55 protein-coding genes and 1 tRNA gene (1 of these 56 only partly in view) are annotated in these 56,179 nt (G+C 59.5%); 29 read left to right on the plus strand and 27 right to left on the minus strand.

Translation table 11 applies throughout. The features are described 5' to 3' along the window. Both ABJO75_RS10885 and ABJO75_RS10890 read right to left on the minus strand, forming a co-directional pair. Positions 1-687, minus strand: the 5' portion of a protein-coding gene (locus ABJO75_RS10885; RefSeq protein ID WP_348130175.1) for a fatty acid desaturase. 204 nt of this gene lie to the left of the window's left edge; only the first 687 of its 891 coding nucleotides appear in the window; it begins with the start codon at positions 685-687; its stop codon lies beyond the left edge, outside the window. 42 nt (positions 688-729) lie between these two features. Further along, the gene (locus ABJO75_RS10890) at positions 730-1,149 is read right to left on the minus strand and encodes a cupin domain-containing protein (protein WP_348130178.1); all 420 of its coding nucleotides are present in this window, start codon (positions 1,147-1,149) and stop codon (positions 730-732) included. A gap of 46 nt (positions 1,150-1,195) precedes the next feature. On the opposite strand from ABJO75_RS10890, the gene ABJO75_RS10895 reads away from it, so the two are divergent. Beyond that, complete coding sequence (locus ABJO75_RS10895; protein WP_348130181.1) at positions 1,196-2,614, plus strand: protein adenylyltransferase SelO; 1,419 nt, start codon at positions 1,196-1,198, stop codon at positions 2,612-2,614. Here ABJO75_RS10895 and ABJO75_RS10900 read toward each other — a convergent pair. After that, positions 2,611-3,486 carry a DMT family transporter gene (locus ABJO75_RS10900; protein ID WP_348130184.1) on the minus strand — a complete coding sequence of 292 codons (876 nt, stop codon included), beginning with the start codon at positions 3,484-3,486 and terminating at the stop codon, positions 2,611-2,613. The two genes, ABJO75_RS10895 and ABJO75_RS10900, sit on opposite strands and share 4 nt — an antisense overlap. Positions 3,487-3,596: 110 nt before the next feature. Here ABJO75_RS10900 and ABJO75_RS10905 point away from each other — a divergent pair, with 110 nt between their 5' ends. From ABJO75_RS10905 to ABJO75_RS10915, 3 genes are all read left to right on the plus strand, one after another. Continuing rightward, positions 3,597-4,310 (plus strand): endonuclease/exonuclease/phosphatase family protein, encoded by a 714-nt coding sequence (locus ABJO75_RS10905; protein ID WP_348130187.1) that lies wholly within the window; start codon positions 3,597-3,599, stop codon positions 4,308-4,310. Positions 4,311-4,425: 115 nt separating this feature from the next. Beyond that, a complete protein-coding gene (locus tag ABJO75_RS10910) occupies positions 4,426-5,268 on the plus strand; it encodes a DUF533 domain-containing protein (RefSeq protein WP_348130190.1) in 843 nt (280 codons plus the stop codon). A 3-nt stretch (positions 5,269-5,271) separates the two neighbouring features. Further along, the gene (locus ABJO75_RS10915) at positions 5,272-6,078 is read left to right on the plus strand and encodes a DUF533 domain-containing protein (RefSeq protein WP_348130192.1); all 807 of its coding nucleotides are present in this window, start codon (positions 5,272-5,274) and stop codon (positions 6,076-6,078) included. 36 nt (positions 6,079-6,114) lie between these two features. Here the strand turns inward: ABJO75_RS10915 and ABJO75_RS10920 are convergent, their stop codons facing one another. Next, on the minus strand, positions 6,115-7,407 hold the full coding sequence (locus tag ABJO75_RS10920) for a DEAD/DEAH box helicase (protein ID WP_348130194.1): 1,293 nt from the start codon (positions 7,405-7,407) through the stop codon (positions 6,115-6,117). A 404-nt stretch (positions 7,408-7,811) separates the two neighbouring features. Between ABJO75_RS10920 and ABJO75_RS10925 the strand changes: the two genes are divergently transcribed. Then, a complete protein-coding gene (locus ABJO75_RS10925) occupies positions 7,812-8,225 on the plus strand; it encodes a Fur family transcriptional regulator (protein WP_348130197.1) in 414 nt (137 codons plus the stop codon). On the opposite strand, the gene ABJO75_RS10930 is transcribed toward ABJO75_RS10925, so the two are convergent. Next, positions 8,222-9,265, minus strand: coding sequence for an AbrB family transcriptional regulator (locus ABJO75_RS10930; RefSeq protein ID WP_348130200.1), 1,044 nt, complete (start codon positions 9,263-9,265; stop codon positions 8,222-8,224). The genes ABJO75_RS10925 and ABJO75_RS10930 overlap by 4 nt on opposite strands. A gap of 147 nt (positions 9,266-9,412) precedes the next feature. Here ABJO75_RS10930 and ABJO75_RS10935 point away from each other — a divergent pair, with 147 nt between their 5' ends. Genes ABJO75_RS10935 through ABJO75_RS10945 form a run of 3 tightly spaced genes read left to right on the plus strand, consistent with a single transcriptional unit; the run spans position 9,413 to position 12,151 of the window. Beyond that, complete coding sequence (locus ABJO75_RS10935) at positions 9,413-10,336, plus strand: DMT family transporter (RefSeq protein ID WP_348130204.1); 924 nt, start codon at positions 9,413-9,415, stop codon at positions 10,334-10,336. 13 nt (positions 10,337-10,349) lie between these two features. Continuing rightward, on the plus strand, positions 10,350-11,627 hold the full coding sequence (gene eno, locus ABJO75_RS10940; RefSeq protein ID WP_348130207.1) for a phosphopyruvate hydratase: 1,278 nt from the start codon (positions 10,350-10,352) through the stop codon (positions 11,625-11,627). A gap of 17 nt (positions 11,628-11,644) precedes the next feature. Then, the gene (locus ABJO75_RS10945) at positions 11,645-12,151 is read left to right on the plus strand and encodes a GNAT family N-acetyltransferase (RefSeq protein WP_348130209.1); all 507 of its coding nucleotides are present in this window, start codon (positions 11,645-11,647) and stop codon (positions 12,149-12,151) included. 36 nt (positions 12,152-12,187) lie between these two features. On the opposite strand, the gene ABJO75_RS10950 is transcribed toward ABJO75_RS10945, so the two are convergent. Together ABJO75_RS10950 and ABJO75_RS10955 are read right to left on the minus strand one after the other, a co-directional pair. Beyond that, complete coding sequence (locus ABJO75_RS10950; protein ID WP_348130212.1) at positions 12,188-12,637, minus strand: GNAT family N-acetyltransferase; 450 nt, start codon at positions 12,635-12,637, stop codon at positions 12,188-12,190. Between the two features lie 165 nt (positions 12,638-12,802). After that, positions 12,803-13,744, minus strand: coding sequence for a nucleoside hydrolase (locus tag ABJO75_RS10955; protein ID WP_348130480.1), 942 nt, complete (start codon positions 13,742-13,744; stop codon positions 12,803-12,805). Between the two features lie 101 nt (positions 13,745-13,845). Here ABJO75_RS10955 and ABJO75_RS10960 point away from each other — a divergent pair, with 101 nt between their 5' ends. Further along, complete coding sequence (locus ABJO75_RS10960) at positions 13,846-14,742, plus strand: hypothetical protein (RefSeq protein ID WP_348130215.1); 897 nt, start codon at positions 13,846-13,848, stop codon at positions 14,740-14,742. Here ABJO75_RS10960 and mazG read toward each other — a convergent pair. Beyond that, positions 14,711-15,535 carry a nucleoside triphosphate pyrophosphohydrolase gene (mazG, locus tag ABJO75_RS10965; RefSeq protein ID WP_348130217.1) on the minus strand — a complete coding sequence of 275 codons (825 nt, stop codon included), beginning with the start codon at positions 15,533-15,535 and terminating at the stop codon, positions 14,711-14,713. The genes ABJO75_RS10960 and mazG overlap by 32 nt on opposite strands. A gap of 62 nt (positions 15,536-15,597) precedes the next feature. On the opposite strand from mazG, the gene ABJO75_RS10970 reads away from it, so the two are divergent. The 4 genes from ABJO75_RS10970 to ABJO75_RS10985 are packed head-to-tail and all read left to right on the plus strand — an operon-like array spanning position 15,598 to position 19,123. Then, positions 15,598-16,776: a M20 aminoacylase family protein gene (locus ABJO75_RS10970; RefSeq protein ID WP_348130220.1), complete on the plus strand. Its 1,179-nt coding sequence runs from the start codon at positions 15,598-15,600 to the stop codon at positions 16,774-16,776. Continuing rightward, positions 16,777-17,739, plus strand: coding sequence for an agmatinase (gene speB, locus ABJO75_RS10975; protein WP_348130223.1), 963 nt, complete (start codon positions 16,777-16,779; stop codon positions 17,737-17,739). Then, positions 17,736-18,683, plus strand: coding sequence for an agmatinase (gene speB, locus ABJO75_RS10980; protein WP_348130226.1), 948 nt, complete (start codon positions 17,736-17,738; stop codon positions 18,681-18,683). The genes speB (ABJO75_RS10975) and speB (ABJO75_RS10980) overlap by 4 nt, the downstream gene beginning before the upstream one ends. A 35-nt stretch (positions 18,684-18,718) precedes the next feature. Beyond that, positions 18,719-19,123 carry a DUF1499 domain-containing protein gene (locus ABJO75_RS10985; RefSeq protein WP_348130229.1) on the plus strand — a complete coding sequence of 135 codons (405 nt, stop codon included), beginning with the start codon at positions 18,719-18,721 and terminating at the stop codon, positions 19,121-19,123. Here the strand turns inward: ABJO75_RS10985 and ABJO75_RS10990 are convergent. Further along, entirely contained in the window at positions 19,061-19,351 is a 291-nt protein-coding gene (locus ABJO75_RS10990; protein WP_348130231.1) for a hypothetical protein, read from the minus strand. The two genes, ABJO75_RS10985 and ABJO75_RS10990, sit on opposite strands and share 63 nt — an antisense overlap. 61 nt (positions 19,352-19,412) lie before the next feature. On the opposite strand from ABJO75_RS10990, the gene prfA reads away from it, so the two are divergent. The 3 genes from prfA to ABJO75_RS11005 all read left to right on the plus strand — a co-directional run bounded on the left by prfA (position 19,413) and on the right by ABJO75_RS11005 (position 22,224). After that, a complete protein-coding gene (gene prfA, locus ABJO75_RS10995; protein ID WP_348130233.1) occupies positions 19,413-20,468 on the plus strand; it encodes a peptide chain release factor 1 in 1,056 nt (351 codons plus the stop codon). Positions 20,469-20,485: 17 nt separating this feature from the next. After that, the gene (prmC, locus tag ABJO75_RS11000; protein WP_348130483.1) at positions 20,486-21,298 is read left to right on the plus strand and encodes a peptide chain release factor N(5)-glutamine methyltransferase; all 813 of its coding nucleotides are present in this window, start codon (positions 20,486-20,488) and stop codon (positions 21,296-21,298) included. Between the two features lie 236 nt (positions 21,299-21,534). Continuing rightward, complete coding sequence (locus tag ABJO75_RS11005; RefSeq protein WP_348130236.1) at positions 21,535-22,224, plus strand: DUF4167 domain-containing protein; 690 nt, start codon at positions 21,535-21,537, stop codon at positions 22,222-22,224. 12 nt (positions 22,225-22,236) lie between these two features. On the opposite strand, the gene rsmA is transcribed toward ABJO75_RS11005, so the two are convergent. From rsmA to lptF, 6 genes are read right to left on the minus strand one after another with little or no spacing between them, the layout of a single operon-like run. After that, positions 22,237-23,076, minus strand: a complete 840-nt coding sequence (gene rsmA, locus ABJO75_RS11010) for a 16S rRNA (adenine(1518)-N(6)/adenine(1519)-N(6))-dimethyltransferase RsmA (RefSeq protein ID WP_348130239.1) — start codon at positions 23,074-23,076, stop codon at positions 22,237-22,239. Further along, positions 23,073-24,089, minus strand: a complete 1,017-nt coding sequence (gene pdxA / locus ABJO75_RS11015; RefSeq protein WP_348130242.1) for a 4-hydroxythreonine-4-phosphate dehydrogenase PdxA — start codon at positions 24,087-24,089, stop codon at positions 23,073-23,075. Before pdxA ends, rsmA begins: the two co-directional genes overlap by 4 nt. Beyond that, positions 24,086-25,333 carry a peptidylprolyl isomerase gene (locus tag ABJO75_RS11020; protein WP_348130244.1) on the minus strand — a complete coding sequence of 416 codons (1,248 nt, stop codon included), beginning with the start codon at positions 25,331-25,333 and terminating at the stop codon, positions 24,086-24,088. The genes pdxA and ABJO75_RS11020 overlap by 4 nt, the downstream gene beginning before the upstream one ends. Continuing rightward, the gene (gene lptD, locus ABJO75_RS11025) at positions 25,324-27,477 is read right to left on the minus strand and encodes an LPS assembly protein LptD (protein ID WP_348130247.1); all 2,154 of its coding nucleotides are present in this window, start codon (positions 27,475-27,477) and stop codon (positions 25,324-25,326) included. The genes ABJO75_RS11020 and lptD overlap by 10 nt, the downstream gene beginning before the upstream one ends. Beyond that, on the minus strand, positions 27,474-28,577 hold the full coding sequence (gene lptG, locus ABJO75_RS11030; protein WP_348130250.1) for an LPS export ABC transporter permease LptG: 1,104 nt from the start codon (positions 28,575-28,577) through the stop codon (positions 27,474-27,476). Before lptG ends, lptD begins: the two co-directional genes overlap by 4 nt. After that, a complete protein-coding gene (lptF, locus tag ABJO75_RS11035; protein ID WP_348130253.1) occupies positions 28,574-29,716 on the minus strand; it encodes an LPS export ABC transporter permease LptF in 1,143 nt (380 codons plus the stop codon). The genes lptG and lptF overlap by 4 nt, the downstream gene beginning before the upstream one ends. Before the next feature lie 135 nt (positions 29,717-29,851). Between lptF and ABJO75_RS11040 the strand changes: the two genes are divergently transcribed. From ABJO75_RS11040 to ABJO75_RS11050, 3 genes are read left to right on the plus strand one after another with little or no spacing between them, the layout of a single operon-like run. Then, positions 29,852-31,336, plus strand: a complete 1,485-nt coding sequence (locus tag ABJO75_RS11040) for a leucyl aminopeptidase (protein ID WP_348130255.1) — start codon at positions 29,852-29,854, stop codon at positions 31,334-31,336. 19 nt (positions 31,337-31,355) lie between these two features. Then, positions 31,356-31,754, plus strand: coding sequence for a VOC family protein (locus ABJO75_RS11045; protein ID WP_348130257.1), 399 nt, complete (start codon positions 31,356-31,358; stop codon positions 31,752-31,754). Beyond that, on the plus strand, positions 31,754-32,209 hold the full coding sequence (locus ABJO75_RS11050) for a DNA polymerase III subunit chi (protein WP_348130260.1): 456 nt from the start codon (positions 31,754-31,756) through the stop codon (positions 32,207-32,209). Before ABJO75_RS11045 ends, ABJO75_RS11050 begins: the two co-directional genes overlap by 1 nt. A gap of 14 nt (positions 32,210-32,223) precedes the next feature. On the opposite strand, the gene ABJO75_RS11055 is transcribed toward ABJO75_RS11050, so the two are convergent. The 4 genes from ABJO75_RS11055 to ABJO75_RS11070 form a co-directional block, all read right to left on the minus strand. Next, entirely contained in the window at positions 32,224-33,426 is a 1,203-nt protein-coding gene (locus ABJO75_RS11055; RefSeq protein WP_348130263.1) for a cation:proton antiporter, read from the minus strand. 108 nt (positions 33,427-33,534) lie between these two features. After that, positions 33,535-34,116, minus strand: coding sequence for a TIGR02281 family clan AA aspartic protease (locus ABJO75_RS11060; protein WP_348130265.1), 582 nt, complete (start codon positions 34,114-34,116; stop codon positions 33,535-33,537). 51 nt (positions 34,117-34,167) lie between these two features. After that, positions 34,168-34,785: a MarC family protein gene (locus ABJO75_RS11065; RefSeq protein WP_348130268.1), complete on the minus strand. Its 618-nt coding sequence runs from the start codon at positions 34,783-34,785 to the stop codon at positions 34,168-34,170. 2 nt (positions 34,786-34,787) lie between these two features. Further along, positions 34,788-36,638, minus strand: a complete 1,851-nt coding sequence (locus ABJO75_RS11070; protein WP_348130271.1) for an ABC-F family ATP-binding cassette domain-containing protein — start codon at positions 36,636-36,638, stop codon at positions 34,788-34,790. 96 nt (positions 36,639-36,734) lie between these two features. Between ABJO75_RS11070 and ABJO75_RS11075 the strand changes: the two genes are divergently transcribed. Next, positions 36,735-37,937, plus strand: a complete 1,203-nt coding sequence (locus tag ABJO75_RS11075) for a multidrug effflux MFS transporter (protein ID WP_348130274.1) — start codon at positions 36,735-36,737, stop codon at positions 37,935-37,937. A 134-nt stretch (positions 37,938-38,071) separates the two neighbouring features. After that, positions 38,072-38,494 (plus strand): nucleoside-diphosphate kinase, encoded by a 423-nt coding sequence (gene ndk / locus ABJO75_RS11080; RefSeq protein WP_348130277.1) that lies wholly within the window; start codon positions 38,072-38,074, stop codon positions 38,492-38,494. A gap of 239 nt (positions 38,495-38,733) precedes the next feature. Here ndk and trpE read toward each other — a convergent pair whose 3' ends face one another. The 6 genes from trpE to fabI form a co-directional block, all read right to left on the minus strand. Continuing rightward, on the minus strand, positions 38,734-40,245 hold the full coding sequence (gene trpE / locus ABJO75_RS11085) for an anthranilate synthase component I (protein WP_348130280.1): 1,512 nt from the start codon (positions 40,243-40,245) through the stop codon (positions 38,734-38,736). A gap of 9 nt (positions 40,246-40,254) precedes the next feature. Continuing rightward, a complete protein-coding gene (locus ABJO75_RS11090) occupies positions 40,255-42,099 on the minus strand; it encodes a peptidyl-prolyl cis-trans isomerase (RefSeq protein WP_348130283.1) in 1,845 nt (614 codons plus the stop codon). An 81-nt stretch (positions 42,100-42,180) separates the two neighbouring features. Continuing rightward, on the minus strand, positions 42,181-43,350 hold the full coding sequence (locus tag ABJO75_RS11095) for an aminotransferase (protein WP_348130286.1): 1,170 nt from the start codon (positions 43,348-43,350) through the stop codon (positions 42,181-42,183). Positions 43,351-43,381: 31 nt separating this feature from the next. Further along, positions 43,382-43,888, minus strand: a complete 507-nt coding sequence (gene gpt / locus ABJO75_RS11100) for a xanthine phosphoribosyltransferase (protein WP_348130289.1) — start codon at positions 43,886-43,888, stop codon at positions 43,382-43,384. Between the two features lie 67 nt (positions 43,889-43,955). Beyond that, on the minus strand, positions 43,956-44,561 hold the full coding sequence (locus ABJO75_RS11105; RefSeq protein ID WP_348130291.1) for a LysE family translocator: 606 nt from the start codon (positions 44,559-44,561) through the stop codon (positions 43,956-43,958). Between the two features lie 6 nt (positions 44,562-44,567). Next, positions 44,568-45,374 carry an enoyl-ACP reductase FabI gene (fabI, locus tag ABJO75_RS11110; protein ID WP_348130294.1) on the minus strand — a complete coding sequence of 269 codons (807 nt, stop codon included), beginning with the start codon at positions 45,372-45,374 and terminating at the stop codon, positions 44,568-44,570. A gap of 117 nt (positions 45,375-45,491) precedes the next feature. Between fabI and pdxH the strand changes: the two genes are divergently transcribed. The 4 genes from pdxH (at position 45,492) to ABJO75_RS11130 (ending at position 47,340) form a co-directional block, all read left to right on the plus strand. After that, positions 45,492-46,097 (plus strand): pyridoxamine 5'-phosphate oxidase, encoded by a 606-nt coding sequence (pdxH, locus tag ABJO75_RS11115; RefSeq protein WP_348130297.1) that lies wholly within the window; start codon positions 45,492-45,494, stop codon positions 46,095-46,097. A gap of 123 nt (positions 46,098-46,220) precedes the next feature. Next, complete coding sequence (locus tag ABJO75_RS11120) at positions 46,221-46,757, plus strand: cold shock domain-containing protein (RefSeq protein WP_348130300.1); 537 nt, start codon at positions 46,221-46,223, stop codon at positions 46,755-46,757. A 1-nt stretch (position 46,758) separates the two neighbouring features. Then, positions 46,759-47,223, plus strand: a complete 465-nt coding sequence (locus ABJO75_RS11125) for a DUF192 domain-containing protein (protein WP_348130303.1) — start codon at positions 46,759-46,761, stop codon at positions 47,221-47,223. Positions 47,224-47,266: 43 nt separating this feature from the next. Next, positions 47,267-47,340 (plus strand) — tRNA-Pro (locus tag ABJO75_RS11130). A 140-nt stretch (positions 47,341-47,480) separates the two neighbouring features. Here the strand turns inward: ABJO75_RS11130 and ABJO75_RS11135 are convergent. Continuing rightward, positions 47,481-47,858, minus strand: a complete 378-nt coding sequence (locus ABJO75_RS11135) for a hypothetical protein (RefSeq protein ID WP_348130306.1) — start codon at positions 47,856-47,858, stop codon at positions 47,481-47,483. Positions 47,859-48,485: 627 nt separating this feature from the next. Here ABJO75_RS11135 and ABJO75_RS11140 point away from each other — a divergent pair. The 4 genes from ABJO75_RS11140 to ABJO75_RS11155 all read left to right on the plus strand — a co-directional run bounded on the left by ABJO75_RS11140 (position 48,486) and on the right by ABJO75_RS11155 (position 54,448). After that, positions 48,486-52,157, plus strand: a complete 3,672-nt coding sequence (locus ABJO75_RS11140) for a vitamin B12-dependent ribonucleotide reductase (RefSeq protein ID WP_348130309.1) — start codon at positions 48,486-48,488, stop codon at positions 52,155-52,157. Beyond that, positions 52,148-52,462, plus strand: coding sequence for a hypothetical protein (locus ABJO75_RS11145; protein WP_348130311.1), 315 nt, complete (start codon positions 52,148-52,150; stop codon positions 52,460-52,462). The genes ABJO75_RS11140 and ABJO75_RS11145 overlap by 10 nt, the downstream gene beginning before the upstream one ends. A gap of 468 nt (positions 52,463-52,930) precedes the next feature. Further along, a complete protein-coding gene (locus ABJO75_RS11150) occupies positions 52,931-53,875 on the plus strand; it encodes a calcium-binding protein (protein ID WP_348130314.1) in 945 nt (314 codons plus the stop codon). 336 nt (positions 53,876-54,211) lie between these two features. Further along, a complete protein-coding gene (locus tag ABJO75_RS11155; RefSeq protein WP_348130316.1) occupies positions 54,212-54,448 on the plus strand; it encodes a hypothetical protein in 237 nt (78 codons plus the stop codon). 66 nt (positions 54,449-54,514) lie between these two features. Here the strand turns inward: ABJO75_RS11155 and ABJO75_RS11160 are convergent, their stop codons facing one another. Beyond that, the gene (locus ABJO75_RS11160; protein WP_348130319.1) at positions 54,515-56,065 is read right to left on the minus strand and encodes a trimethylamine methyltransferase family protein; all 1,551 of its coding nucleotides are present in this window, start codon (positions 56,063-56,065) and stop codon (positions 54,515-54,517) included. Between the last annotated feature and the right edge of the window lie 114 nt (positions 56,066-56,179).

Consider the following 56,179-nt stretch of genomic DNA (forward strand, 5'->3'; position numbering starts at 1 on the left):
CAGCATATCGGCGACCGGTGGGCACAGGCCGTGTTCCGCGAGCAGATACAGCCGCAGGACTGGCTGACCGAGCAACACCGGTAGCAGCCAGAGCCAGAGTATCAGCGATGATTGGATTAGGCTGAGCGTGGCAAGCAGGTAAAGCGTAAGGATGATCCGGGCTTCGCGCAGCATGGCACGATGCCGGCGCGGCGGCAGATAGTCGGCGGTGATCTGGCCAAAGGCGTTGGTCCAGAGGGTGCGGACCATGGCGTACCAATAGCCCCAGCCACTGAGATAGATCAGCCACATTCGGCGGGTCCTAGGGCGCGGACCCTGGGCCAGTTCAGGGTCACGTAGCGGGTCATTGGTGAATTTGTGATGCGCGAGGTGGAAATAGCGGAACCAGACAAAGGGCAGGGCGATCAGGGGGGCGATGGCATGGCCGACAATCTCGTTCAGCCACTTTGACCGAAACGGTGTTTGGTGCGTGCATTCGTGGCTGAGCGTGAAGAGAAACACCAAAAGAATCCCCTGCGGCACCATCAGCACCGGCCAGAACGGAACGCGAAAAACGATCCCCGCCGAACACAGCGCCAACAGTGCGACATAGATCGCGAGGTGCCGAATTCCCGCGGCGTTTGTCCGCCGGGTCAGGTCTGCCTTGTCATCAGAGGACAGGCTGCGGAGCAATGCGATATGATCCATGCTCTGACTCTGTCGCGCGATGGGCTCGCTGGCAAGGGCGGTTCAGGATCGGGGAATGTCAAATCCGGGGGGTGCGAGGGTGAAGCCGTCGAACTGAAAGCCGGGGCTGACCGTACAGCTGACCAATGTGTACTCGCCCGTCGTCCGCGCCGATTGCCAATGGTACTCTGGCACGATGATCTGCGGCGGCCCGCGTGTCAGATCGGGTGTCAAAAGGTGGTCCGTTGCAGGACCATCCATGTCCGCACTGATCGACAAAGTCAGCGGCGCGCCCGCGTGATAGAGCCAGATTTCGGTGGCATCGACCTTGTGCCAGTGGCTGATCTCGTCACTTTGCAGCAAGAAATAGATGCAGGTGCCGCTGGGTCGGCCAGCATTCTCTGCAACCCATGTCTGTCGATACCAGCCGCCTTCCGGATGCGGCGCAAGGCCCAGATGGGTAATGGTCTCGTCAGCTGTCATGCGCGCAGTCTCTGGCAATCGTGTCACGGGTCGTTATGTATAAGACATGACTCTGAGCATCCCCTTTGACAACAGTTATGCGCGCCTTCCCGGCGCATTCTTTTCCGCGCAACCGCCAAGCCCGGTTCGCGCCCCAAGGCTGATCGCGTTCAACACCGATCTGGCAAAACTGATGGGAATCGCGCCCGGCGAGGTCGAAAGCATGGCGGAGGTGTTCTCCGGGAACAGGTTGCCTGATGGTGCGATGCCGATCTCGCAGCTTTATTCCGGCCACCAGTTTGGCCAGTACAATCCGCAGCTTGGTGACGGGCGCGCGGTGTTGCTCGGCGAAACGGTGGGCACCGACGGGGTGCGCCGGGATATCCAGCTCAAGGGCTCGGGGCGCACGCCCTATTCGCGGGGCGGTGACGGGCGCGCTTGGCTGGGTCCGGTGCTGCGTGAATACGTGGTGAGCGAGGCGATGCATGCCCTTGGCATCCCGACGACCCGCGCGTTGGCAGCGGTGGAAACCGGCGAGCTGGTCTATCGCGAAGGGCCGATGCCCGGTGCCGTTCTGACCCGCGTTGCGGCGAGCCATCTGCGTGTCGGCAGCTTTCAGATCTTTGCAGCGCGTGGCGATGCCAACAGTTTGAAACGGCTGACGGACTATGCGATCGCCCGTCACTACCCCGAGGCGGAGGGGCCAATGGGGCTCTTGACCGCAGTGCGCGATGCGCAGGCGCGGCTGATCGCGGCTTGGATGGGGGTGGGGTTCATTCACGGCGTGATGAATACCGACAACTGCGCGATTTCCGGGGAAACAATCGACTATGGGCCCTGTGCCTTCATGGACGTCTATGATGCGTCCAAGGTTTTCAGCTCGATCGACCGGATGGGGCGCTATGCCTACAGCAATCAGCCGGATATCGCGGTCTGGAACCTTGCCCAGCTTGCAACCGCGCTGATCCAGCAGTTTGAGGACCGCGAGGCAGTGGTCGAAGAAGCGACCGAGATTGTGCATGCGATGCCCGAATTGATACGGCAGCACTGGCTGGCCGAATTCGGAGCCAAGATCGGGCTGGCCGATGCGCGACCCCAAGATGCCGGGTTGATCGCCGACCTGCTGTCGCGGATGGCAGAGAATCAGGCGGACTTTACCAACACCTTCCGCGCCTTGACGACGGACACGGCGCGCGATCAGTTTACGGAGCCCGCTGCGTTTGATGGCTGGCAGGCAGACTGGCAGGCCCGCCTGAAAGACGAACAGGACCCGGTCGCCGTGATGCGGCAGGCCAATCCCGCCTTTATCCCCCGTAACCACCGAATCGAGCAGATGATCGAGGCGGCGGTCGACGGTGACTATTCTCTGTTTGAGCGTTTCGACACGGTCTTGGCCCGGCCTTACGAGGAACAGCCAGAGCATGCAGACTTGGCGCGTCCACCCATGCCGGACGAGGTCGTACCTGCAACCTTTTGTGGCACCTAGCGGCGGTTAATCAGGGTAATGCCGACCGCCACCAGGCACAGTGCGCCCCAGATTTGTGGCCCAACGGTTTCGCCCAATATTAACCAGCCAAACAGAACGGCAAGCACGGGCGACAGGAACGAAAAAGAGGTAACGCTGTTGGCTTGATAGATGGTCAGCAACCAGAACCACATGAGATATCCCAGCCCGACAACGACAAAGGCCTGAAACGCCAGACCAGCAAAGTGAATCGCCTGCGGATCGCGGATCAGCGGGCCAAAGAGCGGCGCAAGCGCCAAAAGAACAACCGCCGACACCGCCACCTGACAGAGCAGTTGTGTTTCGGGGCGCATCCGCTGCATCGGTGTCACCCGAACCATGAGCGCAATCGCGGCCCATCCCAACGCCGCCCCGAGCGCCAGCAAATCGCCCCAGATGTTGGCGGCACCGCTGCTGCGATCCGCCACGGCGAGAGCGACCCCGCAGAGGGAGAGAAAGAGGCCGGCCATGCGGATCGGGGTAAGCCGTTCGCCGGGCAACAGCAGATGCCCGCCAATCGCCACCCAGACCGGCATCGAATAGAACAGGATCGATGCGCGCGACACGGTTGTCAGATCAAGAGCGGTATATATGCATATGAATTCGAACGAAAAAACGAACCCTAAAATGATACCCCAGAAGGCTGTACCCGACGGAGGCGTGAGAACATGGCCACGCGCCCGCATCCAGATCAGCAGGAAAACTGTGGCACCGACAGAGCGTAACACGGCCTGAAAGACCGGGCCAAAGCCTCCGCCAGTGACCTTGATTACGACCTGATTGAACGCGAGTATTGCGGCGAATCCGATGAGGGCCGTCGCCCCGAATACGTCGATGCTGCGCTTTTCATTCATTTGCCCAAAGAACGGGCGCTTGGTTCACAAGTCAAGCATCCTTGACGGGCTGCGCTTGCGGTTCCTGCGCCAAGATCGCATTAGTGGCCCAACAGCAGCCTTGGCCAACAATGAAACCACAACCACCTGACACTGACAGCCTGCGATTGGCGAGTTACAATATCCAGAAATGTGTCGGCCTTGATTTGCGTCGGCAGCCTCGTCGAATCCTGCAGGTGTTGGAGGGGCTGGGTGCAGAGATTGTGGTGCTGCAAGAGGCGGACAAACGCTTGCCGCCCCGACCAGCTGCTTTGCCCCATTTCGTGCTGCACGAGGCCGGTTGGCAGATCGCCGATCTAGGCGGGGCAGGGTCGCTAGGTTGGCACGGCAACGCGATCATCTGGCGCGGATCGCGTATTTCGCTGACAGAAATCGGGCAGATGACCTTGCCGGGGCTGGAGCCGCGTGGAGCAGTGCGGGCCGAGTTTAAAACACCTTTGGGACCGCTCAGGGTGATGGGCCTGCATCTGGGGCTGATCGGGCAGTATCGTCGCAGGCAGGTTCAGCATCTGGCCGAATTGTCGGCAGGGCTGGCCGAGATGCCGACCATATGGGCTGGTGATTTCAACGAATGGTCGCGCCTACCGGTGCTAGATCAATGTGCGCCCAAGATGCGGTTTCTTCCTCCGCGTCCAAGCTTTCCCTCGCCACGTCCGATGGGTCCGCTGGACAGAATCGCATTAAGCGCCGGATTGATCGCGACGCAACACGGTGTCTATGATGAACGTCCCGCGCATATTGCGTCCGATCACCTGCCGATATGGGCGGATTTGGCCTCTGAATAGGGCTGCCAGACGCGTCTGCGCGAGAATTTGTGAATATTTCCCCTTCACAGGCTGCAAACTTCTGTCACGGTATAACCCGTAGATTTTGCAATTTGAATCAAATGGGGAGACCGACATGAGTCTGATGGGAACACTGGCAAAGCTGGCAATCGGATACGCAGCGGCGCGAGGCGTGGACAAGATGTCTGGTGGCGGTGGCGTTGGCGCCCTGTTTGGCGGTGCGCAGATCGCGCCGGACGACGCACAGGCTGATCAGGCACCCGGCGTGGGCAACATGCAGGACATGATGGCGCAGATGGGCGGCGGTGCCGGAATGGGCGGCGTTCAGGACATGATCTCCCAAATGACCAAGGGCGGTGGCATGGGCAACATGCAGGAGATGATCCAGAACATGGCATCCCAAGCGGGGTTCGATCTGTCGGCCCTGACCGGTGGCGGTTCCGCATCTGCGTCTGACAAGGGTGGATTGTTGTCGAGCCAGCCTGAGAGTGGACCGGGGCTGGCAGGTGTGCTGGCTGCCCTCGGCGGTGCTGCCGCGATGAGCGGTCAGGGAGCCGGGGCCATGATTGATCAGTTCAATACCTCAGAGACCGCACCCCAGGCCGAAGAGGTTGCGGGCCTCATGCTGCGCGCGATGATTCAGGCCGCCAAGTCGGATGGAGAGATTGATTCTGACGAGCAGGCCAAGATTATGGATACCGTTGGCGCCGATGCGAACGCGGATGATATCAGCTTTGTTCGTGCCCAGCTTGCCGCACCTGTGGATGTCGAATCGCTTGCCGCAGATACGCCCGAGCCGCTCAAGGGGCAGGTCTATTCCATGTCATTGATGTCGATTCGCCTGGATCGTCAATCAGAGGCCGAATATCTGGATAGCCTTGCGCGTGCTTTGGGTTTGAACCAGCAGGCCGTGAATGCGCTGCATCTGCAGATGGGCGTTCAGCCGCTCTATTCCTGACCCATGGCGCTGGTTGTCACGTTGGCCAAGGTCGCGGTCGGGTTCGCCCGATCGCGGGGAATGTTAGACGGATCGGATGGGGACGGACCCGAGATCGACAAGGAAAAGGCCAAGGCGCTGCTGGATCGGGCGACCGAGGGCGGCGACAAGGCGCGCCAGTTGGTCAGCGACCTGCAGGATGGCAAAGGCCGCGATCGATTGCGTGGCATGGTCGTCAAGGCCGCGCAAACACGCGGTTTGACCATAGGACAAGGCGATGCCGAAGGATCCGAGCCCCCAGAGTCCGCCTCTGATGAAGGGGCCGTAACCGCCGCCTCCGCAACCGAGGCCGAAGCAGAGTTGGGGGTCGACGTGATGATGACCGCGTTGAGCGGCGCGGCCACTGAGACGGATCAAAGCGTTGATGATCTGCTTGACGCTTTTAACGCGGAAAAGCCGGTCGCCGAGGTGGATCAGGCGGCTGTGCTGATGCTGCGGGCAATGCTCATGGCGGCAAAGGCCGATGGCGAGATTGACTGTGAAGAACGCGCCGCAATTCTTACAGCTTTGGGCCCGGATACCGACGACGATGATCGGGCGCTGGTGCAGGCTGAATTGGCGGCGCCAATCGACATTGCTGCGATGGCTCAGGCCACACGGCCCGGTCAGGCGGTGCAGATCTATTCATCGGCCCTGATGGCAATTCGGGTTGATACACCACCCGAGGCGATCTTTCTGGACCGGTTGGCTCGGGGACTTGGCCTGTCAGAGCATGTCGTCAACGCACTGCATGTTCAGATGGGTCGCGCGCGGCTTTATCGCCAAAGCTGAACGACCGGGGCATAACCCCGGTCGTTTCTAGTCTTATCACGCTGCGGATTTCTGACCGCCACCTTTGCCACGGCTCGGCCTGCGGCGGCGGCGTTGACCGCCGCCGGGTTTTGCTGCGGCGCCACCGCCACCTTGACGACGAGGGCCGCCGCGACCGCCGCCACCGCCGCGTTTGGGTTTGCCTTCTTCTTCGCTTGGCTCCCACGGACGGCCGGATGCAACAGGGATGCTGATGCCCATAGTCTTTTGGATCGCCTTGAATTCGCCCATCTCGTCCGGTGCGCAGAATGCGATCGCGGCACCGTCCTTGCCTGCACGTGCAGTGCGGCCGATGCGGTGCACATAGTTGTCAGGCACGTTGGGCAGGTCAAAGTTATAGACGTGTTTCACATCCGGAATATCCAGCCCGCGCGCTGCGACATCCGTCGCCACCAAAACCTTGATCTCGCCCGCCTTGAATGCGGTGATCGCCCGGTCGCGTTGTCCCTGGCTCTTGTTGCCGTGGATCGAAGCGGTCGCGAAACCGCGCTTTTCGAGCAGCTTCATCAGCTTTTCGGACCCATGTTTGGTGCGGCCAAAGACCAGCGCGCGTTCGTCCTTGTGCTTGTTCAAGAGCTCGATCAGCAGGTTGGTCTTTTCGGCCTTGGCGATAAAATGCACCTCTTGCGTCACTTTGTCGGCCGCCTTGCCCGGAGGCGTGACTTCAACGCGGATCGGGCGATCGAGATAGCTTTGCGCGATCTCGTTCATCTGCTTGGACATGGTGGCCGAAAACAGCATGGTCTGCCGCTCTTTGGGCAGCATGGCGGCAATCTTGCGCAGGGCATGGATAAAGCCGAGATCCAGCATCTGGTCGGCCTCGTCGAGCACGAGGAAACTGCAGGTTTCAAGGCTCAAGGCGCGGCGATCCATCAGGTCGATCAACCGTCCGGGTGTCGCCACCAACAGGTCTGTGCCGCGCTCAAGGCGCTTGATCTGGGCATTGATCGACTGGCCGCCGACAACCATGCCAACCTTGAGCGGTGTGTTCTCACACATGGCGCGCAGGTTCTGCGAGATTTGTCCTGCCAATTCGCGGGTTGGCGCAAGCACGAGGCCACGCACGGCATAGCGTTCCGGTTTCTTGCCAAATTCCAGCATCCGGGTGACCAGAGGCAGGCCAAAAGCCGCCGTCTTGCCGGTGCCAGTTTGTGCAAGGCCCATCACGTCGCGCCCGTTCAGCGCATGGGGGATTGCCTGTTTCTGGATCGGGGTCGGATCGGTAATGCCCATATCCGCAAGGCGTGCCACCAGCTTGGCGGGCAGGCCCATCATATCAAAATCGCTCAATTCATATCCTTTCGGGCCTGCAGGGTGCAGGCCTGTCGTCTGGCCACATCCGCGGCCACAATGGGGAGCGCCGACCCTCTTGGTCCGACGGCAGCATGCCGCAAACGGACTGGTCCGACGCGTTTGGCCCCACGCGTGATTTTGGGAACACGGTATCGCTATCTTGCATTCGGGCCACATTGCGGCCGGGCGGATAAACCCGCTCTCGATCTTTCCTGCTCACGCGGCAGAAGATAACGCTTGAGGGGCACATGGGCGCTTATGCGGCACAAGTCAACCCGCAAGGTGATTATCGACGGTGGCGAGACCGCGCATTTTGCGGCAATATTGGGTACGCCTTTCGCTTTTCCTGCCCGCCGGGATGTTTTAAACCCGCGACGACGCCCGCGCCGAGAAGGACCGACATGACAGACACGATCATCGCCCGTTGTGAGGCCAAGGGCCTGCGGATGACCGGACAGCGGCGTATCATCGCTCAGGTGCTGCAGGACAGCACGGACCATCCGGATGTGGAAGAGCTTTATGCCCGCGCCAGCGCGCTGGATTCGGGCATTTCGATCGCCACGGTTTACCGGACGGTCAAACTGTTCGAAGAGGCCGGAATTCTTGACAGGCTCGAATTCGGCGATGGCCGCGCCCGGTACGAAGATGCGGAGCGGGATCACCACGATCACTTGATCGATATGAATTCCGGCGAGGTGATCGAATTCGTCGATCCCGAGATCGAGGCGCTGCAGGAGAAGATTGCGGCAAAGCTGGGCTATGAACTGCGCGGCCACAAGCTGGAACTGTATGGGGTCCCGATCCGCAAGCGTTAGGCGCGCACGCGACGCCCCAGCATCAGCGGGATCAGCACGATCAGGATCATCAGCCGCGCAACGTGGCAGGCGGCGACGAAACCGGGGCTGGCTGCCATCGTTGCGCCAAGCGCGATCATCGTTTCCAGCCCACCGGGCGCAAACGCCGCGAGGACATGCGCCGCCGGCATCCCGAGCGCCGCAGCGACCGGGATTGCAGCGATCGTCGTTATGATGACAGCGACAAGTGTTGTACTCAGGCCTGCCAGCAGAGAACTGGCAAATTGATGCCGGGTCATTCCGACAAACCGGGTGCCGATCATCGTGCCCAAAATCAAGAAGGCCGGGGTCAACAGCATCTCCGGTACCGCACCAGATGTGACCTCTGTGACGTGCCCTAGGGCCGAGACCATCATCGCTCCCAATAACAGTGGCGCGGGAAAGCGCAGTCGGCTGAAAAGTAAGCCGACACAGATTGAGGCGACCACAAGACCCGCAAGCGAAATCATCGGAAGGGGAGCGTCGCCCGACAGGACCAAATCACTGAAGTCGTACCCCATCGCAACGGCGATGAACGGCACCGAAATGGTCAGAAACAACAACCGGATCGACTGCACTACCGTGATCCGCGCAACGTCGATGTTCAGGTCGGTGGCAAGGCCAAGGACAAAGCTGAGATGTCCGGGGGCTGCAGCGAGGGTGGCACTGCGGGAATCAAAACCGAACCCGCGCACCAACACCGTGCGGCACAGGATCATTGTCACGACCAGTGCGCCGACCAGCACCACGAACGCCAATGGCCAGCGCAACAGCACCCCTCCGGCCTGCGGATCGAACCCGGCGCCGATCCCCAGCCCCAAGACAATGAAACCGATGTCGCGCACCGGGGGCGCTATTGCGAGGGGCAAGCCTGACAGGCTGGCGATGCTGGTTGCAAGGGCAGGGCCCAACAGCACCCAGGCCGGGAACGATAACAAATAGGCAACGACCGCGCCGCACAGCCCGACAAGGATCGTCAGCAGCGTCGCCATGGTCACGTTCAGGGATGCAGAGGCAGGCATGGCCGCGTGCCTAGCATTCCGCCGGGTGCATCACAATTGCGGGCGACGGCCGCAGAGGTGCCATGCAGTAAGCGCAACTCTGACTTGCGGAGGTGTCGGTTTTAGGACAGAGCAACTCGGTAGTCCTGACTCCCGAAAGTGAATGATATGGAAAATCTGCGCGGTGCAGCGTTGATGACGCTGGCGATGCTTGGCTTTGCCATTGAGGATATGTTCATCAAGTTTCTGGCCGGTGCGTTTCCCACGTGGCAGATCATCGGCGTGCTGGGCGTGGGTGGGGCCAGTGTCTTTGCCGTCCTGACCCTGTTGCGACGCGAGGCGTTGTTTCCGCGTGCCGCTCTCAGCGCAACGGTTTTGGTGCGCAACCTCGGGGAACTGATCGGCACGGTCGGCTTTGTGTCTGCTATCGTGTTGACGCCGATCTCGTCAGCCTCGGCGATCCTGCAGGCAACACCGTTGGCGGTGACGCTCGGCGCGGCGCTTTTCTTTCACGAACCCGTCGGTTGGCGGCGGTGGAGTGCGATCCTGGCGGGGTTTGCCGGAGTCCTGCTGATTATCCGCCCGGGGATGGATGCGTTTGATCCGTTGTCGCTCTTTGCGGTCATGGGGGTGATCGGCCTGGCATTGCGCGATCTGGCCACGCGCAACGTGCCGCGTGTAACCTCGTCATTCCAGCTCAGCTTTCTGGCGTTTCTCACCCTGATCCCGGCGGCGGCTCTGCTGTCGCTGTACAGCCCGCGTGACGTTGTCGTACCTACCGCACCGCACTGGTTCCTCATTCTGGGTGCGGTCGTCATGGGGGTTGCTTCCTACTACGCCATCGTCGCCGCGATGCGGGTGGGCGAAGTGTCTTTTGTCACGCCGTTTCGCTACAGCCGCCTGATCTTTGCGCTGATTGTCGGGGTGTTCATATTTCACGAAACGCCGGATACGCCGATGCTGATTGGGGCGGCGATCATCGTGGGTTCGGGCATCTATACGCTCTGGCGGGAACGCAAACTGCGCCTTGCGCGGCAAGAGTCTCTTTCCCTTGAGGCGGCCCACGGGTATGAAACGTCCAAATCCATTTGAGGGACAGACCCACATGAGCACGATTATCGATATCCATGCCCGCGAAATTCTGGACAGTCGGGGCAATCCGACAGTTGAAGTGGACGTCATTCTGGAAGACGGCACCATGGGCCGCGCGGCGGTTCCCTCTGGTGCCTCCACTGGCGCATATGAAGCGGTCGAGCGGCGTGACGGGGACAAATTCCGCTACATGGGCAAGGGCGTGCTGGAAGCGGTCGCTGCGGTGAATGGCGAGATTGCCGAGGAACTGGTCGGGTTTGACGCCACTGAGCAGGTCGCAATTGACGGGGCCATGATCGAACTCGACGGCACCGAGAATAAGGGCCGTTTGGGTGCAAACGCCATACTTGGCGTCAGCCTTGCCGTGGCCAAGGCCGCCGCAGATTTCACCACGCAGCCGTTGTTCCGCTATGTCGGTGGTACGTCTGCGCGGCTGCTGCCGGTGCCGATGATGAATATCATCAATGGCGGTGAACACGCCGACAACCCGATCGACATTCAGGAATTCATGATCATGCCGGTCAGCGCGACCAATATCCGCGACGCGGTGCGCATGGGCTCCGAAGTGTTCCACACGCTGAAGAAAGAACTGTCAGCGGCAGGCATGTCCACGGGGCTTGGTGACGAAGGGGGCTTTGCACCGGAACTCGGCAGCACCCGTGACGCGCTGGATTTCGTGCTGAAATCCATCGAAAAGGCGGGCTATACGCCGGGTGATGACATCTATCTCGCGATGGATTGCGCCGCGACCGAATACTACAAGGACGGCAAATATGTCATGGCGGGCGAGGGCAAGTCGCTGAGCTCGGATGAAAACGTCGACTATCTTGCCGCTCTGGTTGCCGACTATCCGATCATCTCGATAGAAGACGGGATGTCCGAGGACGACTGGGATGGCTGGAAGGCCCTGACCGAGGCGCTTGGCGACAAGGTGCAACTGGTTGGCGACGATCTGTTTGTGACCAACCCCGCGCGCTTGGCCGAAGGCATCAGCCGGGGCAGCGCGAATTCCATGCTGGTCAAGGTCAACCAGATCGGCAGCCTGACAGAAACGCTGCAAGCGGTCGACATGGCGCACCGCGCCGGATTCACCAATGTGATGAGCCACCGTTCGGGCGAAACCGAAGATGCCACCATTGCCGACCTCGCTGTCGCCACCAACTGCGGGCAGATCAAGACAGGCTCGCTGGCGCGTTCGGATCGGTTGGCGAAGTACAATCAGCTGATCCGTATCGAAGAAGCCTTGGGCGAAGTCGCGGAATTCGCGGGCCGGTCGGTGCTGCGCGGCTGAGGTTCGGTATCGCGCCGATGATCAAGGTAGTAGATGCGACCACAGCAGCGCAGTTGAACGCGGTCCGGCAGCTTTGCTGGGCGTATCGCGACTTTCTACTGACCTTTGATGCTGAGAACGCCCGGATCATCCGGACGTTCTATCCGCACGATGTCTATGCCGATCTGATGGAAAACCTGACCCGCGACAGTGCACCGCCGCACGGGTCGGTCAAACTGGCCTTGAAAGACGGCGAACCGGTTGGCTGCGGGATGAGCCGTACGCTGGAACCGGGTGTCGCCGAAATCAAACGCGTCTATGTCACCGATGCGGCACGTGGCACAGGGGCAGGGCGCGCCATCATGACCGCGCTGATCGACAAGTGCCGTGCGGATGGTTTCAAGATAATTCGGATGGATACGGGCAAGCCGCTCAAGGCTGCAACACAGTTGTATCTATCGCTCGGTTTCGAGCTTCGCGGCCCCTATTACGACGTGCCAGCGATCGCTGACGGGTTGCTGCTGTTCTTTGAGCTTCGTCTTTGAACCGGTAACGCCAGCCTCAGCTGCTTTGCCTGATGGCTATAGCTTTCGGCTCATCAGCATATAGCGTTCACGTGCGCGAAAGCCGGCGCGGGCGTAGAGCCTTTGGGCGGCTTCGTCTTCGCGATCAACTTCCAGATGCAAGCCCTTTACCCCGGCATCCCCGAGCGCCTTGGGCAGGCTGATCAGCACTTCGGTGGCAATGCCGCGTCGACGCACCGCGCGGCGCAGGTAAAGCTCGTCGATGAACGCATCCATGCCGCCAAACTCGACCGACCAGCCAAAGGTCACGATGACATAACCGATAGGCGCGCGGGCCGGGCCGATCAGATAGGCCGCACCATGAGGGATGCCGTCCAGCAATGGCGCGAGGCCCGCTTGGCGTGCCGCATCGGACTGTTCGATCCCCTGTTCTGCATGAAAGGCCGCGACCAAAGAGGTCAGCCGATTCAGGTCATCGGGTTTGGCAAGATGGAGTGCTGCGCTCATGAGCCTGCTTTCGTTGCTGTACTGCTGGTTTCAAATGACCGGATGCGGCTTGGTCGATTGCGGGTCTTGTTGCTGCCCGCCGGATGTACACTTCTACACAGGAAACCGTCGCGGATGCACCCCCGACTGCAGGCAAAAACCAGGTTCAGCCAGCATATGCGCGGATCACAGCCGCCCGAGGCGTTCGGTCAGCAGGTCAAAGAACCCGTCAGCATCGAGGTCGCCCATGAACATGGCATTCGGTGCGCGGTCGGTGACCCGCCACCAATCGGCGACCGTCATTCCCAACGTCAGTTCCGACTGCGTCTCGATCTCGACATTCACGTGCCGCCCACTGAACAGGTCGGGTCGGATGAGATAGGCGGTGACACATGGGTCATGCAGCGGCGCACCTTCGCTGCCGTACTTCTCCCTGTCGAACCGCTCAAAAAAGTCGGTCATGTCGGCCACCGCGTTGCCGACCCGGGTGCCAAGCGCGCGAAAGGCATCGTTGCGTGGGCGCGTCACCAATGCCTTGTGTGTGACATCAAGCGGCATCACCGTGATAGGTGCGCCGGATTTAAACACGATATCAGCCGCTTGTGGGTCGACGTAGATGTTGAACTCGGCGGCTGGCGTGATGTTACCCACCTCAAAATATGCGCCGCCCATCAGCACGATTTCGGCCGCTCGGCCTACGATGTCAGGGGCTTTCTCAAATGCCATTGCGATGTTGGTGAGCGGTCCCAGAGGGCAAAGCGTTACCGCACCATTGTCATGGTTGCGCAGGGTGTCGATGATGAAATCGACCGCATGTTTCGGCTGCATCGGCATGGTCGGATCGGGCAGAACCGGGCCATTCAACCCGGTCTTGCCATGCACGTGTTCGGCGGTCACCAGTTCGCGCCCCAGTGGCCGGTCGCAGCCTGCGTAAACAGGCACATCCGACCGACCGGCCAGTTCACAGACGATGCGGGCATTCTTGGCGGTCAGCGCCAGTGGTACGTTTCCGGCAACGGCAGTAATGCCCAGAACCTCGATTTCATCCGGGCTGGCCAGTGCCAGCAATATTGCCACCGCATCATCCTGTCCGGGGTCGGTGTCGATGATGATCTTGCGTGCGCCCATGTCTGCCTCTTGCATCTGCCAGACACCGAGAGTGTCAAGGTGGCTCGATTTTGTCCAGAAGCCGATTGCACGCTGGCGCGGCTTCGCCCATCTTCGCGCCTATGACAAAACCCGTTCTGATCCACGCAGGGGCGCACCGCACTGGCACCAGCTCGTTTCAACTGTGCCTGCATGAAAATCGCGCGGTGCTTGACCGGCATGGGTATGACGTTGCTTATCCAGGTCGCGATGGAGTCCCCAAGGGCAATTTGCGCCTGCCGCTGCCGCGTCGTCGTCACGGAGAAAAGCGCATTCCTCAATACGCGAAACAGGTGCGGGATGTCATCGCGGGGCTTAGCCCGGACGCGGGCCGGGGCCTGATTCTGTCGGAAGAGAACATTCCCGGCCCGATGCTTCATTTCTATCATGGTCAATTCTTCCCCGCGTCGCACAAGCGGTTTTTGTCACTGGCCGGGGCGCTGGAGGCCCCCCCGGTTCATTTGCTTTATGTCGTTCGGTCCTATGCAGAGTTGTTTGTCTCGGCCTATCGTAAGCGGGCCGAGGATAACCCGGTCGCGCCGTTTTCAGAGATCGTGCCGAATTTCATGGCGATGGACCGGGGCTGGCCTGAATTGCTGAGCGAGATGCGAGATACGCTTGGTGCCAAAACGTTGACTGTTCTGCCCTATGAGGCGCGTGGCAGCAGCCGTGCGTTGCTTCTGCGATTAGTGCCGGAACTCGCTGGTGAGGACCTCGTGGAACCGTCCCGCACCGTGAACCTGAGTGCGACGGATGCCGCGCTTGAAACCTTGCAAGAACGCTATCGGGCAGGTGAAACGCTGCCCCGCAGAGTCTGGCAGAGGATCCTGCAGGATAATGCGGACAAGACCGACCGGACAGGGTTCGCCGCGTTTCCCGAGACTGACCGGCAGGTCTTGCAAGCGCGCTATGATGCGGATCTGGTGCGGTTGGCCGAGATGCCGGGGATCAGCTTTCAGCCGATCGCTCAACCTGTTTGACCGCATCCCACAGCGCATCCATTTCGGCCAGATCACTGTCCTGCGGAGATTTGCCCCTCGCGGCCAGCTTTGCCTCGACCCCCTGAAAACGGCGGATGAACTTGGCATTTGCACGGCGCAACGCTGCCTCGGGTTCGATGCCAAGATGACGGGCGAGATTGGCCATGACAAACAGCAGATCGCCAAATTCTTCTTCGACTTGATCCGCGTCCATCTGATCGCGCGCCTCGGTCAGTTCGGCGGCTTCTTCGGTGATTTTGTCCAACACATGCGACGCATCCGGCCAGTCAAACCCAACGCGAGCGGCACGTTTCTGCAGCTTGTGGGCCCGTAGCAACGCAGGTAACCCGACGGCGACCCCGTCCAGCGTGCCCTGTTGGGCCTGACCCGCCCGTTCCTCGGCCTTGATCGCTTCCCAATCGGCGGTCTGCTGTTCGGCCGACTTGTCACGGGATTCGTCGCCAAACACATGTGGATGACGGGCCACCATCTTGTCTGAAATCGCCCGCACCACCGATTGAAAGTCGAAATGCCCGGCCTCTTCGCCCATCTGGGTGTGGTAGACCGTCTGCAATAAGAGGTCCCCCAGTTCGCCTTCCATCTCGCCCCATGCACTGCGGTCGATGGCGTCGGCGACCTCATACGCTTCTTCGATCGTGTAGGGAGCAATCGAGGCGAAATCCTGTTCGATGTCCCACGGACAGCCGGTTTCAGGATCCCGAAGGCGGCGCATGATTTCCAGCAGCCGTTCAATTCCGGCGTTTTGGTCATTAATCAACGAGTCATCGGGCATTGCGGCGGCCTTTGTTCCTGTGTCAGATGCATCATCCACCCCGCGAGACAGGAGTCCAGCCCATGCCCGTTGTGAACCGCATTGCCGATTTTTCGGCAGACATGAGCGAATGGCGACAGCATCTCCATACCATTCCAGAACTGGGATTCGATTGCCCGAAAACCGCAGCGTTCATTGCTGAGCGACTGCAGGAATTTGGCGTTGATGCGGTGCATGAGGGGATTGCGCAGACTGGGATCGTGGCATTGATCAAAGGCCGCGAGCCGGGACCAACCATTGGGCTGCGCGCGGATTTTGATGCGCTGCCGATCGCGGAAGAAACTGGCGTTGAGTATGCCAGCACCCACCCCGGCAAGATGCACGCCTGTGGGCATGACGGGCACACCACGATGCTTTTGGGGGCGGCACGGTATCTGACGGAAACGCGGAATTTCGCGGGGACCGTTGCGTTGATTTTTCAACCGGCCGAAGAGGGGGGCGGTGGCGCCCAGGTCATGGTGCAGGAAGGTATCATGGACCGGTTCAACATTTCCCAGGTCTATGCTCTGCACAATGCACCGGGGTTTGAGCCGGGAGGGTTTTACACCACGCCCGGGCCGCTGATGGCGGCGGTGGATACCTTCCACGTCGACATACAGGGGGTCGGTGGTCACGGTGCCATGCCACATGAAACCTGTGATCCGGTGATGGCCGCTTGCGGCATTGCGCAGGCGATCCAGACCATCGTCAGTCGCAATCACTATGCGCTGGACGATCTGGTGGTGTCGGTGACGCAGATCCATACGGGGACTGTCGACAATGTGATTCCAGATACGGCCTATATCAACGGGACGGTCCGAACTTTCGATCCGCGCGTTCAGCAAATGGTGCAAGAGCGCATGACCACCATCGTGGCCGGGCAGGCGGCGAGCTATGGCGTCGCGGCGGAGCTGCGTTATGACATCGGGTATCCGGCGACGATCAATAATGTTGAAAAGGCAGGGTTTGCCGCGGACATCGCGCGGGAGATTTCCGGTGAAAACCGGGTTGTGGGCGAGGCAGGGCGCGAGATGGGGGCAGAGGATTTTGCCTATATGCTTCAGAAGCGCCCCGGCGCTTATCTGTTTCTGGGGCAGGGAGATACCGCAGGCCTGCATCACCCCAAGTACAACTTTAACGACGAGATCGCGCCGGTCGGAGCATCGTTCTTTGCCCGACTGGTCGAACGGGCTCAGCCGCTGACCGTCGCAGAGGAGGCATAAATGGCACTGGAAGACGCAAAGACCCAGGTCGATCAGGCCTTCACCCGCGAAGATTTGCGGGGGCTGTCTTTTGAGAATGCCTTTGGGGGCGCGACCTCGTTTCTGCGCCGGCGCTATACCAAAGACCTGACGGGTGTGGATATCGCGGTGACAGGTATTCCCTTTGATCAGGCCGTGACCAACCGCCCCGGGACCCGCCTCGGCCCGCGTGCTATTCGCGAGGCCAGCGCGCTGCAGGCGTTTGATCCACCCTATGGCTGGCCCATCGACGTGTTGAGCGATCTTTCGATTGTCGACTATGGTGACATGGCGTTTGATTACGCGGATGTTCCGGCGTTTCCCGACCGTCTGACGACACATATTCGCGGAATTCTGGAGGCCGGTGCCGCATCGGTCACGTTGGGCGGGGATCACTACATCAGCTTTCCGATTCTCAAGGCTTATGCAGAGAAATACGGGCCTATGTCGCTGCTGCAGTTTGATGCCCATACCGACACCTGGCCCGACGATGATATGTCGCGCGTCGATCATGGCACGATGTTCTACAAGGCGGTGAAAACTGGCCTCGTCGATCCCGCGCGCTCGGTTCAGGTGGGCATTCGTACGGTGAACGAGGACACGTTGGGTGTGAATATCATCGACGCCCGCGAAGTGCACGATATTGGCCCAAAGGCGGTGGCGGCCAAGATCAAATCCATACTCGGCGATAACCCCACCTATCTCAGCTTTGATATCGATGGCCTTGATCCGGCCTTTGCGCCCGGTACCGGTACCCCGGTTTGGGGTGGGCTGAGCAGCGCGCAGGCCGCAGTGATCCTGCGTGACATCGCGGGGATCAACATTAAAGGTGGTGATGTGGTCGAGGTTTCACCGCCGTTTGACACGACCGGCGCAACGGCCATTGCCGGAGCCCATGTGGCGAGCGAAATCCTGTGTCTGCTGGGGTGGGGTAAACTCGCATGAGCGACAAGAACCAACCGATCAGCGGCAATGACCTCGCCCGGTTCTCGGGCCCGAATACCTTTATGCGTTTGCCTGCCGCGACTGCGCTAGAGGGGCTGGACGTGGCGGTGCTTGGCATTCCGATGGACATCGGCACCTCGTGGCGGTCTGGCACAAGGTTCGGACCCAAGCAAATCCGCGCCGAGAGCGCGATGATCCGGCCCTACAACATGGCAACAGGGGCCGCGCCATTTGAAAGTCTTCAGATCGCGGATATCGGTGATCTTGCGATCAACACGTTTTCCCTGCGTGAAAGTATTCGCATCATCTCAGAGAGTTATGATGCAATTCTTACCCATAACTTGATCCCGGTGGCCATGGGAGGAGATCACTCGATCACCTTGCCGATCCTGCGGGCAATCGCCCGCAAACACGGCCCTGTTGCGCTGGTCCATGTTGATGCCCATGCGGATGTAAATGACGAGATGTTCGGCGAGCGTGAAACCCACGGAACCGTTTTTCGCCGCGCTTATGAAGAAGGGCTGATCCAGCCGGACAAGACCTATCAGATCGGCCTGCGTGGCAGCGGCTATGCCGCCTCTGATTTCACCGAGGCGCAGGGCTGGGGCTTTCAGCAGTTTCCGGCACGCGATCTCTGGCATCGCCCACTTGCCGATCTGGGCGCTGAAATCTGCAGGGATATCGGTGACAGGCCGACCTATGTGACCTACGATATCGACAGCCTTGATCCTTCGTTTGCGCCTGGCACCGGAACGCCCGAAATCGGTGGGCTGACGACGCCGCAGGCAATGGAACTGATCTGGTCGCTGGCGGGTGCAAATATCGTTGGCTGTGATCTGGTTGAGGTGTCGCCGCCTTATGATACGTCTGGAAACACAGCGCTGACGGGCGCGAATCTGCTTTATGAACTGCTCTGCGTGCTGCCCGGCGTCGCGCGGCGCTAAATGGCTTTGCTTGAGAGAACGGAATGAGACGACTGATGGTAATTGTATGGCTGGTTCTGACGCTCGTGGTTGTCGCGATGGGGTATGTCAGGCTTGCGCCCAGCGACCCGGTTGAATGGCACCAGATGCCGGATCAGCCGCAGGTCAAGGATTTTGCGAATGGCGTGATCCGCGTGGTCGAGACTGGTCCCAATGGGCTGGCAGAACTGGACGCGATTGCCACTGCGACCCCGCATACCGAACGGCGGTTCGGATCGGTCGAGGATGGCATGGTGACCTATGTGACCCGATCTCTCGTCTTCGGTTTCCCGGACTATACCACTGCGCGTCAGGCCGGCGATACATTGGAAATCTATGGTCGCGCCCGGTTTGGAAAGTCAGATCTTGGTGTGAACCGTGCGCGCGTCGAGGGCTGGATCGATGCTCTGCAGCCGGGATGACACGCACCCTTTGCTGACCTCACGCCACATGGGCACGTTCAGCGACATCTGGCATTGCGCCATAAACATCCGCCCATCGACGTGCAAACAGATGGTTTCACCCAGATCAACGCGTGCGCCGCTCTTGTCGGTGCAAAAACAATCCTGCACCTTGCCGCCAGGGCCGGTCACGTCGGCAAGGGCGGGGCAGGCACTTGCCAGCATTATCAGCAATAAAATCCGTTGCATGGTTAAATCCTACCATAGCCTGCCTCTTGACCAAAGACCTCCGATATAAGAAACCCCGCAGATGGTCCCAGAAGAACGCCTAGAACAGATCAACCAACGGTTTCAGTTCCTTGAGGCCGCGATGGCCGATGGGGCAAGCGGTAGCGACATCGCCGCTCTGGCCAAGGAGTATTCCGATCTGCGTCCGGTGGTGGAACAGATCGAAGCCTATCGCCGCCTGCGTGACGAACTCGCCGAGGCTGAAACGATGTTGGTCGATCCAGACATGAAGGAATTGGCCGAGGAAGAGCTGCCAGTCCTCCGTGCGCGTTTGCCCGAGGCAGAGCATGCCCTGCAACTCAGTCTGTTGCCTCGTGATGCGGCTGATGCGCGGCCAGCAATGCTCGAAATCCGCCCCGGCACTGGCGGTGACGAGGCGGCATTGTTCGCCGCTGACCTGCTGCGCATGTACCAACGCTATGCCGAAGCGCGGGGTTGGCGCCTTGAGATCATCGAGGAACAGGCAACTGAACTGGGTGGGATCAAGGAAGTTGTGGCCCATATCAAGGGCGCGAACGTCTTTGCGCGCATGAAATACGAGAGCGGTGTGCACAGGGTTCAGCGGGTACCAACGACCGAAAGCGGAGGGCGCATTCACACCTCTGCCGCGACGGTGGCTGTTCTGCCCGAAGCCGAGGACGTAGACATCCAGATCGATGCGAATGACCTGCGGATCGATACGATGCGCAGTTCCGGCGCGGGCGGGCAGCACGTGAACACCACCGATTCCGCGGTGCGTATCACCCATTTGCCGTCTGGGATCGTCGTCACCAGCTCTGAGAAAAGCCAGCACCGCAACCGCGAGATCGCCATGCAGGTGCTCAAGACCCGGCTTTATGATCTGGAACGTCAGCGGGTCGACAGTGAACGGTCAGCCGATCGGGCTGCACAGGTCGGCAGCGGCGATCGTTCCGAACGCATCCGCACATACAATTTTCCGCAAGGTCGTATGACCGACCACCGGATCAACCTGACGCTCTACAAGCTCGATCAGGTGATGCAGGGTGATCTGGACGAAGTGATCGACGCGCTGACTGCAGACGATCAGGCCCGGATGCTTGCCGAGATGGGCGCGTGACGACCGCCGCGCAGGCCATGGTGGCCGCAACGGCGCGCCTGCGCGCTGCCGGTGTAGATGAGCCCGCACGGGATGCGCGGGTGCTTTTGGCACATGCCGCCCGGATCGAAGCGACGCGCGTGACCTTGATTGCCCCCGAGGATCTGGCACCGGATATTGGCGAACGCTATGAACAACTGATTGCCCTGCGCGCCATACGGGTGCCGGTGTCACATCTGGTGGGCGAGCGGCAGTTCTATGGCCGCCGGTTCAAGATCAGCGCCGATGTGCTCGATCCACGCCCGGAAACCGAGACGCTGATCGAGGCCGCGCTGTCACATCCGTTTTCCCGTGTGCTTGATCTGGGCGTCGGGTCGGGCTGTATTCTGGTCACTTTGCTTGCCGAGAACCCTCAGGCGACTGGATTGGGTGTTGATCTGAGCGAGGCGGCTTGCTTGCAGGCGAGCGCAAATGCCGTCCTGCACAATGTCCAAAGCCGCGCCGAAATCCAGCAGTCCGACTGGTTCGATGCGGTTTCGGGGGAGTTTGACCTGATCGTGTCCAACCCGCCTTATATTGCGCAGGACGAAATGCCCGAGCTTCAGACCGAAGTGCGACAGCATGAACCGGAAATGGCGCTGACGGACGGTGGTGACGGATTGGGGGCTTATCGATCCATTGCCGCGCAGGCGGCGGATCATTTGCTCCCCGGTGGCCGACTGCTGCTGGAAATCGGACCGACACAGGCAGATGCGGTCATTGCGCTTTTGGTCAAAGCCGGGTTCACCGAACCGACCGTAATCCATGATCTTGATGGCAGGCAGCGTGTCATTCTTGCCGTTGCAGCGTGACTTATCGATCCAGTGAGGCCGAAAAGCGCCGATTTTAGCCAAAAAGAAGTGAAATATGTTCGGAAAGGCTTGTCTGTGGCAGCCGGACATGGTTACTCAAGGGTGTTGCCCCGACAGATGCTCTCCGAGCACGCGTGCAACGCCAAGCCCAAAAAGTCGGTGATCCGGTATTTACTTGAACGCACGAGGCGTGAAGCGGATCAAAAGACAGCGAGTACAAGGCTGACACTAAGCATATGAGATCGTCCAAATCACGTTCGCGTTCAAAGTCGAACCGCAACCGGTCGCAAGGTGGTGGTAATGTCATCAACCGGGTTTTTGACAGTTCCGGGCCCGAAGGCAAGGTGCGCGGTACGCCGCAGCAGATCATTGAAAAGTACAACCAATTGGCGCGTGATGCGCAGTTGTCCAATGATCGTGTCGCGACCGAGAATTTCCAGCAACATGCCGAGCATTACCTGCGTTTGCTGAGCGAAGCACAGCGGGAAATGGATAACCGCCGGGAAGAACAGGAACGTCAGAACCGCGAAAGACAGGCTGAACGTGACCGCGAGCGCGCAGAGCGACAGGAACGCGAAGCAGCGCAGCAACCGTCCGCGCCACCGCAACCCGCGGAGCCTCTGGCGGCACCGCAGCCCGCCGATCCCGCGAGCGCGCCCCAACCAGATGTCCTGGATCTGAACAGTGGCGATTCCGGGGATAGCGGATTGGTGGAAACGCCCGAAAGCAAACCCAAAAAGCCAGCGCGCAAGCCGCGCACGCGCAAACCTGCGCCAAAGCCGACAGAGGCTGCAGACGGTGCGGGCAGCACCGAGGCGCCGGTCAAGAAAACGCCTGCGCCCCGGAAGTCAAAAGCAAAGGCAAAGGCAACGGCGGAAGTTAGCGCGACAGACAAGCCTGACGGCAACCCCGAAGCCGCCGAATAAGATCACGGCGCGTCAGCTGTCAAAGCTGCGCGCCAGTGCGCAAAACCCTTCCAACGGCACTTGTTCCGCCCGATCCGTCGGGCGCAACCCCACAGACAGCAGCCGATCCTCGATATCAGGGGCCAGCCCCTTGAGTGCAGCGCGCAGCATTTTGCGGCGCTGATTGAAGGCTGCGGCAACAACCCTTTCCAATGTCTTGGGGTTCGCCGGAAAGCGCGGCTCGGGAAGGGCGGTCAGATGCACGACCGCGCTCGACACCTTGGGCGGTGGCGTAAAGGCTCCGGGGGGCAGGCTCATCGCGATGCGGGCCTCGCTGCGCCACTGTGCCAGAATAGCTAAACGTCCATAGGTCTTGCTGCCCGGTTGCGCCACGATCCGCTCTGCCACTTCGCGCTGAAACATCAGCGTCAGGCTTTGCCAGAACGGTGGCCAGGTCGGGGGGGTCAGCCAGCGCACCAGCAATTCGGTGCCGACGTTGTAGGGCAGGTTTGCAGCCACCCGAACCGGCGATTCCAGATGCGCCATGGCGTCGACCTCAAGCGCGTCGCCTTCGATGATCTCAAGCCGTCCGGGATAGGCCGCTGCGATGTCCTGCAGGGCAGGGATGCAGCGGCTGTCCTTTTCGACGGCCAGCACCTTGCGCGCGCCTTGGGCAAGCAGGCCACGGGTCAGCCCACCGGGACCAGGGCCGATTTCCAGTACGTCGCAGTCGCCGAGATCACCGGCCTGCCGCGCGATTTTTGCCGTCAGGTTCAGATCGAGGAGAAAGTTCTGTCCCAAGGATTTGCGGGCCGACAGCTGATGTGACGCGATGACCTCGCGCAGAGGGGGCAGATTGTCGATGGCGCTCATGATTTTGCTCCGTCATCGCAATGAACCAAGGAGCCTGAAACGCTATCTGTTGAGCGACGTGCCATGGTCTGCGCGCATTTGAGCGCCTCAATCAGGCTGGTCGGGTTTGCAGTTCCCTGACCCGCAATATCGAACGCAGTGCCATGATCCGGCGACGTGCGGATAAAGGGCAGGCCAAGCGTGATATTGACGCCCAGATCGAAATCCAGCGTCTTGATCGGGATCAGCGCCTGATCGTGGTACATGGCGACCACGGCATCGTAGTTCTTGCGCGCTGCGGTGTGAAACAACGTGTCGGCAGGGTGTGGCCCGGTCACGGTCATCGCATCATTTTTGAGTTCAGCAATCAACGGTTCGATCCATGCAAGTTCTTCGTCACCCATGGCCCCGCCTTCACCTGCGTGGGGGTTCAGCCCGGCCACGGCAAGGCGCGGATGACTGATGCCGAATTGCTGTCTTAGTCCATCCGCCGTGATGGCAATCGTCTCGCGCAAGAGATCGGGGGTCAGGGCGCGGGGGACTTCGGCGAGCGCAATGTGAATCGTCGTCGGGACCACCCGCAGTCGCTCGCTGGCCAGCATCATCACGACCCGCTCACGCCCGGCCAGAGCGGCCAAAAACTCGGTATGGCCGGGATAGGCGAACTGTGCGCCGTTAATCAGAACCTTCTTGCTGATAGGAGAGGTACAGGCCGCACTGGCCGCGCCTGATTGCACTAGCGCCACGGCACGCTCGATCACCTCGACCACACCACGTGCATTGCGAAGATCTGGGCTTCCGGGGGTAGAGGCAGCCGCGAATGCATGTGCCAACACGGGCAATCCCCGCCCGCACGCACCGATCACCTGACCCGGCGCGGTGATCTCGACAACGGGCGTGTCGCGGGGCAGGTGGCGCGGATCGCCGATCCAGAAGAATGGGCAGTCTGCGCCGAGTGTCTGCCACGCCTTGACGGCCAGTTCAGGGCCAATACCCGCAGGGTCCCCACAGGTCAACGCGATGGGCGCGGTCATCGTTCGACAATGGTGGCGTCGGCGTGCAACTGATCCAGATAGCTGTCAGCATAGGCCGTCAGCCGCTGTTGCAGAAGCGACTGTGCGACCTGCTCGCGCGTGGCTTCTTCGTTTGATTCGGCTGTGCGTCCGCACATCATCAGCAGGACAAGTGTCTGACCGTTTGATCGGGTAAGGGCCGTGGAAATTTCGCCCTCATCAAGCTTAGCCAGTTCGACGGCAACATCACGTGGTATCTCTGACGGTTTCTGACTAAGCATCTCCAATTGCGTGGCCGGCTGCCCCTTGGCAATGCCGTAAAGATCATCACAAGTGTCAATGTCTCTGCTAATGCGTGCGGCAGTGCCGAGAGCCTCTGACGTCCGACCGCCGGGCAGATAGTAGAGCGCATAGTCGATTGTGGAATACCGAGGCGTGGTCACGGCGCTTTCCTTGATGTCGCGAAGCTGAAACAGGGCAACTGCCTCGGGTAGCGGAATTGGGTCGGTGACTTCGCCGGGTGTCAGGGCAAGAATCACCGGTCGCAGGCCCGGTGGCAGATCGTTGAGGTTGATCCAATCCATCCGCCCGCCATTGGTGCGGGTCTGTGTGGCCGAATATTTGCTGGCCGCATCGGAAAAGGCGGCAAAACTGCTGACTTGTGACACCTGCGCCGCCAATTCATCGACTTGCTCTTGGGTTTGCGGCGTGACCGGGATGATGAGTTCCGACAGAAGCACGCGCACACCACCGCTGCCGCCGCTGCCAATTGCGCGGTCGATTTCTGTGTCACTTGGCCGGGAACGCGACAGGTAAAGGCCACGGACCAGCTCGCGCCATGCGACGTTGACCTTGGCAAAGTCACGCAGGGTCTCGACCGAAACGCCGCCCTCTTCGACGGCCTTGATAAATTCTTCGGGTGACAGTTGAGCGCGCGAGGACAGTTCCTCGATGCCGGTTTCAATGTCTTCGGGCGTGACCTCAAGATCGTAGAGCTTGACGGCCTGCATCTTCAATCGGTCTTCGATCAGAGCCTCGCGTGCCATCACGTCCGGATTGCCTGGCGCGCCCAGCAACTTCAGGAATTCGGCTCGCTGTTCAAGTTCGTAGCGGGTGATGACCTGATCGTTGACAGTGATCACCGGGGCGAACAGCCCCTGGGCCGTTGCGATGCCTGCAAACGTCGACAGGGCCAGTCCCACAACAAGACCGGATCGCAACCGGCGGGTCAGGGGCGAGAATCGGAAAGTAAGGTTCAACTGCATGATCGCCTATATTTTTCTGTTCCGCTTTCTACGGCAAAGCCGCGTAGCGAGATACTAAAGCCAAAATCGGTCGTGGGCTCAATACTTGTCGTTGACGTATAATCACGACTGAGCGAAAGATCGACCGTTACACATTCATTGCGATAGACAACGCCCAGTCCGGCCCGTGTGGCGCGCTGATCGGACAGGTCATAACGCAGGCTGGCGCCCGCAGACCAACGCCGGTTGATGTCGTAAGTTCCATCGAACCACACTTCGGAAAGCGGCGAGTCGCGGTCTTCCTCAAGATCAGCGCCCAGCCACAGATAGGTGCTCGCAAGATCCAGCCGTTCGTTGCTCCAACTGCCGCGAAACTCGGCCTTGTCCATGCTGAGTGAGTTGTCAATCAGCCCGCGTCCGGTTAGCAGGAGCCCGTTGTCGTGCTGGAACTGTCCCGCAACCAGGATCGAGGATGACGTACCCGACAATCCCGAGGTGTCGGTAAAGGAATCGTTTGCCGTCTTGCGGAAAACCTGACCGATCGTAGCCCATGCCTGCCAACCCGACGGTGCATAGCGCGACCAGTTCAACCCATAGACCAAGGCCGCGCCATCCTCACGTCGATCAGGGGCGGGAAAGCGCGACAGCGACAAAAGGTTGCCCTGATCAAACTCCACGAACCGGCTCTCGTCATTGGGTGGGTCTTCGCCATGAACGTCGCTCCAACCAAGCTGGACAACCGGTGCCAGATAGTGAGTGACGCCATTGCCCACGCTCTTGCTCATCGGATAGCTGAGCGTCAGCGCTGCGGTCGGGGTCGTGCGAATGATATCGTCAGGATAGTCGCTGTCCTGATAAACCTTGAAGATGTCGCCCGTGACGCCCATCTGCCAATCGGTCCGCAACCCGTTGCCAGCAATCCACGTTCGGCGCCAATCGATACCGGCAGTCGCGCGCAGCACATCGCGCCCGTCGATATCGACGTCGGAAACGCGTTCATGCCCATGACCTTCGAAGGTCAATCTTAGCTCACCGCCGATTGCATTGGGGAAATATCGCCTTTGATAGAATACGTCCGCGAACCGGCTGGGGGTTGTTTCGTCATCGTCCTCACGTAGGGACTGATAGTGGATCAGGTCGATCTGGAACGCACTGTCACGCCTGACCCGGGTCAGCGCGATCTCGCTGCGTAGACGGTCGAGATCCGGCAGATCATATTCGGACAGGTAGGCGTCGTCTGAAACCAGCGCCAGCTCAAATTTAAGATCGAAGTCGCGCGGCAAGTCGAAAACGCCGTAGCCAAACAGATAGCCGCGCGAGTCGCCCGGCTGAATGTCATCGCGGGTGTAGGCGCCTTCGAAATTGATCCGTCCGTTGCGAAAGGCTTGCCGATAGCGATAATCAAGCGTTCGGGTCCGCGAGGAAACATAAGGCGCCAGAGTTATATCGCGGGAGTCGCCGAGCGGTATGAAATAGGGGAGGCGTATCCCGGTTCCCAACTGCGACGTGGTCCGCAATGAGGGAATCAGGAACCCTCGTCCACGCTCCAGCGTCGGGTCAGGCAGCCGGAACCGCGGCAGGTACATGACCGGCACGTCCAGAATGCGAAACTGTGCATCTTCGAAGTAAAGCTGCCTTTCAGCCTGGTCGTGAATCACCTTGCGTGCACGGATCTGCCAGAGTGGGGGGCGGCCATCTTCGCAGACATGGCACGATGTGACTGAGGTCTTGAAGAGCTGGGTGTAGCGTCCACTGACGCGGTTCATCTGCAGCGCCGCCATTTGCAGCTGTTGGTCGAGCACCATCCGCGCGCCGGTCAACAGGCCGTTCTGCAGGTCGGAGTCGATTTCGGCGGCACTGGCGAGAATCACTATTTCCCCACCGTCATCAATGCGAATCGGCCCTTCGATAGAGAGCGTGCCGGTCTCGCGATCAAACGTGATCCGTTTGGCGCGCAGCCGGGTTTCACCCTGAAACGCTTCGACATTGCCTTCGGCGACAAGTTGGCGATCGGGCGTGACAAAGACACTGTCCGCGACCAACGTTGCTGGCAGCGTCTCTTGTGCAACAGCGTCTTCGCCCTGTTGCGCCAATGCGGGCAGGGCTGGCCAGAGGGCCAGCAGCACGAAGAGACGTTTCAAAGCTGTGCCGATCGTCTGCGTCATCCGTCTTCCGCGTACAAAAGTAATCCGAGGGTGAGCAGAATCGATGCGATCGGCGGAGCCCAGGCGGCCAGCGTTACGGGGATCTGACCATTCTCGCCGAGTATTTGCGCAAAGTTTCGAATGAAGTACAGCCCGAAACCCAACAGAACCGAGGCCAGCACTGCGACGCCTGTGCCACCAAAGCGGGTGTGGCGCATGGTAAAGGTGGCTCCGACCAGCACCATTGCGATCAGAAACAGCGGCCGTGCCAGCTCGGACTGCAGCCAGACCTCTTGTCGCTTGGTGGCAAATCCCGCGCGTTTCAGTTCGCGAATGGTTTCTGGCAAGTCATAGATCGAGATACCGGTCGGCTTGCCGATGCTGTCGCGAATCCGGTCTTCGGTCAGCGTTGTCGGAATGCGAAGAATGTCATGTGTGGCGGCGCTGGTTTCCGGGTTCAGGCCAGTGACCAGCGGCCAAACTTTGACGTCGCCCAGTATCCATTCGTCCTGTGTCAGTGTCGCGCTTTCCGCGCGCATCTGGCGGACAGGGCCACCATCCTTTGCGTAAGTCAGGATGGTCACGTCGTAGAGCACCAGCGAGTCGGCGCCCTCACCATAGCCGGTGGCGTGGATCACTGACTGCCCCTGCAGAGCGCCTTGCCGCAGCCACAGACCTTCGCCGCTGAGCGACAGGGCGGATGGGCCACCGGTTCGATAGGTATCGACCAGTTGCTGATAGCGGTTGGAGGTCGCCGCGACGATTGGGTTCAGTGTGCTGACGGCAAGCCCACCGATAACCATTGCGACCAGAACCGGAGCGGCCAGCGCACGAATACCCGAACGCCCAGCTGCGCGCGTCACAACAAGTTCGCTGCTGCGTGCGAGACCGACGAACAGAACGACGGTGGAAAGGATCATGAGCAGAGGCAGGATCTCGTTGATCGCCGCCGGAGCGCTCAGCAGCATCAGGCGAAAAAGCTGGCCAAAGCTGACCTCCACGCCCTCGAATTTTCTGAGTTGTTCAATCAGGTCGATCAACATGATCAAGGTTAGGAACACGGCCCCGATCATCAGGAAGCTGAAGAGAAAACGTTTGGCAAAATACCGATCAAGGATCATGTCGCGACCTCGGCAGTGGGGGCGGTGTTGGCCTTGGCTCTGCGTTTCTTCGGTCGTGAAGCGAGCCACAGGAACAGGGTCGCAATTATCACCCCGACCACGGTCGGGAGGTAGGTGAGGGGCCAGAAATCGGCATTCTCCAGGACCGGGTCAGACACGATGCCCCGCAGAACTTCCAAAAACACCAACAGGACAAAGGCCAGTAACGCCTGTCGCCAGACTCCAAAACGAGAGAACCCGCCCAGAAGCAATGTCGAGAACCCGATCAGCGTTACGGCGACACAGACCAGCGCGCGGGCAAAGCGCAGATGCAGCTCTTCGGCAAGCTGCCCCGACGTGTAACCATCAGTCTCGGTGATCGCATCCGGCGAACGCATCAGTTCAAGCGTCGGGATCGAGCGAATGTTACGGGTGCGGGTGTCGTTTTTGTTGATCAGAGAGCTGATATCGAACGAGAAATCGGCGAAAACGGTGGTCGATAGCGTCTGTGTCACCGTATCCAGCCGTTGCGCCATGCCGTCCACCATGATCAGGTTGGAACGCTCGCCGTCGCGGACCAGAAACGCCTCGGCACCGGTATAGATCACGCTTTGTTTTGGATCACGCTGGTCCGACAGAAACACATCGTTTAGCCGGCCATCCGGGTCGATCTGGCGAATATAGAAAGTGACCCCGCCAGCCGGATGCAGAAAACTGCCTTCGGTCAACAGCCGAGCCGTGACGTTGCGTGCTATCTCGGCTTCGCGCAGTTCAAGTTGTTTGGTCGAGGCTGGCAATAGCACATGGGTCAATATGCTCATCATGGCGGCGGTGATCAGGCCAAAGGCCAGGGCAGGGCGCGCCAGTTGCCAAGGGCTCGATCCGGTGGCCTGCATCACCGTCAGTTCGCTTTCAGAGTTCAGCCGGTTGGTGACATAGACCGATGCGGCAAAGGCCGCCATCGGCAATACCATGCGGATGAGATTGGGCAGGGTCAGAGCGGTGAATTCAAAGAACACCATGGCCGATTGGCCGTCCCCGATCAGCTTGTCAAACAGCACCACCGCGCGATTGATCCAGAACACAGCAACAAGAATCAGCGAGAAAAAGCCGAACAACACAAGGTACTGCGACAGGACGTATCTGTCGTATCGTGACACCGCGCTCTCCCAGTTCGACTTCAAAATTGGTGAGCGCGACCCTAATGCAATTCTGTGGTGGCGAAAACTGCTATCTGGTCAACCCGCATCGCCCGCGTTACCTGTAGCCGCAACAACAGTTTGGAGAGCCTTGAGATGAGCCGTTTGACGCCAATTGCATTCGAAACCACGGATCTGGACGTGATGGAGGCTGCCAAGGGGCGGGTCGTCATCATTGTGACACCGGACGGCAAGATGGACCCGTCTGCGCGCCGGGCCAATCGCCTGACCAAGGGCGCAATCGCCCGGCTGGTGGCGAGCGATAAGTTCTCCAAAGCCAAGTCGGGGCAGGTGATATCGCTGGCATGGCCGACTGGCCTCGCCGCCGAAGCCTTGGATGTGCTGGTTCTGGACCGCAACAACACCGCCGTTGATGCGCGTAAGGCCGGTGCGGCGCTGGCCAGATTGAAGGCGGGCAAGCCGCTGAGCGTGATGACGGGCGGTATGCGCAAGGCGGCAGAACTCGCCCTGGGGATTGCACTCCGGGATTATCGTTTTGATGCCTATAAATCCAAGGATGATGACAGCGCGGACGACGCTGCACCTGTGACGCTCTATCATACCAAGGCCGAGGATATCTCTGCTGCCGCTGCGCCGCTGTTGGCCGTGGCTGAAGGCGCGCATATGACGCGCGATCTGGTAAATGAACCTGCGAACGTGCTGACCACCACCGAGTTTGCCGACCGCCTGGCGGAAATGAAGGAGCTGGGACTCAAGGTTGAAGTTCTCGAAGAAGACAAGCTCGCAGAGCTGGGCATGCGCACATTGCTTGCGGTCGGGCAGGGCTCGGCCAGCCCGTCCAAGGTTGTGGTGATGCAGTGGGACGGCGGCAAGAAAGACGACGCACCGCTTGCGCTGGTCGGCAAGGGCGTGGTGTTTGACACTGGGGGTATCTCGCTCAAACCGTCCGGTGGCATGGAAGACATGACCATGGATATGGGGGGTGCGGGTGTTGTTGCCGGAACCATGCGGGCGTTGGCGTTGCGCAAGGCACCGGCCAACGTGGTGGGTCTGGTGGGGCTTGTGGAAAATATGCCGTCAGGTACAGCGACTCGCCCCGGTGACGTGATCAAATCCATGCAGGGCACGACCGTCGAAGTGGTCAACACCGATGCCGAGGGTCGCATGGTTCTGTGTGATGTCATGTGGTACACGCAAGAGCGGTTCAAGCCTGCTGGAATGGTCGATCTTGCGACCCTGACTGGCGCGATCATTGTTGGCTTGGGGCATGAAAACGCAGGTGTTTTCTCGAACGATAACGCCTTTTGCAACGCCTTTCTCAAATCCGCAGCGGCAGAAGGTGAGGGGGCGTGGCGCATGCCATTGGGCAAGGCCTATGACGATCTCATCAAATCGCCGATTGCCGATATCAAGAACACGGGCGGGCGGCCTGCCGGGTCGATCACGGCAGCACAGTTCCTCGCACGCTTTGTCAAGGATGACACGCCGTGGATCCATCTGGACATTGCCGGTGTAGCCTCGGTCAAAGGCGAGACCGACTTTGCCCCCAAAGGCGCGACGGGCTGGGGCGTTGCGGCGCTGAACCGGCTGGTGCAGGATAAGTTCGAAGCCTCGGAGTAATCAGGACACAGGTCTGCCCATGCTCATCCCCGCCACCCGCTACCGCGATTGCGAGGCCGCGCTGGCCTTTGTCACCGGCGTGCTCGGATTGGTCGAACACGCGGTCTATCGGGATGACGCAGGCAAGATTGTGCATGTGCAGATCCGGCTGGGCAGCGGGTTGATGATGTTTGGCCCGCCCAATGAGGGTCCCTTTGATGGGTTCATGACGGATCCCGCGTCAGCAGGGGGAGTCACAACGTCGATCTATGCCGTTGTTGATGATGTCGTCGCCCGGCACGCAAGGGCGGTCGCGGCGGGGGCCGAGATCGTGATGCCACTTGAGGATCAATCCTATGGCGGCGCGAGCTTTTCCGTACGTGACCCCGAGGGGCATATCTGGACGCTGGGCGATTACGACCCGATGGCTGCGCCGTAATGGGCGCGGCCTATTTCTATCACCTCACGCGCCAGCCGCTTGAGCACACCTTGCCTGTGCTATTGGGTAAGGCGCGGCAGGCCGGGTGGCGTATCGCTGTGCGCGGTACAGACAGCGGTCGTTTGGCATGGCTTGATGAACGGCTGTGGCTTGGCCCGGATGACGGCTTTCTTCCGCATGGGGTGGCCGGTGGTCCGCATGATGCCGACCAGCCGATCCTGCTGACAACCGGCAACGCTGCAAACGCTGCGGAATGCATGATGACGATTGATGGAGCAGATATTGCGCCCGAAGAGGTTAACTCTCTCGAACGGGTGTGCATCCTCTTTGACGGCAATGATCCCCCTGCGGTACAGCGTGCGCGTGAACAGTGGAAAGCGCTGACCGATGCTGGGTGTTCCGCGCAATACTGGTCTGAGGATTCCGGTCGTTGGGAGAAAAAGGCAGAGCGCTGATCGACAACCTTTGCCTATTTCCTTTCGATCTCGTCAAAGCGAAACAGTTGCGCGGCGTATTTGGCGCTAAAGCCATGAGCGAAGGCCGATATCAGAACAGCCGTAATCGCGATGGCGACGATCTTGTGGATCATCACGATCCCTTCAAAATCCATCGCAACGAATACCGCAAACAGCGCGGTCGCGAGGCCGCGTGGTCCAAACCAGCCATAGAACAGCCGCTCGTTTGGCGTGGTTTTTGTTCCCATCAGCGATAGCCAGATTGCAACCGGGCGGACGAACACAAGCGACAGGATCACGACAACGAGGTCCACACCCGACAAGTACGTCAGCGCTTCGGGAACAAACAGAACGCCGATGAAAAGGAAGCTGAGCATGGCAAGGAACTGGCCGTCGCCTTCAAGAAAATGGCGGGCGGGCAGCGTCGTGGAATTCACGGTATTGGCATAGGCAAGCCCGGCAACAAAGACGGCAACAAAGGCGTTGCCCTCAAAATGTTCCGCCGCGAAAAAGATGAACCCGACAAGCACCAGAACAGCGACCTGACCAAGCTCCAGATCCATCAGATTCTGGGCTATGACGTGGTTGCGCAGTTTTCCGATCACGAAACCGCCCAGCAGGCCGACACCAGCACCGATACAGATTTCCTTGACGAGCAGCTTCACAAGCGAGCCATCCCCCAGAACCGGAACCGCATCGCTGACGGCAAGCCCGGCAAAGAAGATCACGAAGGGCAAGGCGAGACCGTCGTTCAACCCGCTTTCGGCATTCATTGCATCGCGGAAGTCTTGCGGAATGCTGGTATTGGACCGTATCGATTGCCCAAGTGCCGCATCCGTCGGAGCGAGAAGCGCGGCCAGCAGACACACTTCCCAGAACGGCCAGTCCGTCAGCAGGAGCCAGTTGAGCAGTGCGCCGATGATGATCGCAAAGGGCAGACCAAGAAGAAGCATGCGCTTGGTGCGTTGACCGATCTTTTTCAACGTATCGCGCCGCAGGCTCGTGGCGTCGGCAAACAACAGCAGGGCCAGCGTGACCTCGGCCAGATGGTGAAAGGTCGAGGCTGCCTCCAGATCAAGAGCCGAGTCGCCGAGGCCGACAAACACGCCGATGGCAAGACTGACCATGGGCATCGTTATCCCAAACGCGCCAATTCTGGCCGAGTACATGCAATAGAGAAGCATCGCGAAGGCGATGTAGACGAGATAATGTTCCATGACCTGCCCTGAGGTGTTCCCGCAGCAGGGTCAACTATGCACCAAAGCAGGGTGCGACCAACCGGAAATAGCCACTGCCCCAAATTTCGGTGGCGCGGCGTGGCCGTATCAGCGCGTCAGAACAAGCGCGTTATCGCTGATCTCGATCCGGTTCCACCGCCGCAAATAGCCCATTCCCAACAGCGATTGCTCCATTTCGCCTTCGTTGACCCAGGCGGTTACACCTTGGTCGAGAACATCGCCAAGCTCGACACTGTCAAGTTTGACGCGCGCGGTGCGGACCTCGCCATTGGCGGTCAAGGCCCGTCCGGAATAGATTAGGTCGTCCAGCTGCAACCCGGCACGTTCTGCGTCCGCCGCGGTCAGCACCATTTCGGATGCCCCGGTATCCACCAAGAACTCAATGGGTTTGTCATTGACCTGCAGGGTCAGATAATAGTGCCCGTCCTGTGCACGCGGGACTTCGATTTGTCCGGTTGCTGTGATGACGCTTTGCGTCGGACGCAGGGTCTGCCGGATGTCATCCCAGACGCCGATAGCGGCGACCACGCCGATAAAGATCAGCCCCCAGGCCAACACCTGTTGCACGATCTTGCTCAGCGACTGCCGGTTCTGCGCCACGAACCATGTCAGCACCATGGCCAATAACAGGATCAGGTAGATCACGTTGCCTAGTTCAAATGACGCCATCGGGTCCTTCCAAAGTTTACACTCTGCATATAGGCATCCCGCCGACGCTTGCTAACTGGCAAATCCGAAATTGCGCAATCCGTCCAACACAAACTGGGTCGCAAGTGCCGCCAGCAACATCCCGAGCAGGCGTGTAACCACGTTGATCCCTGTCTTGCCGAGGGCCGTGGCCAGAAAACCGCTGACCAGAAACAGCAGAAAAACAAGCGCGACCACGGCGATCATGATGCCGATCACCACGGCAAGCCCTTCGAGGCCCGGCTTTTGCCCAGCCAGCAGGATCACCGTAGCGATCGAACCGGGGCCGGCAATCAGCGGAATGGCCAGCGGAAACACCGACGGATCCGGACCTTCATCTTCCTCGGCCTGACCCTCGCGGCGTTTGGTGCGCCGCTCAAACAGCATGTCGAGCGCCGTCAGGAACAGCAGGATTCCGCCCGCCACTCGGAACGCAGGCATCGAGATGCCAACAAAGCCCAGAACCGCCTCGCCAAAGGCCGCAAAGATGGCCAGAATTCCGATCGAGGTCAGACAGGCGCGTATCCCGATCGCACGCCGTCGTTTCGCCGACGTGTCCTGAGTCATGGCGATAAACAGCGGCGCCAGGCCGATAGGGTCGATCACGACAAATAGCGTCACAAAGGCGGTAATCAGAAACGCGGTATCCAATGTCAGGCCTCCGCCCGTTCAAGTTTTTCAAGTGCACTCATCCAGAGCGCCTCGGCCCGGTCAAGCCCATTCATGACTTCCGCGTATTTGCGTTGCCAGACTTCGGCTTCGCCTTTCTTGTCGTCTTCATAAAGCGCCGGATCCGCCAGTTTGGTTGCCAGCTTGTCACGCATGGTGTTCAGCTTTTGCACCCGTTCCTCGCTTTTGCGGGCCTCTGCGCGCAATGCGAGAATGGCATCGCGCGAGGGGCGCTTGGGCTTTGCTTTGGCCTCATCCGGTTTGCGCGAAGGCTTGTCGCGCGCCAGCAGCAGATCACGATAGGAATTCAGATCGCCTTCATAAGGCAGAACCGTACCTGCCGAAACCAGCCAAAGCCGGTCGGCCACTAGTGACAGCAGATGCATGTCGTGGCTGACCAGAATGACCGCGCCGGAGTAGGCGGTGAGCGCCTCGACCAACGCCTCGCGGCTTTCAATATCGAGGTGGTTGGTCGGTTCGTCGAGAATCAGCAGATGCGGCGCGGGCAGGGTGGCTAGCAGCAGTGATAACCGCGCCTTTTGCCCACCTGACAACCGTCCGACCACCGTGTCGGCCTGATCCGCACCCAGACCGAACCCGGCCAGTCGCGCACGCAAGCGGGCCTGTCCCTCGGCGGGGCGTTCACGCAGCAGGTGTTGCAGCGGGGTTTCGTCGACGTGCAGTTCCTCGACCTGATGCTGTGCAAAGAACCCGATGCGCAGCTTGTTGGAGCTGCTCATCTTGCCGGCCATCGGGGCCAGCCGGTCGCTGAGCATCTTGGCGAGTGTAGATTTGCCCTGACCGTTTTTGCCGAGCAACGCGATCCGGTCGTCCTGATCGATGCGCAGGTTCAGATCGCGCAACACAACAGTGTCGCCATAGCCGACCTTGACGCCCTCGGTGGCGATGATCGGGGGCGACAGTTCTTCGGGTTCGGGAAACGAGAATACCGTGCGCGCCGCATCCTCGGGCGCGCGGATGGTTTCCATCTTTTCCAGCATCTTGACCCGGCTCTGCGCCTGCTTGGCCTTGCTGGCCTTGGCCTTGAACCGGTCGACAAAGGCCTGCAGATGCGCGCGCCTTGCATCTTGTTTCTTGGCCGCTGCCGCCTGCACCGCACGGTTGGCAGCGCGCTGGCGGGCGAACTGGTCATAGTTGCCCGTGTAATACGTGAGCCCACGATCCTCCAGATGAAGGATGCCGCCCACGGCCCGGTTCAGCAAATCGCGATCATGGCTGATGATGATCACGGTGTGTGGATAGCGACCAAGATAGTTCTCCAGCCACAACGCGCCTTCGAGATCCAGATAGTTGGTCGGTTCGTCCAGCAACAGATAATCCGGTTGAGAAAACAACACCGCCGCCAGCGCCACGCGCATCCGCCAGCCACCGGAAAAGGCGCTGCACGGCATGGCCTGTTCGTCGCTGTCAAACCCCAGACCGCGCAGAATCGATGATGCGCGTGCCTCGGCGGACCAAGCGTCAATATCGGTCAAGCGGGTCTGAACATCGGCGATTCGCGCCGGGTCAGTGGCGGTTTCGGCCTCGGCCAGCAGGTCGGCGCGTTCGGTATCCGCGGCCAGAACGGTATCCAGCAACGACACTTCGTTGCCGGGAACCTCTTGCGCGACTCCACCGATGCGGGCCTGCGAGGGCAGGCTGATAGCGCCGCTTTCAAGCGCCAATTCACCCCGGATGAGACGGAACAGCGTGGTCTTGCCAGCGCCATTGCGCCCGACCATGCCAACCTTGTGCCCCGTAGGGATGGTGGCGCTGGCCGATTCGAACAACGGGCGGCCTTCGACGGCGTAGGTGATATCATTTATGCGTAACATGAGGCGGCTCTTAGCAGAGCCGGGGAGGCTATGGAAAGCCTGTCTCCGACGTGTTAGCGCAGCTTTGTTCGCAACCCCGAAGTCACCGAGTTCCTCATGCGACCCGCGCAAAGCCCACCGCATCTGTATACACTGGTCATCCTGACCGGAGTATCGGTGGTATCGCTGAACATGATTCTGCCTTCGCTGGCGCAGATGGCGGAAGAATTCGACGTCTCCTACGGCTATTTGAACCTCGCGATATCGGGCTATCTGGCGATTACGGCGGTTCTGCAGATCATCATTGGCCCGATGTCAGACAGGTTCGGACGCCGCCCGGTGCTCCTCGTGTCCGTGGCGATCTTTGCGCTCGCATCTGTCGGGTGCGTGCTTGCGCAAGAGTTCTGGGTCTTTCTGGCGTTTCGCCTGCTGCAAGGCGCGATCGCGGCGGGGCAGGTGCTGTCTCGCGCGATCATACGGGATATGCATCCTCCCAACGAGGCGGCGAGCCTGATGGGATACGTCGCCATGTCGATGGCGCTGGCGCCGATGTTGGCACCGGTTCTGGGTGGCGCGCTGCACATGCTGTTTGGCTGGCGGGCCGGTTTCGGTCTGTTCACGTTTATGGGCTTCGCGGTTCTGGCCTTGCTCTGGTTCGACCTTGGCGAAACGCACCGAACGCCATCCGCAAAGTTCGGGCAGCAATTGCGCGAATATCCCTACCTGCTGAAGTCGCGCCGGTTCTGGGGGTACAGCCTTTGTATCGCATTCTCGGTGGGTGGCTTTTATACCTTCATCACCGGCGCACCGCTTGTTGCCTCCGCTTGGTTCGATCTCAGCCCGGCCATGCTGGGTGTTGGAATCGGCATCATCACCACCGGTTTCATGGCGGGCAATTTTGTCACAGGACGGATGGCGGCGCGCACCGGTTTGATGCCGCTGATCCTCTGGGGGCGCAGCGCCGCAACCATTGGGCCGCTGATCGGCCTTGTCCTCTTCTTTCTGGGCCTCGGGAGCGTCTGGGTGTTTTTTGCCTCTGCAATCGCAGTAGGATTTGGCAACGGGCTGACCATTGCAAACGCCAGCGCAGGCCTGTTGTCAGTGCGCCCCAGCCTCGCGGGCACGGCTTCGGGTCTGTCGGGGGCGCTGGCAGTTGGGTTGGGGGCCGTTCTGACCAGCAGCACCGGTGCGATCGTGACGGCCGGAAATGCACCTTTTGCGGTTCTGGCGATGATGTCGGTGATCAGCGGCTTCGGCTTGCTGTCTGCACTCTACGTTCGATGGCGCGATCAGATCGATCCGCTTGTGGACGTGGCCTGACACGACCACGGCGATTCAGGTCAAAATGCCGCCCAGACCGGCCCAACGCGCCTTTTCAAACCAGCCAGCCCGTGCTAGGCGGCGCGCAAGATAGTCCGGCGGACAATTCCGCCGCCCAAAGATGGAGATGCCCGATGGCACTGGAACGCACCTTTTCGATCATCAAGCCCGACGCCACCCGCCGCAACCTGACCGGCAAGATCAACGCCAAGTTTGAAGAAGCGGGCCTGCGCATTATCGCGCAAAAGCGCATTCACATGACCATGGAGCAGGCTGGCGTGTTTTATGAAGTCCACAAGGAACGTCCGTTTTATGGCGAACTTTGCGAATTCATGTCCTCGGCTCCGGTCGTCGTGCAGGTTCTGGAAGGCGAAAGCGCCATCACCAAGAACCGGGAAATCATGGGCGCCACCAACCCAGCAGACGCCGCACCCGGCACCATCCGCGCCGAATTCGCCGAGTCGGTTGGCGAAAACTCGGTTCACGGTTCGGATGCGCCCGAGACCGCAGCAGTAGAAATCGCCTATTTCTTCGCTGGTCTCGAACTGGTCGGCTAAATCGCGCGATCCCCACCGGATCGAACATTGAACACGTTAAGAAAGGGCTGCACCGATGACGTGCGGCCCTTTCTCATTCCGGCTGCGGGCAAGCAGCGACGATCAAGAACCGTCAGACGCACGCAAACCGTGCATACCTGCCAGAGCCGACATCTTCAGCTTTGCAAAAATACTCCGGGGGAGTCGCCCGGAGGGCGGCGGGGGCAGCGCCCTCTCTAGAAACGTCCCAATGGGACCGTTCAGCTGTTACCGTTCCCGGTAAAGCGAGCAGCATCTGCCGCCGCGCGCCGGATGGCGTTGGATTTGTGAACGGTTTCCTGATACTCGGCCTCCGGATCGCTGTCATAGACAACTCCGCCCCCAGCCTGGATATAAAGCTTGCGATCCTGCACCACCGCCGTACGCAGCGCGATGCACATGTCCATATCACCACCGGCCGAAAAATAGCCGACGCCGCCACCATAGACACCGCGCTTTTCTGGCTCCAACTCGTCGATGATTTCCATCGCGCGCACCTTGGGCGCGCCGCTGACGGTACCTGCGGGCATCCCTGCGAAAAACGCGTCAAGCGCGTCCTTGTTTTCGTCCAGTTCGCCAACCACGTTGCTGACAATGTGCATCACGTGAGAATAACGCTCGATGATGAATTTCTCAGTCGGACGTACCGTGCCGATCTTGGCGACCCGACCGGTGTCATTCCGGCCCAGATCAAGCAGCATCAGATGCTCTGCCAGTTCTTTCTTGTCCGCAAGCAGGTCTGCTTCGAGCGCCCGGTCCTCTTCAGGCGTTGCGCCGCGCGGGCGGGTGCCTGCGATTGGGCGGATCGTGACCTCGCTACCAAACACGCGCACCAGAATTTCGGGCGACGCCCCGATCACCTGAAAACCGCCAAAGTTAAAATAGAACATAAAGGGCGACGGGTTGGTTCGGCGCAAGCTGCGATACAGTGCAAAGGGGGGCAGGGGAAACTCTTGCGTCCATCGCTGTGACGGTACGACCTGAAAGATGTCGCCGGCGCGGATATAGTCTTTGGCGGTCTCCACCGCGGCCTTGTAGGCATCGGGTGTAAAATTGCTGACCGGGGGGGCAACTTCGGCGGCATCCCCAAGGTCGCGGGTTTCGGCTGGCATGGCACGTTCAAGATCGCGTACCGCATCCATCACCCGTTCTGCCGCCTGAGCATAGGCCGCGCGCGCAGTCTGGCCATCGCTGACCCAGGCAGGCGAAACCACCGTGACCTCGCCCTTGACCCCATCCAGAACTGCCACGACCGAAGGGCGTAACATCACCGCATCCGGCAGGCCCAGCGGATCGGACGGGACATCCGGCAGATGTTCCACCAGCCGCACCATGTCATAGCCGAGATAGCCAAACAGCCCGGCAGCTGCCTGTGGCAGGTCTTCGGGGAGCGCGATGTGGCTCTCGCCAATCAGGCCGCGCAGGTTGGCCATGGGATCGCCCTGTTGGCCTTCGAACGCATCCGGATCAAAGCGGGCGGATCGGTTCAACTCGCTTTGAACGCCCCGGCAACGCCAGATCAGGTCCGGTTTCATTCCGATGATCGAATAGCGCCCACGCACTTCGCCACCGGTCACGGATTCAAGCATGAAGGCGTCCTTTTGCGCGCCCGTCAGCTTGAGCATCAATGACACCGGCGTGTCGAGATCGGCGGCAAGCCGCGTGTAGACAACCTGATTTTCGCCCGCCTCGTAAGCGCGGGCAAAACTGTCGTAGTCCGGTGTCAGCGCCATGATCTGCCCTTACTGGAAACTCGCCTGCACGGCGTTCAGCGCCTGCTGGTCAATTTGCGGTTTAGCGCGCAGACGGGCATCGCGCATGAAGGCCTCGAACAGAGCTTCGGCCAATGCCTGATCAAGGCCATCGCCAAACGCTGTTTGCATCGCGGTCAGCTCAGCGGTCTCTTCCGGCGGCAGGGTATCCTCAAGCCGCACGATCAAAACGGTGCCTTCGCCAGAAATCACGCGCAGTTCGCCTTTTTCCATTTCGAACACCTGCGACATGAAATCCGGAGGTGTGCCTTCGACAAATGCCGTTCGCGTCATGCTGTTCTCGACGCGAAAGGACAGGCCGGTTTCGGTGAAATCTTCGCCTTCACCGAGTTCTGCAACAATCGCATCTGCCTGCGCCCTCAGCGCAGCTTCGGTCTGCTCCAGCGCCCATGCCTCGGCGACCTTTTCGCGCGCGGCGGCAAAGGGTTCCGGGCGAACCGGCAGCACTTCTTCCAGACGCAGGGCAAAGATCGCGCCATCCTCGGTAAAGTCGATCTCAGGGAAATCATCTTCGGTGACGGCGGCGGCGGCGGCACGGAATTCCGCATAGGCGGCCACACCTTCGTGTTCCTCGTCTGTCCAGTTGATGGTGCCGAGCGCCATGTCGGTTTCCTCGACAAGTTCCTCCAGCGTTGCACCTCCAGCCATCAGATCGTTGATCCCTTCGGCCTGAGTCTCGATCAGCCGCCGGGCGCGATCCCCTGCGAGTTCGGCGCGCAATTCTTCTTCGACCTCTTCAAACGCGGTCACACGTGCCGCGAGGTTTCCGTTGACGCGGTAGAGGGAGGGGCCGAGCTCGGACGGAAGCGGGCCGAGTACATCGCCGATCTCGGCGGCAAATACATCGTCCGCAGCTTCGCGCAGATCGTCACGGGTAACGTCGCCCAAGTCGATATCGGCGAGGGCCAGGCCACGTTGCTCGACCAATGCCTCAAAGGTCGTGCCGCCGACATCAAGCTGTGCCTTTGCACTCGACGCCGCCGCGATATCGGCAAATGCCAGACGTTCCACCAGTCGCCGTTCGGGAATGTCGTATTCCTCACTACGACTGTCATAAAGGTCGCGCAGGGCGGTTTCATCGATTTCGACCTGATCGAGAATCATTTCCGGTGTCATCAGGACATAGGTGAGACGCTTGGTTTCGGGCAGCGTGAAATCATCCGGATGATCGTCGTAGTAGCCCTGCAATTCTTCGGGAGTTGCGGCGGGAATCGGTGTTTCAAGATCCTCGGCCGTCATCTGCGCCCAGGTAAAATTGCGCCTTGCAGCGATGTAGTCGGTCATGGTCTGGGTCAGGACGTCGGGCATCGTGGTGCCTGCCACAACCGCACCCTGAACAATCGTGCGGGCGGATTCGGCGCGCAGATCGTTTTCAAAGTCGGTTTCGTTCAGGCCAGCCTGGCTGAGGGCAAAGCGATAGGATTCGCGATCAAATGCACCGTCGATCCCCTGAAACGCCGGGATTTGCAGAATTTCCTGCTGCAGGTTTTCATCGCCGATGGAAATGCCGAGGTTCGCAACTTCGTTATCCAGTGAGGCGAGCCCAACGAGCCGGGATAGGACCACCTGATCCAGCCCCATGGCGCGGACCTGTGACATCGGCAGGGTTTGACCCGACTGTGCCTCGATTGCGCGAATCTCGCGTTGAAGTTCGCGGCCATAGTCGTCGACGCTGATCGGTTGATCACCCGCATATCCGATGGTGCGGATCGTGCCGCTGAGGTTGGTTGCGCCAAAACCGGCCAAACCCACGATCAGAAGTGCGAGGATAATCCAGACGAATGTCTTGGATAAACTTTTAACGCCTGCGGCCATGATGCCTCCCTGCCTGGCAATGATCTGCCTTGTTTTTCGCCGCCTTGTCTACGACGCGTGTTCTGGGGGGGCAAGACGGGTTCAGGCGGGCAGGGTGGCCATTCGGTCAAAAAACGCGGCAATTCCGGCGCGGTCGAGGTTGGCAAAGGCGATGCGCAGATGGCGAGCGCCATGGGAATCACCCGGCGGCGTGAACATCGTGGCGGGCAGGGCAAGGATGCTGGCCTGCTTGACCATCGATTTTGCCAGCTGGTCAGACGGCATGTCGAACGGATGTTCGACATAAGCGAAATAGGCACCCAACCCTCGCAAGGCCCACCCTTGCGCGGCAAGAACGGGAAACCCGTCACGGATCGCGGCGCGACGCGCGAGAATTTCCATACGCTCGCCCGCCAACCAGTCTGACAGGTTCCGCATGCCCCACAGCGCCGCTTGCTGGCCAGTCTGGGTCGGGCAGATCGTGACCGTGTCGAGAAACTTCTCGATCTCCAGCAGCAGGTCGGCAGAGGTCACAATCGCGCCGACGCGGTGCCCGGTGAGGCGATAGGCCTTGGAAAAGGAATAGAGATGCAGCAGCGTCTGGTCCCAATCGGGATCGGTAAACAGATCATGCGGCGCGCCATCGCGGCTGTCAAAATCACGATAGGTTTCATCCACGATGAGCTTGATCCCGCGCGATTTGGCGAGATCATAGAAAGCGCGCAACAGCGACGCAGGGTATTCGGCCCCGGTGGGGTTGTTGGGCGTGACAAGAACGATGGCCCGTGTGCGGTCATTGATCAGCTGTGCCGCCTCGTCGGGATCGGGCAGCATGTCCGCCTGAGCAGGCAGCGGAACAGCGTTGACCCCGGACATATCAAGCCACATCTTGTGATTGAAATACCAAGGGGTTGGCAGGATAACCTCATCCCCCTGATCGGTAAGCGTGGCGATCGCGGCGGCAAAGGCCTGATTGCAGCCCGAGGTGATGGCGACCTGCGCTTGCGCGATCTCGCCATTATATCTGGCGCTGCACTGGCTGGCAAGTTCGTCGCGCAGCTCGTTCAGGCCCAGAACGGGCCCGTAGAGATGAATGGCGTCATTGGTCAGGACCATGTCGGCCAGCGCCTGTCGCAATTCCTGCGGTGGTGGTGCCACGGGCGCGGCTTGCGACACTAGCATCAACGGGCGATCCGCAGGGTGTTCGATCCCGTTGAGCCAGCCAAAGGTCTCGACGATCGGAGAGGGAAAGGTGGATCGTGTACGCGTCATGTCAGGCCCCAGAAACGGTAGTAATTCGCGGTCAGTCCTTGCCCCGGTAAGGCTCGACATATTGCAGTGCCATGTCCCAGGGGAAGAAAATCCAGGTGTCTTGGCTGACTTCGGTGATAAAGGTATCGACCTGCGGGCGCCCCTTGGGCTTGGCGTAGACGGTCGCGAAATGCGCTTTGGGGAACATCTTGCGCACGACTTCAAGGGTTTTGCCGCTGTCCACCAGATCATCGACGATCAGGATGCCGGTTCCGTCGCCCATCATCTCTGCATCCGGGGATTTCAGCACCTTGGCTTCGGACTGGGCCTGATGGTCGTAAGATTTGATACTGATCGTATCCACCGTGCGGATATCAAGCTCGCGCGCGACGATCATCGCAGGGGCCATGCCGCCGCGGGTAATAGCCACAACCGCGCGCCATCCACCGTCGTCGGGGCCGTGACCATCCAGACGCCAAGCCAGCGCGCGGCTGTCGCGGTGGATCTGGTCCCAGCTGATGTGAAAACCCTTTTCGTGGGGCAGGCGGTTGTCAGTCATGTGATCACTCCTCGTCTGTTTCGCATTAGCGCAAGCCCGAGGCTAAGGAAAGTCCGCTCTCGGTTGATCAACGCCCGAACAGAAGCCTCAGGCCAAGTGCGCCAAGGACGGCGGCGGCAATCCGGTCAAACGCCGGTTTCAGGTTCAGATAGCGTTGCCGGACCGGGCCGGTCGAGAGCAGTACCGCCAGCAAGGGTTGCACGGTAAGTTCGACAGCCAGGTGATTGAAGAAAATAAAGGTTTTCTGATATGCGGTCAGATCGGGCGGAAAGATCACCAGCAAGACGGCCGCCGCGAACATCACCGATTTCGGGTTGCCCAGGTTGATCAAGAGGCCCTGCAGGAACATGCGCTTGCCCGACGGGGCGTTAACCTCGCTTAAAGGCTGTCGCGCACCGCGCCACGTGGTCCAAGCGATGTAGAGCAAGTATGCCGCTCCGAGCCCCTTGAGTAAGCCGTAGGCCCATGGAAACAGGGTGAACAGACCTTCAAGGCCCAACAACGCCGTCAGCGTCCAGAGCGCGGCCATGACCGCCAGCCCAGCCGCCGCCGCTAGCCCGGCGCGGCGACCATGCGCCATCGAGCTTCGTGTCAGAAAGAGAAGGGAAGGACCCGGACTCGCGATCGCCGCCAGCAGCGTCAGGTTGAAGGCAATGACATGCGCGAAGTCCATCGCGGCCTAGCCCTTGGTCATGTCCGGTGCGTCCACGGCTTTCATTCCGACAACGTGATAACCTGCATCCACATGCAGCACCTCACCCGTCGTCCCCGCACCGAGATTGGACAGCAGGTACAGCGCCGATCCGCCAACATCGTCAATGGTCACGTTGCGCCGCAGGGGAGAATTGTTTTCGTTCCACTTCATGATGTAGCGGAAATCGCCAATGCCGCTGGCGGCGAGCGTCTTGATCGGCCCGGCAGAGATCGCGTTGACGCGGATGCCGTCCTTGCCCAGATCTTCGGCCAGATAGCGAACGGAGGCCTCGAGCGCAGCCTTGGCGACGCCCATGACATTATAATGTGGCATGACGCGTTCGGCACCATAGTAGGTCAGCGTGAGGCAAGACCCGCCCTCGTTCATCATCTTTTCGGCGCGTTGAACAACTGCGGTGAAGGAATACACCGAGATATCCATGGAGAGTTGAAAATTGGCGCGGCTTGTGTCGACATAGCGCCCACGCAATTCGTTTTTGTCGGAGAAGCCGATGGCGTGAACGATAAAATCAATCGTGCCCCATTGTTCCTTCAGTTCGTCAAACAGCGCGTCAATCGACGCTTCATCCCCTACGTCGCAGGGCAGGACAATCTCGCTGCCCAATTGCGCGGCAAGCGGATCAACCCGTTTTTTAAGCGCATCACCCTGATAGGAAAACGCCAGGTCGGCTCCGGCATCTGCAAGCGATCTGGCGATGCCCCATGCGATCGACTTGTCATTCGCGAGGCCCATGATCAGCCCGCGTTTGCCGGCCATTAGTTGATTTGACATTTTTTTCTCCGACAAAAGCGCAATGTGGCCTTGACCTTTAGGCGATTGACCTGACTGCTTCAAGTACTGGCAGACAGTAGGACACGGTGCGTGGGCGACCGATGCGAAGGGGATACATTGACTGAACGGGATGGGAAATTCGCAGGAGATGATCCGTTTGCGATTGCACAGCGCTGGCTGACCGAGGCGCAGGCGAGCGAACCGAACGATCCGAACGCCATCGCGCTGAGCACGGTGGATGCGGACGGGCTGCCAAATGTGCGTATGGTTCTACTGAAAGAGATCGAACCCGCCGCATTCGTTTTTTATACCAACTACGAAAGCCAGAAGGCGCAGGAACTGGACGGGGCAGGTAAGGCAGCGTTTGTCGTGCACTGGAAATCGCTGCGTCGCCAAATCCGGGTCCGAGGCACAATCAGCCGGGAAGACGGCCCGCAGGCCGATGCGTATTTCGCCTCGCGCTCTCTCAAGAGCCGCCTTGGCGCCTGGGCGTCGCGTCAATCGCAACCTCTGAACAGCCGCGCGACGTTGATGGCAGAGGTCGCAAAGGTGACGGCGCAGCATGGGACGAACCCCTCACGCCCACCGTTCTGGGGTGGCTATCGGCTCGTGCCGAGCCATATCGAGTTCTGGGCCGACGGTGCCTTTCGATTGCATGATCGGTTTCTCTGGCAACGCCCAGATGAGGGCGCAGAATGGCAGATTCAGCGACTCAGTCCGTGACATTCACGTCACGCGAAATGCAACCACTTGTAATTTCGTCGCAATTTCTTCTTGAAATTGGTACTTAAACTTGTCCACTACTTCGTGTAACAATGGGGCAACAATCATCGTGGTGGTTAACTTGTGGCGGACGATCTGAATAGCATGTACCACGTGCGCGGTCAGGTAAAGTGGTTCGATCCCGTCAAGGGGTTCGGCTTTGTCGTGTCTGACGAAGGCGGACCGGATATTTTGCTGCATGTAAATGTCCTGCGTAATTTCGGGCAGAGCTCTGTTGCTGACGGCGCCGGGATTGAAGTTGTCACCCATCGGACAGACCGGGGCGTTCAGGCGGTCGAGATTGTCAGCATTACGCCACCGGCGCGCGAAGAAATTCCGGTTCTGACGGACTTCGCCACGTTGGATTCGGATGTCATTCACAATGCGCCGCTTGAACCCGCGCGGGTCAAGTGGTTCGACAAATCCAAGGGATTTGGTTTCGCCAATGTCTTTGGCCGTTCCGAAGATGTCTTTCTGCATATCGAGGTCCTGCGGCAATCGGGCCTTGCGGACCTGCAACCGGGTGAAGCGCTCGCGATGCGGGTGATCGATGGCAAGCGCGGCCGGATGGCTGCTGAGGTCATGGCCTGGGAAATGGCCGTGTCTGCGACCGACTCCTGATATGATACGCATCGCTGTGTTGTTGATTGCACTGTTGTGCGGTGGCGCGGTGGTCGCCGCCGAATGTCGCGATAATCATGTTGAGATACGTGGCCCGTGGGGCGAGGCGGGCTTTGCGGTCGAGACCGTGGATACGCCCAAGGCACGGTCACGGGGTTTGATGTTTCGCGAGTCTATGCCACGCGGGTCCGGTATGCTGTTTGTCTACGAGGCACCGCGACGGGCGAGTTTCTGGATGAAGAACACGCTGATTCCCCTTGATATGATCTTTGTGGACAAGACCGGTACGGTAAAGCACGTGCATCACCGCGCGGTGCCAGGAGACCTGACCGCGATTGAAGGCGGAACTGGCATTTACGCAGTGCTGGAAATCAACGGCGGATTGGCCAAGAGCTACGGTATTTCGCCCGGTTCACAGATGCGACACATAGTTTTTTCAGATGGTCCGGCAATATGGCCCTGTTAGGGCTTTTCAAATCCGATTGGCCCGGCTAGAGAGGCGCACGGTCCGGGGCGTGGCGCAGTCTGGTAGCGCACCTGTTTTGGGTACAGGGGGTCGTGAGTTCGAATCTCGCCGCCCCGACCGCTTACGACAAGATGAGCCTGATGCTCGCAAGCATGTGGGCAGATGGCTCGGGTGAAAGCTGAGGGGCGCTGCCCCTCAGACGCCCCGGAGTACTTTCACAAAGCTGAAACTATGTCCCCGGCAACGCTGAGGCGTCTTCACGGTTCGGGCACGCCGCCTGACCGCTGGTAGAGGGCATTGACGACCCGGTTCAACCGTGGGTCTTGTTGCCGTACATGCAGCGGCGCACCCGATTTCTGCGGCACATTCAGGTAGACATCGTTTTCAACGAGGAATCCCGGCGCATCTTTTCGTGTCTGAAAGCGTATGACGAGTTGCGGCAGATCGGTTGTAGTGCCGTCATAGCTCAGGATGATCGCAGCGGTCGGCTCGGGTGGCAAGTATTCGCGACATTCGATCGAATCCTGTGTCGGCCGAAGGAATGTCTGAGCGGGACCTTCACAGGCTGATTCCAGCGCGGCGACCAGCGAGTCGGGATAGGAGGCGAAACGCGCCTTGGCGTTCGATGCCACCATATCTTGTGTCTCGCAGCCCATTAGCACTACTGCCAGTAGTGGTAAAATCGGAGCAGGGGCCGGGCGCATCGAACGGATCTCCAAAAAAATTCTGTGACCGTCATGCGACACGAAGCTGAGGTCAGACTCGGTGCATAACTCGTGATGTCCCTAGTGCCGCAGCGCGGCAAAAGGCAAACCCATTTCTTAACATGACACGCCAAAGCCCGTTGAAACAGGCAAATTCTTGCTGTGGCCTCCCGAGCGTCCCGAGGTTGCACCTGCGTTAACCTTTTGTGGATGAATCGCCTCGCTCTTGCGAACGCAAAACCGGGTTTGCGAGGTCAACAAAAAAGAGTCCCAATTTGTCGAATAATTGCGTTGACCATATGCGGTCAGATACGTCAAATTGTATGAACTGGCCGCTGAGCCACTAAATCTGGTAGGAATAGCCAGAGGCTCTGACAAGGTTGGGACGGTAAAGCACCACTGGTACGTCACGGCGCGCACGCCGATGTCTCTCTTGCTCTGCAAGGGGCCGGTACTGTTTTGCCTCGTGCTGCGGGCACACCAAAAATGGCGTCGGAAAATCCGGCGCGGGCCTGAAACAGGGCTTTGAAAAATAGCTGGAAGACAGAGGCAGCGCACATGAAGATTGAACGCAAATTCACCACAGCCGGCCAGGACGCTTATGCCGCGCTCGATTTTATTTCGGCGACTTCGGAAATCCGCAATCCGGACGGAACAATTGTGTTTCGTCTGGATGATGTCGAGGTCCCCTCAAGCTGGAGCCAGGTCGCAAGTGATGTGATCGCCCAGAAATATTTCCGCAAGGCCGGTGTGCCAAGCCGGTTGAAAAAGGTACGTGAAAAGAACGTGCCCGAATTCTTGTGGCGGTCGGTTCCCGATGGCGATGATGTCGAGATGGGCGGTGAAACATCTTCCAAACAGGTATTTGATCGCCTGGCAGGCGCGTGGGCCTATTGGGGCTGGAAGGGTGGATACTTCAGCTCCGAAGATGATGCGCGCGCCTATTACGACGAAATGCGATTCATGCTGGCAACACAAAAGGCAGCGCCCAACAGCCCGCAATGGTTCAACACCGGTCTGCACTGGGCCTATGGCATCGACGGACCGGCGCAGGGCCATCACTATGTCGATCACAAGACCGGCAAGCTGACCAAATCCAAATCCAGCTATGAGCACCCGCAGCCACATGCCTGCTTTATTCAGGGGGTACAGGATGACCTCGTCAACGAAGGCGGCATCATGGACCTATGGGTGCGCGAGGCGCGGCTTTTCAAATATGGCAGTGGCACGGGCACCAATTTCAGCCATCTGCGTGGCGAGGGCGAAAGCCTGTCGGGCGGCGGAAAATCAAGCGGCCTCATGGGTTTCCTGAAAATCGGCGACCGGGCGGCAGGTGCCATCAAGTCCGGCGGCACCACACGTCGCGCGGCCAAGATGGTGATCGTCGACGCCGATCATCCGGATATCGAAGATTTCATCAACTGGAAGGTGCTGGAAGAGCAAAAGGTCGCCAGCATCGTGGCCGGTTCGAAAATGCACGAGAAAAAGCTGAACGGCATCTTTGAAGCCATCCGTGTTTGGGACGGGGCCGAGGCGGATGCCTTTGACCCGACAGTAAACGCGGCGCTCAAGGAAGCGGTTCGCGACGCCAAGCGCAACATGATCCCTGAGACCTACATCAAGCGGGTGCTGGATTATGCGCGGCAGGGTCACACAAGCATCGAATTCCCGACCTATGATACAGATTGGGATTCCGAAGCCTATAACAGCGTTTCAGGCCAGAACAGCAACAACTCGATCCGGGTCACCAACGCGTTTCTGACCGCTGTTGAAAAGGATGCGGATTGGCAGCTGATCAACCGTGTTGATGGCAGCGTTGGCAAAACCATCCGGGCGCGTGATCTGTGGGAGCAGGTTGGCCACGCGGCATGGGCCTGTGCCGATCCAGGCATCCAATACCACGACACTGTCAACGAATGGCACACCTGCCCGGAAGATGGCGAAATCCGCGGATCGAACCCTTGCTCCGAATACATGTTCCTGGATGACACGGCCTGCAACTTGGCGTCTATGAACCTGCTGACTTTCCTCAAGGATGGCGAGTTTCAGGCTGAAGATTACATGCATGCCTCGCGTCTCTGGACCGTGACGCTGGAAATCAGCGTGATGATGGCACAGTTCCCGTCCAAGGAAATCGCGCAACTGTCCTATGATTTCCGCACGCTGGGTCTTGGCTATGCCAATATCGGCGGTCTGTTGATGAACATGGGCTACAGCTATGACAGCGACGAAGGCCGTGCACTTTGTGGCGCCCTGACCGCGATCATGACCGGTGTTGCCTATGCCACCAGTGCCGAGATGGCGGGCGAATTGGGTCCATTCGCGGGTTACGAGCGCAACAGCGATCATATGCTGCGGGTGATCCGTAACCACCGCAATGCGGCCTACGGCGCGACCGAAGGCTACGAGAAGCTGGCGGTCAAACCGGTACCGCTGGATCACGGCAACTGTCCCGATACGCGGTTGGTCGATCTGGCAAAATCTGCCTGGGATGAGGCGCTGAGCCTTGGTCAAAAGCACGGCTATCGCAATGCGCAATCCACGGTAATCGCGCCGACCGGAACAATCGGGCTAGTCATGGATTGCGACACCACCGGGATCGAGCCGGACTTTGCACTGGTCAAGTTCAAGAAACTGGCAGGCGGTGGTTATTTCAAGATCATCAACCAATCGGTTCCAGCGGCACTTGAAAAGCTGGGCTATGGCTCTGCGCAGATCGAGGAAATCGTATCCTACGCTGTGGGTCACGGCACCATCGGCAATGCACCCGCTATCAACCACACCACGCTCGCGGGGCATGGCTTTGGCGCCAACGAACTGGCCAAGGTCGACGCGGCGCTGGCCAGTGCGTTTGATATCCGGTTCGTGTTCAACCAGTGGACCCTGGGCGAAGAGTTCTGCCAGAACGTGCTGGGAATCCCTGCGGCCAAGCTCAACGATCCATCGTTTGACCTGCTGCGCCACCTCGGCTTTAGCAAGAAAGACGTTGAACTGGCGAATGACCACGTTTGTGGGACCATGACGCTGGAAGGCGCTCCGTTCTTGCGCGAGGAGCACTATGGCATCTTCGATTGTGCCAATCCCTGCGGCAAGAAGGGCAAGCGTTATCTGTCGGTCAACAGCCACATCACCATGATGGCCGCTGCGCAAAGCTTTATCTCGGGGGCGATCAGCAAAACGATCAACATGCCGAACGATGCCAGCATCGAGGATTGTCAAAAGGCATACGAGCTGAGCTGGTCCTTGGGCGTCAAAGCCAACGCGCTTTACCGTGATGGCTCCAAGCTGTCGCAACCGTTGGCGTCTGCGCTGGTCGAAGATGATGACGACGCTGCAGACACGCTGGAAAGCGGAACGCCGCATGAAAAGGCGACTGTGATTGCCGAAAAGATCATCGAAAAGGTCGTGGTCAAGGAAATCATCAAATCGCACCGCGAAAAGATGCCACAAAGACGCAAGGGCTATACGCAAAAAGCCATTGTCGGTGGACACAAGGTCTATCTGCGGACCGGCGAATACGAAGACGGAAATCTCGGCGAAATCTTTATCGATATGCATAAAGAAGGTGCCGGGTTCCGGGCGATGATGAACAACTTTGCCATCGCGGTTTCAGTTGGCCTGCAATACGGGGTGCCGCTGGAAGAATTCGTCGACGCCTTTACCTTCACCAAATTCGAACCTGCCGGCATGGTGCAGGGCAATGACAGCATCAAGAACGCAACCTCGATTCTCGACTACGTGTTCCGCGAACTCGCCGTGTCTTACCTCGACCGGACCGATCTGGCGCATGTAAAACCAGAAGGGGCGACGTTCGATGATCTGGGGCGTGGCGAAGAAGAAGGTGTCTCCAACGTCAGCGAACTCAGCGAAACCGCGGCGAGCAAATCGCTGGAAGTGCTGAAGCAGATCAGCTCGACCGGCTATCTTCGCAAACGTCTGCCTCAGGAGCTCGTGGTTCTGCAGGGAGGCGCGAATATGGGCGCGACGGCGCTGGCGGTTTCGGCGGATGCGGCACAAACGCTGCAAACACTGGTGCCTGAAGTGTCGGCCGGAGTTGTGGCAACCACAACTTCCGTTTCGACCGGCACCGTATCGCTGGATGCACGGACAAAGGCCAAGATGCAGGGCTACGAAGGCGAGGCCTGTGGCGAATGCGGCAACTATACGCTGGTGCGCAACGGGACTTGCATGAAGTGCAACACCTGCGGTGGGACTTCGGGATGCAGCTAAAGACAGTCGATATGAACGGCGTATCGGTAACTACCTTTCCTTGTGTAGTTGTGACCAACTCCGGACAGAAGATAGTAGCCGAGCCCGATGATTTCTATGGAAGAGGACGTTTCCTTGTAAATCTGGAGGAATTGGGTGCGACAGGTTTGACTGGCGACAATATCGAGGAAATCCAAACGATGGATGGCGAACCGATCGAGGTCCAGTGGAGCAAGTCTGGAAACGGAAGTTTGGTCAACCTGAGCTGGAACAGCTTCATGTTTCAAGTCGCAAAGTTGAGGCTTACGAGATCGCGTCAGAAATGACGCGTAGGGGTCGCAGGGCTGCGAAACAGTGACGGGACCTCGACGAAACACATGGGATGGGCCGATGGGCGGCCCGTCTGAAACGGCAAAGGGGTGAGACTCCGCAGAAACCTTCGGTTTCCGCTTTGTCTCTCTCTTAGGAAATCCGGCGGATTTCCAAGGGACAAGGGGCGGGTGCGCTCGCTCTTGGCGACGTTCAGGCCGCAGGCAAAAAAACACCGGGCGGTAAACTAGATGAGCCTGAACGGCGAAACTCAACGGGGGTCAATTGGCCCCCGTTTTTTCCATTTCAAGAACAGTTTGTTTTTCGATTTGCCGAGGATTGCGGCATTACCAGCGTGACTCAATCATGGGGAGACTTTAACGTATGATAGTTCGCGGAATTGGCTAAATCCGCGCAAACCAGTTACGCACGAGTGCTACCTTTTCCTCATCGAGCCAAAACAACTTATCGCAAGGAAAGCACTCATGCCCTTTACCATCGTCCTGCCCGAAGATACCCATTTCACGGTTGATGATACGCTTCAGATCGTTAATTTTATTGCCGAAGAGGCGGTGCTTGGCACCCGGTTCACATCCACGCAATTCACGGGCAGTGGGACATATCAAAGCGAAGTATCCACCTACACCGCCTATGGTAGCGGCTTTAGCTCCGCAGTCACTCCCGGCGGCTTGACCTATATTGCAACCGGAACGATCGACACTGTCGAATTCCAGACGGTCGTCGAGACGATGACAATCACGAATGTCGATCTTGATATGGTAACATTCGCAGCGTTGCGCCTTGCTGACCTCTCAGGCGCCGACCCGTTTGCCATTGAAAACTACATCATGGGCCGCGCATGGGACCTGACCCTAGGTGATCTGGATGATGTTTTCCCCGAAGGATCAACGATCGGTGATGGAGCTTTGCTCAATACCTTGGGCGATGACAATTTTCTGGGGGGGCGGGGAAACGACGATCTGTTCACCGGTGATGGCAATGACAAGCTGTCTGGCAACCAGGGCAATGACACGCTCAGCGGCGGCGCGGGCAAGGACAACATCAAGGGCGGAGACGGCGATGACATCCTGATCGGGGGAATCGGCCGCGACCGGCTCTTTGGGCAGAACGACAATGATCGGTTGGACAGCGGCAAAGGGGATGACGTCTTGCATGGCGGTGCGGGGGATGATGTTTTTGTGTTTGCCAACAAATACGGCAATGACGCCGTACGGGATTTCGATGCGACCAACGACAATGAACAAATCGATCTGACGGCCGTGACCCGGATCAAGACCTTCAATGACCTGATGAACAACCACATCAGCCAGGACGGCGCCAATGTCGTGATCGATGATACGGACAAGACCATCATCACGCTTGAAAACGTCAACCTGGCGGATCTTGACGCGGCCGATTTCCTATTCTGAGGACGACGCCTCGCCAATAGGCGCGAGCATCAGCGCTGCACTGACTCGTCGTATTGGACGTGGCCGGTTCCCGCTGATTGCGAAAATGGCTCTTTGCAAGCAATGGCTTGCCGGTTTTCGACCACTACATAGGTCGGGAACCGCCGAGCAAGGCTTGCCATGCGCGCGACTGCAACTTCTTGCCCATCCATAGCGGGCATTCCGGCAATCTCTGGCGTGCTTGGGGCGGACTTGGCGTTGTCGGGTGACAGCCGGTCGCTGCGGGTGTCTGTAGGGGCTGTCCACCACTCACGGACAGAACAAGAAACCCATACGACACATGAGGAGTAACAGACTATGAAACTCAAAGCACTTGCAGCCCTTGCCGTCAGCCTTCCCGCAATGGCCTTCGCGGCCACCGAAATCGACGCGAACGGCGATGGCATGCTGACACTGGACGAGGTTCAGGCGGTATATCCGGAGATCACGGTCGAAAGCTTCTCCGCGATGGATCTGAATTCCGATGGCGCATTAGATGATGCCGAGTCGGTGGCCGCACAGGACGCGGGCTTGATGCCCAAAACCCAAGGCTAAGGTACCTCGAAAATTGCAAACGCCCGGCCTGAAGTGCCGGGCGTTTTTTCTTTATGATGCAATTTATTACGCGGATAAGTGAATGTTAAATCGCTCCCGAATTTTCGCGTCTTTCAACGGATCAAAACGCGCCGTAGCGCTTTGGGACAGAATCTCGTCCTTGCGCGCCGTTGCCCGTTTCAGCAGATCCGGTTTGCCACGTTCATCCCATTCCTTTGGGGACGTACGGTCGCCAAGCGCAGGATAAACATGGTCTGTCTGCATCCGTCCGAGTGTCTCGTCGGTGCCGAGATAGTGGCCGGGGCCACCGATACAAACCGACCGGATCTGTTCCAGCGCCAGCGTGTCATCGTTTACTTCTATGCCGCGCACGCAACGCAGGGCCTGCCCGATGATATCATCCCCCAGGATCATTGATTCATGGCAGAAGCCGAGCAACGAGGCATGCATCCCCGCCGCCTCGTAGACCATGTTCAAACCTGACAACCCCGCCATCACATTGGAGCACATCTGCTCCCATCCCGCCTGCATATCAGGGAGCTTTGAGTCACTGATCCCGGCCGCAGCACCGCCGGGAACGCCATAGAACTGGTGCATCTGGGCGCAGCCAGCGGTCAGCAGTGCCTGCTCGCCAGACCCGCCCGTCATCGCGCCGCTGCGCAGATCAAGGCCAAAAGGCCAGGTTCCGAAAATGGCCGGATGTCCGGGTTTGACAGCATTGACGTAGACCAGCCCGGCCAGACATTCGGCGACCGCCTGCACGATGGCACCTGCGATGGTCGAGGGTGCGGTTGCGCCTGCCATGCCCGCCGACAGCAACAGAACCGGCATGCCGCCTTCAATACATCTTTCCATCGTCTCGCAGCTTTCGGTTGCGAATTTCATCGGTGGCACGACAAAGCAGTTGGAATTGCTGACAAATGGCCGTTCTCGCCACGTTTCCTCACCACCCGCAATCATGTGCAGCAATTCTAGCCCCGGAGCGACATGTGTCGGGTCACTGAAGGACATGCCGACATGTTTGGTGGTGCCGGAGCAACAAGCGTAGATCGAGTTCAGATCCATCTCGAGGTTGTCGACGATGTCACGGCAGACCATAGGGCGCTGGAGAAAATGGATGTTGCCGAGTTGATCCGCGATGCGCGCAGCATCATGCAAATCCTGCACGGTGCTTTCGCGATAGTTCCGCCCATCAACATCGACCATGTGAACCGCCGCGCCCGCCGTGCCGAAATGCACGCGCGAACCGGACAGGGTCAGGTCATGCGCAGGGCTGCGCCCCATCAGGGTCACCGACCGGTTTGCCTTATCAATGGTGTCTTCGACCAGCGCGCGGGGAAACCGGATTCGGCCGTCGTCACCGAGGATCGCACCGGCACCGGTCAGATACCGGACCCCGCTTTCGGGGGCATCGGCCAGACCGATCTGCTCCAGAGCATCAAGCGCTGTTTCGTGTATGCGCTGCATATCTGCGTCGCTAAGCGGTTTGTAGGTACCACCGGGCATTCCTGCACGGATCGGTCTGAGATGATCGGCAAGCGGAGCGTTGCGCGAGGCACGACGCGCGGCACGTCCGCCGCTGCGACAGGGAGCAGAAGAGGTAGAATTATCTTTCATGGGGACACTCATGTTGCGAGAGGAAGAGGGCGCTTCAGACGCCGTACGGTCTCCCGCGTGCCGCACGACCGCGATCCGCACCGATGGTGCGGGAGATCAGCCTGATTTTGCTCT

It is taken from the genome of Sedimentitalea sp., assembly GCF_039973035.1.
Lineage (GTDB): Bacteria > Pseudomonadota > Alphaproteobacteria > Rhodobacterales > Rhodobacteraceae > Sedimentitalea.

Excerpts from the sequence above, each read along its gene's own strand:
- ABJO75_RS10890 (WP_348130178.1), bottom strand. The coding sequence starts at position 1,149 with ATGACAGCTGACGAGACCATTACCCATCTGGGCCTTGCGCCGCATCCG.
- ABJO75_RS10895 (WP_348130181.1), top strand. The coding sequence starts at position 1,196 with ATGACTCTGAGCATCCCCTTTGACAACAGTTATGCGCGCCTTCCCGGC.
- ABJO75_RS10900 (WP_348130184.1), bottom strand. The coding sequence starts at position 3,486 with ATGAATGAAAAGCGCAGCATCGACGTATTCGGGGCGACGGCCCTCATC.
- ABJO75_RS10905 (WP_348130187.1), top strand. The coding sequence starts at position 3,597 with ATGAAACCACAACCACCTGACACTGACAGCCTGCGATTGGCGAGTTAC.
- ABJO75_RS10910 (WP_348130190.1), top strand. The coding sequence starts at position 4,426 with ATGAGTCTGATGGGAACACTGGCAAAGCTGGCAATCGGATACGCAGCG.
- ABJO75_RS10915 (WP_348130192.1), top strand. The coding sequence starts at position 5,272 with ATGGCGCTGGTTGTCACGTTGGCCAAGGTCGCGGTCGGGTTCGCCCGA.
- ABJO75_RS10925 (WP_348130197.1), top strand. The coding sequence starts at position 7,812 with ATGACAGACACGATCATCGCCCGTTGTGAGGCCAAGGGCCTGCGGATG.
- ABJO75_RS10930 (WP_348130200.1), bottom strand. The coding sequence starts at position 9,265 with ATGCCTGCCTCTGCATCCCTGAACGTGACCATGGCGACGCTGCTGACG.
- ABJO75_RS10935 (WP_348130204.1), top strand. The coding sequence starts at position 9,413 with ATGGAAAATCTGCGCGGTGCAGCGTTGATGACGCTGGCGATGCTTGGC.
- eno (WP_348130207.1), top strand. The coding sequence starts at position 10,350 with ATGAGCACGATTATCGATATCCATGCCCGCGAAATTCTGGACAGTCGG.
- ABJO75_RS10945 (WP_348130209.1), top strand. The coding sequence starts at position 11,645 with ATGATCAAGGTAGTAGATGCGACCACAGCAGCGCAGTTGAACGCGGTC.
- ABJO75_RS10950 (WP_348130212.1), bottom strand. The coding sequence starts at position 12,637 with ATGAGCGCAGCACTCCATCTTGCCAAACCCGATGACCTGAATCGGCTG.
- ABJO75_RS10955 (WP_348130480.1), bottom strand. The coding sequence starts at position 13,744 with ATGGGCGCACGCAAGATCATCATCGACACCGACCCCGGACAGGATGAT.
- ABJO75_RS10960 (WP_348130215.1), top strand. The coding sequence starts at position 13,846 with ATGACAAAACCCGTTCTGATCCACGCAGGGGCGCACCGCACTGGCACC.
- mazG (WP_348130217.1), bottom strand. The coding sequence starts at position 15,535 with ATGCCCGATGACTCGTTGATTAATGACCAAAACGCCGGAATTGAACGG.
- ABJO75_RS10970 (WP_348130220.1), top strand. The coding sequence starts at position 15,598 with ATGCCCGTTGTGAACCGCATTGCCGATTTTTCGGCAGACATGAGCGAA.
- speB (WP_348130223.1), top strand. The coding sequence starts at position 16,777 with ATGGCACTGGAAGACGCAAAGACCCAGGTCGATCAGGCCTTCACCCGC.
- speB (WP_348130226.1), top strand. The coding sequence starts at position 17,736 with ATGAGCGACAAGAACCAACCGATCAGCGGCAATGACCTCGCCCGGTTC.
- ABJO75_RS10985 (WP_348130229.1), top strand. The coding sequence starts at position 18,719 with ATGGTAATTGTATGGCTGGTTCTGACGCTCGTGGTTGTCGCGATGGGG.
- ABJO75_RS10990 (WP_348130231.1), bottom strand. The coding sequence starts at position 19,351 with ATGCAACGGATTTTATTGCTGATAATGCTGGCAAGTGCCTGCCCCGCC.
- prfA (WP_348130233.1), top strand. The coding sequence starts at position 19,413 with ATGGTCCCAGAAGAACGCCTAGAACAGATCAACCAACGGTTTCAGTTC.
- prmC (WP_348130483.1), top strand. The coding sequence starts at position 20,486 with ATGGTGGCCGCAACGGCGCGCCTGCGCGCTGCCGGTGTAGATGAGCCC.
- ABJO75_RS11005 (WP_348130236.1), top strand. The coding sequence starts at position 21,535 with ATGAGATCGTCCAAATCACGTTCGCGTTCAAAGTCGAACCGCAACCGG.
- rsmA (WP_348130239.1), bottom strand. The coding sequence starts at position 23,076 with ATGAGCGCCATCGACAATCTGCCCCCTCTGCGCGAGGTCATCGCGTCA.
- pdxA (WP_348130242.1), bottom strand. The coding sequence starts at position 24,089 with ATGACCGCGCCCATCGCGTTGACCTGTGGGGACCCTGCGGGTATTGGC.
- ABJO75_RS11020 (WP_348130244.1), bottom strand. The coding sequence starts at position 25,333 with ATGCAGTTGAACCTTACTTTCCGATTCTCGCCCCTGACCCGCCGGTTG.
- lptD (WP_348130247.1), bottom strand. The coding sequence starts at position 27,477 with ATGACGCAGACGATCGGCACAGCTTTGAAACGTCTCTTCGTGCTGCTG.
- lptG (WP_348130250.1), bottom strand. The coding sequence starts at position 28,577 with ATGATCCTTGATCGGTATTTTGCCAAACGTTTTCTCTTCAGCTTCCTG.
- ABJO75_RS11040 (WP_348130255.1), top strand. The coding sequence starts at position 29,852 with ATGAGCCGTTTGACGCCAATTGCATTCGAAACCACGGATCTGGACGTG.
- ABJO75_RS11045 (WP_348130257.1), top strand. The coding sequence starts at position 31,356 with ATGCTCATCCCCGCCACCCGCTACCGCGATTGCGAGGCCGCGCTGGCC.
- ABJO75_RS11050 (WP_348130260.1), top strand. The coding sequence starts at position 31,754 with ATGGGCGCGGCCTATTTCTATCACCTCACGCGCCAGCCGCTTGAGCAC.
- ABJO75_RS11055 (WP_348130263.1), bottom strand. The coding sequence starts at position 33,426 with ATGGAACATTATCTCGTCTACATCGCCTTCGCGATGCTTCTCTATTGC.
- ABJO75_RS11060 (WP_348130265.1), bottom strand. The coding sequence starts at position 34,116 with ATGGCGTCATTTGAACTAGGCAACGTGATCTACCTGATCCTGTTATTG.
- ABJO75_RS11070 (WP_348130271.1), bottom strand. The coding sequence starts at position 36,638 with ATGTTACGCATAAATGATATCACCTACGCCGTCGAAGGCCGCCCGTTG.
- ABJO75_RS11075 (WP_348130274.1), top strand. The coding sequence starts at position 36,735 with ATGCGACCCGCGCAAAGCCCACCGCATCTGTATACACTGGTCATCCTG.
- ndk (WP_348130277.1), top strand. The coding sequence starts at position 38,072 with ATGGCACTGGAACGCACCTTTTCGATCATCAAGCCCGACGCCACCCGC.
- trpE (WP_348130280.1), bottom strand. The coding sequence starts at position 40,245 with ATGGCGCTGACACCGGACTACGACAGTTTTGCCCGCGCTTACGAGGCG.
- ABJO75_RS11090 (WP_348130283.1), bottom strand. The coding sequence starts at position 42,099 with ATGGCCGCAGGCGTTAAAAGTTTATCCAAGACATTCGTCTGGATTATC.
- ABJO75_RS11095 (WP_348130286.1), bottom strand. The coding sequence starts at position 43,350 with ATGACGCGTACACGATCCACCTTTCCCTCTCCGATCGTCGAGACCTTT.
- gpt (WP_348130289.1), bottom strand. The coding sequence starts at position 43,888 with ATGACTGACAACCGCCTGCCCCACGAAAAGGGTTTTCACATCAGCTGG.
- ABJO75_RS11105 (WP_348130291.1), bottom strand. The coding sequence starts at position 44,561 with ATGGACTTCGCGCATGTCATTGCCTTCAACCTGACGCTGCTGGCGGCG.
- fabI (WP_348130294.1), bottom strand. The coding sequence starts at position 45,374 with ATGTCAAATCAACTAATGGCCGGCAAACGCGGGCTGATCATGGGCCTC.
- ABJO75_RS11125 (WP_348130303.1), top strand. The coding sequence starts at position 46,759 with ATGATACGCATCGCTGTGTTGTTGATTGCACTGTTGTGCGGTGGCGCG.
- ABJO75_RS11135 (WP_348130306.1), bottom strand. The coding sequence starts at position 47,858 with ATGGTGGCATCGAACGCCAAGGCGCGTTTCGCCTCCTATCCCGACTCG.
- ABJO75_RS11140 (WP_348130309.1), top strand. The coding sequence starts at position 48,486 with ATGAAGATTGAACGCAAATTCACCACAGCCGGCCAGGACGCTTATGCC.
- ABJO75_RS11145 (WP_348130311.1), top strand. The coding sequence starts at position 52,148 with ATGCAGCTAAAGACAGTCGATATGAACGGCGTATCGGTAACTACCTTT.
- ABJO75_RS11150 (WP_348130314.1), top strand. The coding sequence starts at position 52,931 with ATGCCCTTTACCATCGTCCTGCCCGAAGATACCCATTTCACGGTTGAT.
- ABJO75_RS11155 (WP_348130316.1), top strand. The coding sequence starts at position 54,212 with ATGAAACTCAAAGCACTTGCAGCCCTTGCCGTCAGCCTTCCCGCAATG.
- ABJO75_RS11160 (WP_348130319.1), bottom strand. The coding sequence starts at position 56,065 with ATGAAAGATAATTCTACCTCTTCTGCTCCCTGTCGCAGCGGCGGACGT.